Raw genomic sequence first — 56,284 nt, 5'->3', positions numbered from 1 at the left:
TCCGACATCAATCAGCCCAACACCAACCCCAACCCCAACTCCGACACCAACTCCGACACCAATCAGGCCAACACCGACACCAACACCGATACTTGCAAGTCCAGGGATTATTATTAATCCGACATCGGGATTAGTAACTACAGAAACAGGCGGCACAGACAAATTCACCATCAAACTCAACAGCCAACCGACTGCTGATGTCAAAATCGACTTGGAAAGTTCAAATACAGCAGAAGGAAGAATTTCCTCACCATCGCTTACCTTCAACTCTGTTAACTGGAATTCACCGCAGACAGTAACGGTAACAGGTGTTAACGATAATGTAGATGACGGGAATAAAGCCTACACCATTGTTACAAAACCTGCTATCAGCAATGACAGTAAATACTCCGGGTTAAATGCAGCCGATATCATCGTTACCAATAACGATGACGATCCATCAACTACTACTAACTCTAATAGCGGATCTGGTACGAACTCTTCCGTCAAAACCGACGAAGAGATCCTAAACGAGGCGATCGTAACGTCTATATCTTCCCAAGCGTCTCTCAACAATACATTATTCTTCCAGCCAAGTTTCATTGGCGGTAATTTAACATTAGGTGCCGTAGGTGCAAGTCTCGTAGGTTTAGTTTATGACGGTTACATTTCCGGCGCAACAGTCTTTTTAGATGCTAACAAAAATGGCGTCAAAGATGCTGACGAACCATCAACTACTACTGACTCCAATGGTAAATATAATCTCCCGATTACCTTGGAGACTTTCGACAAAAATAAAAATGGGCAAATCGATCCAGAAGAAGGCAATTTAGTTGCTTTTGGTGGGACGGATACTGCGACAGGTTTACCTCTCGAAACTCCTCTTTCTGCACCTGGTGATGCCACAGTTGTTACTCCATTAACCAGTTTGGTAACTGGTTTGATGGCTGGGGGAATGACGCAAAATGAAGCTGAGTCAAAGGTTAAATCTACTTTGTCTATTCCGGCGGGAGTTGACTTATTAGAATTAGATCCGATCGCCTCTACAGCCAAAAATGAGCCTGGTGGTGCTGAAACTCTAGTCGCCATGACAAAAGTCCAAAATGTCATTATCCAAACCAGCAGCCTGATAGACGGTGCATCTACGGCTGATAATACTGCAATTACCAAAGCCGTTGTCGCGGCAATTAACAGTAAAATTAAATCCGGGGGTTCCTTGGATTTGAGCGAGGCGGCACAGGTAGAAGGCATTATCCAGCAATCTATTGCTAACGTTAAACAAGTTGATAGTAATCTCAACACTGAAAAACTTTCCCAAATTACTCCAGAATCTGCGAAGGTAATGGCTGAGGCAAATCAAAAAACGGATCGAGTTAAATCTAACTTTTTGCCACAGTTTATTCCCTCGGAAATTGCGAAAGTGCAAAAGGTGGCTTTAGGTGAAAGTGCGATCGCCCTTGAAGCAGCCGCCGCTGGCACAAAACCCATCGCACAGGTGGTTTGGGAAAATACAGGCGAATCTTTAACTGCCAAAATTCAAGGAAATCCACTACCGACTCCAACCCCGACTCCAGCCTCTACTCCGGTTGTCGAAGGCGATATCACTGAAGTTAGCAATACTTCTCCTGAAATTCTAGATGCTGAGGGCAAAAATCTTGTCGGTACTGATGATAGCGATACTTTAATCGGCGACAGCGGTAACGATTTTATCAGTGGTAAAAAAGCTAGTGATTCCCTCGATGGTGGCGTCGGTAATGACAGCATTTACGGTGGGCGGGGACTCGATACGCTGACAGGTGGCGGTGGCGATGACATCCTATTTGGAGGCCGCGGTGCTGACAGTTTGGAAGGCGGTGCAGGCAATGACAGTTTGTACGGTGGCAAGGGTAATGATACTTTGCTTGGCGGTACGGGAGATGATTTCCTCAGTGGCGAAAATGGCGACGATTTTCTGACAGGAGGTAGCGGGAGCGATCGCTTTTTGTTAAATTCAGGTGGTGGCTCAGATACGGTGCTTGATTTTGAGGTGGGTATCGATAAATTTGCGATCGACAATGGTTTGACTTTCCAGCAGTTAGAAATTAGTCAAACTGTGGGAGGAACGCTGCTGAAAGTTGCATCAACTGGTCAACTTTTGGCAACAGTGACTGGGTTGAATAGTTCAATTACCGCATCGGATTTTGTGTTGATTTAGATACAACTCCAGCACAGGGGAAAGCGCCCTGCGGGTCGCGTTCGCTATCCCGTAGGGAATCGCCCGCTTTTGAAATTACGACGAAGAAAAAGGCGATCGAGCTTCAAGTGAAATTGCTCAATGAGGATCTGAAAGCAGGAAGTATTACATTAGGGTTTGCTGAATTCGATGTCAATATATTAGGCGAGCAATCGACTATTTTTTCGAGAAGCCGGGTTCTTGCAAAACCCGGTTTCTACGTAATTCCTGCGAGATTAAACCTCAGAAGCCCGCAATTGTCCGCAGGCGGCATCTGCTTCTAAACCGCGAGAATATCGCACGCTAACTGCAATTTTCTTCTCTTTCAAAACCGCAACAAAATTGTTGATTCGATTGGGAGTCGGCCGTTGATATTCTGCTTCCTGAATCGGATTGTAGGGAATTAAATTGACGTGACACTGAAAACCGCGCAACTGAGTTGCTAACTCGGCTGCGTGTTCCGGTAAGTCATTGACATTGGCTAAGAGTACGTATTCAAAGCTTAACCTGCGTCCGGTCGATCGCACGTATTCGCGGCATTCTGCGACTAACTCGCCCAACGGATAAGGGCGGGCGCTGGGAATCAACTCTTCGCGCAGTCTTTGATTGGAAGCGTGGAGGCTGACAGCGAGGGTAACTTGGAGTTGATGTTCGGCTAGTTTGTTGATACGATTGCGGATTCCGACTGTGGAAATGGTGATGTTGCGCTGTCCAATTCCTACGTCTTGGTTCAAACACTTGACAGCGGCTACGACATTATCGATATTTAGCAGGGGTTCGCCCATCCCCATAAATACGATGTGGCTGACTCGGCGGCCGAAATCTTGCTGTACAGTCAAGACTTGATCGACGATTTCGTTTACTTCTAAATTTCGCTTGAAACCGCCTTTACCCGTAGCGCAAAAGTCGCAACCCATGGCGCAGCCAACTTGGGCTGAGACGCACACTGTCAAACGTTTTTCGGTGGGAATGCCGACTGTTTCAATAATTTGACCGTCTGCTAATTTTAGGAGATACTTTACTGTGGCGTCTGGTGCGACCGATCGCAAATGAATAGTCGAGCGCCCGATCGGAATTTTAGCAACAGTCTCGCGCCATTGTTTTGAGAATACAGAAATATCAGAGAGCGATCGGGCGCCTCTCTCATAAATCCACTGATACAACTGCTTTCCCCGATAAGCCGGTTGTCCCTGCTGCTGTACCCACTCCGTTAACTCAGCCAAACTCGCCCCCAACAACGGTGGAATTTTACCAGACTCAACAGCCAAAGCAGCAGTCTTGCGAGACTGATTCGCATCCCTGGAATTACCAGAAGAGTACACCTGAGAAACGGAGGTAGGAGACATAGGTCATAGCAAAAATTTAAAGCCACCCTCTATAGTAAAACTTCTCGACCAAAACTGCGGCCAATCCTTAAGAAGGCACTTATGCAGAAGCAGCAAGGCGCAAGGTATTGGTGTCAACAAACACGTCAAATGTAGTACCAGTCAACTGTCTGACGATTTAGGCCAGATCCCCCCTAGCCCCCCTTAAAAAGGGGGGGACAAGAGTATTCTCTTTCGTCCCCCTTCTTAAGGGGGATTTAGGGGGAAGAAGCCTCAGCGATAAACAAGAGATACAAAGGATTTCAGACTTAAGGTATCTCCTGACACAAATCTCCGCAACAAAGTTAATATTTGGCCAAATTCCCCAAATATTGCGTGTAAATGACCGCAGTCACCTAAAATAAACTCTGTAGTTTGTGAAAGGGTATGCAAATCTGACTGCTTTCCACCAAAAATAATTCAACTTTCATGGTGCTAAATATTCTCGCGCTACCTCTAGGCTTTCAATTTACATCGCCAGGCCCGATTATCTTTCAACTCGGCCCCTTAGCTGTCCGTTGGTACGGACTGTTGATAGCTTCTGCTGTCTTGATTGGGGTCAGTCTGTCCCAATATTTGGCCGAAAAGCGCCACGTTAACCCGGAATTGCTGGGGGATTTGGCAATTTGGCTGGTTCTAGGCGCTATTCCCTGCGCTAGAATTTATTATGTGGCTTTTGAGTGGCAGCAATACGCCCAGAGGCCTGAAGATATTATTGCGATTTGGAAAGGTGGAATTGCTATTCACGGGGCGATTTTGGGCGGCACGATTGCCGCTTTAATTTTTGCAAAAATCCAGCGAGTTTCTTTTTGGCAATTGGCAGATTTAATCGCACCTTCGGCAATTCTAGGTCAGGCGATCGGACGCTGGGGAAATTTCTTTAATTCTGAAGCTTTTGGCAGTCCTACGGATTTGCCCTGGAAACTCTATATTCCGGAAAACAATCGACCGCCAGCCTACGCTAGTTTTGAATACTTCCATCCCACATTTCTCTACGAATCTCTGTGGAATTTGACAGTATTTGGGTTGCTGCTGACTTTGTTTTTCCGCGATTTGCAGGGCAAAATTAGGTTAAAAATTGGTGCTTTGTTTTTGGTTTACATCGCAGCTTACAGTTCCGGTAGAGTCTGGATTGAAGGGCTGCGAACTGATAGTTTGATGTTCGGGCCGCTGCGGACGGCGCAGATGGTAAGCTTGACTGGGATTGTTTTAGGTTTGGGCGGGTTGGCTTGGCTTTATTTGCTCGATCGACCTTTGCCAGATGCGATATCAGCGACGGGCGATCGGTCAAAGGTTGCTCCCAAATCCCCAGAGGATCAATAAAAAACCCCAGAGACGTTAGTCTCTAGGGCTCAAAACCAGGGTGCATCTACCATCCCTTACTTCCAACCAAAATAGGTGCATCCGGAAACGCCGGTAAATTTAGCAAATTTTTTTTAGCAGCCATGACTTTGACAGAGATTGCATCCCTAATTCCAGGGGTATACATTGTAGGTGCAGGCCCGGGAGACCCGGATTTGTTGACTGTTAAGGCTCAAAAATTACTGGCTGCGGCTGATGTCATATTATTTGCCGATTCCCTAGTTCCCAAGCAAATTTTGGAGGGGGTGCGCGCGGATGCTGAAGTTATCCAAACGGCAGATAAGACTCTCGAAGAGATTGTACCTTTGATGGTGGAGCGAGTGCGGGCCGGCAAAAGCGTTGTCCGCCTTCATTCGGGCGATCCATGTCTCTACGGCGCAGTGGGCGAACAAATGCAAGCTTTGGCGGAAGCGGGAATTGCTTTTGAGGTAATTCCGGGAATTAGTGCTTTCCAACTAGCGGCGGCTAAACTTAAAATTGAGTTGACTGTTCCCGGAGTTGTGCAGACAATTATTTTGACCAGAATTAGCGGCCGAACTGAAGTACCAGAACGTGAAGAATTAGCTAGTTTAGCGGCTCATCAAGCGAGTTTGTGTCTGTATTTGAGCGCCCGCCACGTCGAACAAGCTCAAGCTAAGTTGATGGAACATTACCCGTCTGATTTGCCTGTGGCGATTTGTTATCGGTTGGGCTGGCCGGATGAGAAAATTGTGCTGGTTCCTCTTGACAAAATGGCGATCGCCACTCGCGAAAATAACTTGATCAGAACGACGATGTATGCGATCAGTCCGGCTTTGGGTAAAGATGTTCAAGGGCGATCGCGATTGTATCATCCAGAGCACGATCGGCTGTTCCGTCATTAGTCATTAGTCATTAGTCATTAGTCATTGGTTATTTGTTAGTTCCAATTACCAATGCCCCATCCCTCCGCTTCGATCCACCCCATGCCCAATGCCCTGTTTGGCCCATGCCCTATTCCCCATTCCCAATGAAAGATTTAACTCGCAGAGAATTTATCACTGTCACCGCATTAACCGCCGGATTTGCTTTAGCAGTTCATCCTATTTCTTTGGCAACTATTACCACAGATACAAAGGGTTTAGTTGCAGGTGAAGTAAAAATTCCCGTGAAAGACGGGCAGATTCCAGCATACAGGGCAATGCCAGCCAGCGGTAGCAATTTTCCAGTAATTTTAGTGGTTCAAGAAATCTTCGGAGTTCACGCGCACATTCAAGATATTTGCCGCCGTTTTGCCAAATTAGGTTATTTGGCGATCGCCCCTGAAATGTATTCCCGTCAAGGCGATGTTTCTAAAATCACCGATTTTCAAGAAATTATTAGTAAAGTTGTCTCGAAAGTTCCCGATGCTCAGGTGATGTCCGATTTAGATGCTACCGTCGATTGGGCGCAAAAGTCAGGAAAGGGCAATATTAATAAGTTGGGCATTACAGGATTTTGTTGGGGTGGCAGAATTGTCTGGCTGTACGCCGCCCACAACCCGAAAGTCAAAGCTGGTGTGGCTTGGTACGGGCGTTTGGCTAGCGATTCTACGGCTTTAACTCCCAAACAGCCGATCGACCTTGCAGCAACTTTGAAAGTGCCAGTATTGGGGCTTTACGGTGGCAAAGATGATTTAATTCCCAACGATACAGTCGAGAAAATGCGACAACTTCTCAAAACTGGCAGCAGCGGTTCCGAAATTGTGCTTTATCCAGATGCGCCGCACGGTTTTAATGCTGACTATCGCCCCACATACCGGAAAAAAGAAGCTGATGATGCTTGGAAAAAGCTGCAAGATTGGTTTAAGAAGCACGGAGTTGTTTGAGAGTTTTGAGTTTTTAGTTTTGAGTTAAAACTTACTCTCTTCCCGCTTAAATAATGCTGATCTAACAAACCGCGAAGACGCGAAGTGCGCGAAGTTAGAGAAAGAAGAGAAAAAGGCAATCTTGTCGATCGCCCTTAAGACAGTTGGGTTTGTGGGCCCGAGATTGGTAAACTGGGCGGTGTAGAATTTATCGATCGACAGGTAAGCCCGTGCTAGACGAACAAGCTAAAAAGACCATCCTGCGCAAAATCCCTCACGGATTGTACATCTGCGGTGTCAAAGACGGGGAGGAAGTCAACGGTTTCACCGCTAGCTGGGTGATGCAATCTTCCTTTACCCCTCCCTTAGTCGTCAACTGCGTCAAGCAAGACTCGAAATCCCACGCCATGATCAAAGCCAGCGGTGTGTTTGCTCTGAGTTTCCTAGAAGCAGGACAAAAAGAGTTAGCCCAGAAATTCTTTAAGCCGCAGCGCCGGGTTGAGAATAAATTTGAGGATGTAGAATTTTATCCTGGCCCCGAAACCGGTTGTCCGATTATCTCGGATACTCTGGGTTACATTGAGTGCAATGTTGTCGGTTCTGTGGAACACGGGGATCACACGGTTTATGTGGGAGAAGTTATCGGTGCCGGCGTTCACCGCGAAGGCGATCCGTTGCTGTTAGAAAGTACCGGCTGGAATTACGGAGGCTAGCTACTTAGCATCTGGTAGTTGTTAGTAAAAAAGACTAACACCGAGAAACCCGGTTTTTTGAATATTCCGGGTTTCTGAACACCAAACAAATTTTTAGGTTAAATGAGAGCGACGTGAAAAAGTTGCATCCGCCAACAATTGAATCAGTTTAATTGTTTACGAGATGCGACGGCATTGGCGTGTCCGGCGGGGGACTCGGCGAATGACAGATAATTTGTATCAGATTGAAAATTGTAGCAATACTTTTGAAAATTCGTATAAGATTGTACTAGGTGCAGGTAATTGAGATGTTCCATAACCCCGCTGCTTTAATTTCTCGATCGCCTGGGCTGCGGTTAACCCGGTATAGGCGATCGTAATTTTAAAGGTTAGATCTTGCTGTCCGTGCGCTTCGGCTATTTCCCAAAGTGTTTTGCCTGCTTCTGGTTGTTGTTCTTCCCATCGCTTGGAGCCACATCTGCCTGATTGTGGGCCGATACAGCCAATGCCACTCTCGCTGTTCTGCTAACCGCTGATTACTGTGTTCCGGTGCCATCCCAACACTCTATCTGCTTTTCTAGCAGTCCCCTGACAATATTTGTTGGTCATTTGCGCCATCAAGTCTCTGCGTTTTGCTTCAACCTTTTTTGAGGCTGCCAATCTCAAGTCTTCGATTTGCTCAACACTTAAATTCCTTTGGTCACTTTGAGGGTTTTCCCACTACTTCACTCTCTCTGTTCTTTTCCCAACCTTTATTTTAAATCCTTGAGTACCTTTTTTTGTGAAAATCGTCTCAACTCCAGTTATCTGGAACTGAAGTCCTAATTAAAAACGAGTGACTTCGCTGAGCGACATAATGATTGGCAACAAAACTTAAACAATTAAAACACGAAATCATACATTGACTTTATCCCTAGGAGCGGAACATGGAAGTTAATCCCTCTGAATTTATGAACGACCAACAAGAAGCAGCCAACGAAAGTACACCTCCACAACACCTCATTGAACTCGCAAGCAAAAGTACAGCACCACAACGCCTCATTGAACTTGCAAGGCTTACTACAGACATCGCACAAGTAGTTGCAAATAATCCTAGTGCGCCCGCCAATTTGTTACGAGAATTAAGTGTTAGTAGCGATGCTACCATCCGCGCTCATGTGGCAGCAAATCCCAATACCCCGACTGAAGTGTTGCTGGAGTTAGGAAGCGAATTTCCAGAGCAACTGTTAGGCAACCCTATCTTCTCTTTATTATTGCTAGAAAACCCGAATCTAGTCGAGCAAATTCCTTTAACTACTTTGCGGAGTATTCTCTGTGTAGAAAGCGTACCAGGATTTTTCCTGGAGTGGGCAGCCACTCACTCGGATTCAAAAGTGCAGTTAGCCGTAGCGACGAATAGTCAAACTCCTAAAACCGTATTGGAGAAGCTGATTCAAAACCCAAATTTTCTATTAGTAGAAGCCTCGCCGTCCTATATAAACTGGGCAGGAGAGCTAGTTCACAGCCTGGGGTCTCAAATAACAGAGGCATTGCACCTACACGTTAAATTAGCAGGAGAGATGACTCAAAGCTGGGATGAAGCAGCTCGTGAAATAATTCAGAACATTACCCTACAAGTATCCCAAGAACAGGAGAGAGGATACGCACTACTTGAGTTGCAAAAAATTGGCTTAATTCCCGATTTTATTCTCAAGCACCTGTGTGCCACAAAGCACCCTTCAGGTAAAGTGCATTACTGTTATCAAGTCCTGCTGGATGCCGCTAAGTCTGCAAATACTCCTACTAGCATTTTAGAGCAATTCGCGCAGGAAGAGAAGTTGCGCGAGGCGATCGCCTGGAACCCCAACACGCCTTTTGACGTGCTCAAAGAATTAGCAACAGATGACAATCATCTTGTTCGCATCAATATTGCCCTCAGTCCCCACACCCCAATTCCGATTCTTTTACAGTTAGCCCAGGATGATGATGCAGAAGTTCGCGCTCGTGTCGCCTGGAATTTCAACACACCTGAAAAGGTACTAGAGCAGTTAGCCGGCCAGTTAGCTTCTTTGAATTACAGCTACCTCCATACCCTTGAGGTTAACGGTTACAAAACTCCTGTGACAATCATCGAGCAAATGGCGATCGATCGGAGGAGTGAAGTCCGTAAAGGTGTTGCTAAATATCGCAATACACCAGCAAAGATTCTAGAAAAGTTAGCTGATGATGAGGAGACTGGAGTTCGCCGAATGGTAGCTCTGAATGTCAACACGCCTTTTCGCGTCCTTCTGGGACAGTTGGCTCGTGATGCGGATGTGGGGGTTCGATCTGCTGTTGCCATCAGGCTCAACGCTATCAATTTGAGTCCATTTTCTATTTTATCAGCAACAGACCTCCCCCAAATTATTGCGAGTTTGGAGGAAGCGCGAGAGTTTCAGGGTGCACCACAGATTAATTCAAATGATCTGAGTTTAGAAAGTTTTCTGGCTCGTGATTCTAATACCCTAGAGAGCCTGCTTCAATTATTAGCTCACCATGAAAATAGCTCTGCCCGCCGTTTTGTTGCTCAACTTCCAGATGCTCCTTTAAACCTCTTGGAAGAATTGGCTCAAGACAAGGAGGAGAATGTTCGATTGGGCGTTGCCATGAATCAAAATGCACCTGTGAGCCTCTTAGAAAAGTTAGCTAAGGATGAAAAAGATGAGATTCGTCGCTGTGTTGCCAAACATCCCAACACCTCTTTTAGTATTCTCGAACAACTATTTGACGATCGCAAATCGAGTGTTCGCCGAGTTGCAGTCGCACGCTACTTGGAGGTTCACCCTGAAGGTTTACCTGTGGTGCTAGAACACTACGCTAAAAATGCTCTGCCATTTTTTACCCGTCTCCTGATTTTCCTCCACCCCAAAGTTCCAGCGCGTATCCTGGCAGAAAACAGTCGATCCAAAGCTTGGCTGGAGCGTTATGCGATCGCCCAAAATTCTAATACATCAATTAATACCCTCACGGCTTTAGCTGTTGATATTAACCGCATTGTCCGTGCTGCTGCTCGAGCCAATTTACAACGTCACACTCAACAATCATGACCCCTACGGCTCTCAAAACATACCTCAATAACCTCGTCAAAAATAGCCTGCAAATCAGTACCATGATCTGGGGCGCTCCCGGCATTGGCAAATCCAGCATTGTGGCTCAAGTCGCCAAAGAACATAAGATTGACTTTGTGGACGTGCGCCTCTCTCAACTGGCTCCTACTGACCTGCGCGGCTTACCTGTGGCAGAAGATGGCATTTCCAAGTGGTATCCGCCAGAATTTCTGCCTCACTCCGGCAAAGGTATCCTGTTTCTCGATGAACTGAATATGGCTCCGCCGGCGATGCAGGGGATGGCTCAGCAGTTAATTCTCGATCGACGGGTTGGTTCCTACGTGGTGCCGGAAGGCTGGTACGTCTGGGCAGCAGGCAACCGCAAAGAAGACCGAGCTGCCGTCTTTGATATGCCAACTCCCCTCGCCAACCGCTTTTTACACCTCCAAGTCGAGCCAGATTTTGACAGTTTCAAAGCCTATGCCCTGGCGACTAAAGTACACGAGCAAATCATCGCCTTTCTATCTTTCCGCTCCAACCTGCTCCACAAGCTAGACCCTCAACAACCTGCTTGGCCATCTCCCCGCTCTTGGGTGATGGCAAGCCTTCTGCATCAAGCTGGACTAGACCTTGCACCTGCCATAGGTAGCGAAACCGCAGCCGAGTTTGCAGCTTTTATTAAACTCTACGAGAACTTGCCTGAACTGACGCGCATTCTCAGCAATCAAGGCGATGCCATTCCTTTTCCTGAGGAGCCTTCAGTCCGCTACGCCACCACAATTGGTCTGGCTGTACGAGCCAATGATGCTATCCAAGCTGACAATGCTTTCACTTGGCTCAGTAAGGTAGCTGCTGCTGAGTGGGTGCAGCTATTTGCCGTGGACTTGTTCCGGAGTATGCGAGCCAAAGAACAAATAGGAGCCCTGGCGACTCTGGTACAAAAGAATAAGCAACTTCAAGGTTTTCTGAAAGACTTTCAAGGCTTGGTGACTTTATGAGACTAGCACCAGAGATGGAACGGCTTATCAGTGGTTCGCTGTTGCGCCTGCGAATGAAATCCCCTTTTTTCGCCACCCTCGCACTGTTTACCCACTTCCTACCCACTCAATTAGTACCCACTGCTGCTACGGATGGTTGGGATATCTTCTTCAATCCCGACTTTTTGCGCTCCCTGCCTCCGGCCCAGGTTGATGGTTTGCTGCTGCATAAAGTGTTGCACGCGGCTCTGTTGCACGTACCGCGCCGGGGTGAGCGGCAACCGGAGCTATGGAATGTTTCTGCCGACATTGTGGTGAATGGGATGATTGCCCAACAGGGGTGCTTTGAACTGCCCCTCAATCCTTTGCGCGACCCAAAACTAGAACACTTGAGTGTGGAGGAAATTTATGAACTTCTGCTGCAACAAAACCCCAATTGCTCTATTTCTCAACCCGACTTGTTAAGTCAGTCCCCTTGTGATGCTTCAGGAGAAGGTGGGTTGGCTATGGGAAAGGGAGAGAGGTGGCAAGAGGCAGAGGGGAAGGCATCTCGCCAGGGAGCAGAGGGGAATTCCCCATTTCAAACAGATAGTGGTAGTCTCGCACAAGCAAAGCAGGCTGCTTTGGAAACTCACTGGCGAGATGCCATGCAGCAAGCCCTTGCGATCGCCCGCTCTACTAACAGTCAGGGGAGCATACCTGCTGGAATGCAGCGGGAACTCAGGGCATTAACCCGAGCTAAATTGGACTGGCGCTCCTACCTTTGGCGCTATCTGGTGCAGACACCTACTGATTTTATGGGATTCGATCGCCGTTTTATTGGTCGCGGCCTCTACTTGGAAGCTCTCCAAGGCGAATCTGTACAAGTTTTTGTAGCTGTGGATACCAGTGGCTCTATAGGAGACCAGCAAATGCAACTGTTCCTTAGTGAAGTTCAGGGGATTCTCAAGGCTTACCCTCACCTAACTTGTGACTTGTACTATGCTGACGCGCAAGCTTACGGGCCTTATTCTCTGGAATCCGATAGCGAGATTCCGCAGCCGATTGGAGGTGGCGGTACGTCTTTCGTTCCCTTTTTTGACCAAGTTAGCGTGAATCGTGACTGGCACAGCAGCGGGGTGTGTGTCTACCTCACCGATGGGTACGGCACCTTTCCACAGGAACCGCCTGTGCTGCCAGTTTTGTGGGTTGTGACTCCGGGAGGTTTGGACTTGGCGCAGTTCCCTTTTGGAGAAACTGTGCAATTGCTGTCAGCTTCTTAGAACTCGCCAATGTTGAAAGTATTTAATAACGCGAGAGGATTGGAAAAATGAACAATGCCCGTGAAGCCGAAGCTAAAAGACTGTTTGAACAGGGTAACGAGCAGTATGAGAGCGATCGATATGAGGCAGCCTTGCCGTTTTTACAAGAGGCGCTGGCTATTTATCGAGAAATTGGCGATCGCCAGGGAGAGGAAAAAGCTCTGCGCCTACTCAAAGATGCTTTATGTGAGCAAGGAAAGTCTTATTCGTCTTTGAAGGACTATGCCAAAGCTGTTGAGTTTCTTCAACAAAGTTTGACCGTTTCCAAAGAAATTGGTGAGTATGAGTACAAGCAGGATGTTTGCGGTTTCTGTAGGCTGGGAAATGTTTATCTAGAATTGGGGGACTATGCCAAGGCCGCTGAGTTCCTGGAACAAAGTGTGACCATAGCTAGGGAAATTGGCGATCGTCGTGAAGAGAAATGCGCTCTGAACAATCTGGGCAATGTTTACAATTCCCAAGAGGAGTATATCAAAGCAATTGATTCTCTTGAGCTAAGTTTACAACTCGAACGAGAGATTGGTAGTGGTCGCGGGCAGGCAGCCTCTTTGAACAATGTGGGCAATGCTTACAATTCTCTGGGGGACTATGCTAAAGCAATTGATTGTTTTCAGGAAAGTTGGGTTATCCTGCGAGACATTGGTTCTCGTGATTGGGAGGGGTATCCTTTAAAAAGTCTGGGAACTGTTTTCAAGTCTTTGGGTGATGATGCTAAGGCAATCGATCGCCTCCAGCAGAGTTTGAACATTGCACGGGAGATTAAAGATCTCGATTTACAAAGATATGCTTTGAGCGGTTTGGGAGATGCTTGCGTGCTCTTGGGCAACTATGCTATGGCAATTGATTACTACCAGCAGCGTTTGAATATTGCACAAGATATTGGCAACCGCTACAAGGAAAGTTGCGCTATTTTAGATCTTGGTAAGGCTTACGATTCTCTGAAAGAATATAACCAGGCAATTAATTGCTACAGGCAGAGCTTAGAGATTGCTAAAGATAGAGGCGATCTTCGTGAGGAGGCTCTAGCTCTGTCCAATCTAGCTAAGGCTTACTTGTCATTAGGTGACTCGGCTAAGACAGTTGAATACTCAAAGCAGTGGTTGGCGATCGTCCGCTCAATTGGTGACACCAAAGGGGAGGAGGAAGTCTTGAGCATTTTGGACAAGGCTCTGGAAGACTACGCCAAAACAATTCAGTAAACCCTGGAGGATTGGAACTATGGAAAATTCTCGCAAAGCCGAAGCCGATCGACTGTTGGAACAGGGTAAAAAGCTGTTTAATAGCTCTCAAGATAGCTCTCAACATAAGGAAACATTACCGCTTTTGCAACAGGCACTGGCTATTTATCGAGAAATTGGCGATCGCCAGGGGCAGGAAACAGCTCTGCACCTGATCGAAGATGCTCTGGACAAGCTAGTAGGTAATTCCGATTCCCAAAAAGACTATGCTAAGGCAGTTGAGTATCTAAAGCTGAGGGTGAGCGTCGCACAAGAAATTGGCGATCGCACTTCAGAGGCCTGTAAGCTATGCTGGCTAGGACAGGCTTACTTGTTTTTATGGGACTATGCCAAGGCGTGTGAATATTTGCAGGAGAGTGTCACAATAGCACAAGAAATTGGTAATCGCTATAAGGAGAAGTGCGCTCTGAGCAAGCTGAATATTGTCTGCTCTCGCTTGGGCGAATATACCAGGGCAATAGAATACAGCGAGCAGAATTTGGCAATCCTGCGTGAGATTGGCGATCGCAGTGATAAAGGGATGGCGCTAATCGGTCTGGGATGGGCTTACACTAATCTGGGTAATCATGCTAGGGCGATTGATTGCTACCAGCAGAGTTTAGATATTGCACAAGAAAATGGCTATCGCCTGCTGGAAGGGTTTGGTCTGTTTAATCTGGGAGGTGCTCTCAGGGATGTCGGTGACTATGCTAGGGCAATTGATTACCCAGAGCAGGGTTTAAGAATCCTGCGGAACATTGGTAATAATCGCGAGGGTGAGGGGTATGCTCTACTGCATCTGGGTAAGGCATACAATTGCCTTGAGGATTATACTAAAGCAATTGAGTGCTACGAGCAGAGTTTAGAGATTGCACGAGAGAATAGCGATCGCTATGAGGAGGGGCGCGTTCTTGGCTATTTGGGCGAGGCTTACAATTCCCTAGGCAATTATACAAAAGCAATTGAATCCTGCCAGCAGAGTTTAGAAATTGCACTCCAGCTTGGGAACCACTACAGGGCAAGCTATGCTCTTTTGAATCTTGGTAAGACTTACGATTCCCTGAAAAAATATAACCAGGCAATTAATTGCTACCAGCAGAGCTTAGACATCGCCAAAGATAGAGGCGATCGTCGCAAGGAGTCTCTGGCTCTGTCCAATCTAGCTAAGGCTTACTTGTCGCTAGGTGACTCGGCTCAGGTAGTTGAATACGCGAAGCAGTGGTTAAATATTGCACGTCAATCAGGCGATAGCGAAGGGGAGGAGATAGCTCTAGACTTTTTGGACAATGCCCTGGAAGAATATGCCAAAACAATTGAGTAAACCCTAGAGGATTGGAAAAATAGAAAATTCTCGCCAAGCCGAAGCTGACAGACTGCTGGAGCAAGTTAATGAGCAGTATGAGAGCGATCGATTTGAACCGGCATTGTCCTTTGTCTGTGAGTTTTATCACCTTCGGAACGACGAAAATGGTCACGATTTTACTGGGGCAGCTTTTCTTAGCCTCAACTCCAGTAATAAAAAATCGGCGACAATCTTGTCAAGATTTTCATTGGTTAAAATTGGGACGTGTACAAAAATACATTTAGTGGCAATTTGCGAATTGTAAATATGCTTTAATGCTCCATAATAAAGAGCCTCACAAACAAACTTGCCAGCATCGTGACTGATTTCAGTGATGCCTAAATCAGTAACTAGCTGTTCGAGATTAACTGTTGTTTTGAGAATGTCTAGATCGCAGCACGCGGATGATTCTACTGTTAATTTTTGCCGGCTTTCGGCCATGCCGCAGCAGATAATGGTGTCGGGTTGGATTTTTTTGATTTGGGCGATCGCCAAATTCGGCGCTTCCTGAAAATCTACGGGCAGTTTCCTCAAAAAAGTCGTGGAATCAGGCAAAGATTGAATTTGAGAAATTTTGGCTAATAAGTCGTCAGAAGAGTTGGATTTGTGATGGGGAAGCCAAGTATCAAATGAGGTGAGCAGGATTTTTTCAGTCATATAATTTGCGGTAAATTAACGCGCATAAAATATTGTTGGTGGGTGGGGGCGGGTTTATGAATCCTCTGGTTTTATAGTAGAGATATGGGTGAACCCGCCCCTACGAGTCTCGGAAATTGAAAATTGAAAATTAATCTTAATAATAACTGCTGACTGCTGACGTTTTGTGCGAAAATAGTGATATTGATAATATAAGGCAAGTAAGTCAATGTCTGTCATCGCAGTAGTGGACTATGACATGGGCAATCTGCACTCGGTCTGTAAAGGCTTGGAAAATGTGGGTGCAGTGCCAAAAATTACGGATTCTCCTGCTATCATCGAGCAGGCTGATGCGGTGGTTTTGCCGGGTGTGGGTTCGTTCGATCCGGCAATGCAGAATTTACGATCGCGCAATTTGATAGAACCGATAACAAGTGCGATCGCCTCGGGTAAACCTTTTTTAGGCATTTGTTTGGGTTTGCAAATCCTGTTTGACAGTTCCGAGGAAGGCGTAGAACCGGGATTGGGCGTCATTGCGGGAAAAGTCCGCAGGTTTCGATCGGAACCGGGGCTGACAATTCCCCATATGGGATGGAATCAATTGGAATTTGCTCAGCCGAATCAGCCGCTGTGGGAAGGTTTACCCTCCGATCCTTGGGTTTATTTCGTGCATTCTTATTATGTCGATCCGGTTGATTTGAAAGTGCGATCGGCAATGGTGACTCACGGCAGTCAAAATGTGACGGCGGCTATTGCTAAAGACAATCTGATGGCGGTGCAGTTTCACCCGGAAAAGTCTTCGAGTACGGGATTGAAAATGCTGTCAAATTTTGTCAGTTTGGTGAGGACAAAAGTAGCGGCTTAGGTAATAGATATTTTGCCTCAGTCCTTTTGAGTGGAACGGGCAAGATGCCCATTCCACAAGAAAAAACTCCACAAGAACAAAAATGTAGTGCGATCGCCCAGTTCGTAGTGCGGACTTCAGTCCGCAAAATAAGAGCGGACTGAAGTCCGCACTACGAACGGAACGAATCTTACTGCGATCAATCCGGACACGATATAAATACCTATCGCTCGATCGCGTATTTCCTCACTACTGGCTGCAACGTGAAAGCGACATTACCGGTGACTGTGATTTTCTCAATTAACGATCGCCATCCCAGAGATTCCAGCGCTTCCATCAAATTCGATGTCGAAACTGGTAGTTTGTTTCCACAGGCGAGAAGTGTAAGGTGCGGATTTATGAGATTGTCGATCGCATCCAACGCATTTTTAATGACGGCGCACCCTATAAATACTTTCTTACTTCTTGCTTCTTCCTTCTTGCTTCTTGCTTCTTACTTCTTGCTTCTTGCTTCTTGCTTCTTGCTTCTTCCTTCTTGCTTCTTCCTTCTACTTATGAGTCTGAGAATCTACGGTAACCGCCAAATTAAAACTCTGCCGGGACTTGCAACTCGCCCGACACCTTCGCGAGTCAGAGAGGCTTTATTTAATATTTGGCAAGGGACGATCGCAGATTGCAGGTGGCTTGACATTTGTACCGGCAGCGGTTCGATGGGTGCAGAGGCTTTGTGTCGCAAAGCTGCGAGTGTTACCGGTATCGAACAGTCGGCGAAAGCTTGTGCAATTATCCGCGAAAACTGGGAGCAAGTAGCAGACTCTTCCCAAACATTCCAAATCCTGCGGGGAAACGCTACGGCGAAATTGGTGGCACTAGCGGGACAGCAGTTCGATCGCATTTATTTCGATCCGCCCTACGCCAGCGACTTGTACGAACCTGTGTTAGATGCGATCGCCAGCCAAGAAATGCTAGCACTTGATGGCGAAATTGCGATCGAACACAGCCCGGAGCGATCGACACAACCGATACCCGGCCTAGAAATTTGCCGCCAGAAAGTATATGGCAACACAGCATTAACCTTCTACAGCCGCAGTTGCTGACAGCCTCCAACGGCATCAGCATCATATCGATCCAAATCATAGCGCAGTGCGATCGGAACGATCCTGCGCGCCCGATCGTAAAAGTTTGTGCTTTGAGTACAATACAAATTTTTCGGAGGAAGGTAAGCTTGGTGCGTAGCTTGTCAAAGCAAGTTCCCCAGGCAATCCCAGAAATAAATCAACTTTACGCTGAAAAAAAGATCTTTCAGTTGTAACATGAACTGCAAAGTGTGAGTGTGAATATTCCTAAAGGAGTGAATATGGTTCAGACACCTTCGCGCCATCGCGGCAACGAGTTTCCGGCTGCTAACTCGGTACAGCCCGTCAAACGCGATACGATTCTGCTGGGAGATAGCGCCCCGCTGCCAAATACAAGACTCTTCGGCACAGACGGCATTCGCGGGAAAGTTGGAGAATTGCTGAATGCACCCCTAGCGCTGCAAATTGGCTTCTGGGCTGGGCAAGTTCTACGCCAAAATACCCCCAACCAGGGCCCTGTGATTTTGGGACAAGATAGCAGGAATTCCAGCGATATGCTAGCAATGGCACTGTCAGCAGGTTTGACAGCCGCCGGTTTGGAAGTGTGGAATTTGGGCTTGTGCCCTACTCCCTGCGTTGCTTATCTGGCAAGTGTTTCGGAGTCTGTCGGCGGAGTGATGATTTCGGCTTCTCACAATCCCCCAGAAGATAACGGGATTAAGTTTTTCGGCCCCAACGGCTCGAAGCTGTCCCAGCATTTGCAGGAACAAATCGAAGCGGGAATCCGGGGGGCTAAGGTTCCGGTTGCTAGCTTGACTTTGGGGCACCACTACTACCGCCCTGAGTTGGTTAAAGATTATGCTGGTTCTCTCTCCAATTCGCTGCAACAGATGAATTTGCGGGGAATGCGGGTGGTTTTGGATCTGGCCTGGGGGGCTGCTGCTGGTTTGGCGCCGGCGGTGTTCGAGCAAATGGGGGCGGAGGTTATCTGTTTGCACAACTCTCCTGATGGATCTCGCATTAATGTTAACTGCGGTTCAACTCATCTCGACAGTTTGCAAGCGGCGGTTTTGGAACACAATGCCGATTTGGGATTTGCTTTTGACGGTGATGCCGATCGAGTTTTGGGTGTTGACAACAAAGGTCGATCGATTGACGGCGATTACATTCTTTATCTGTGGGGCCGTCAATTGCGCGCCTCCGAACAGTTACCGGATAATTTAATTATTTCTACTGTAATGGCTAACCTCGGCTTTGAGCGAGCTTGGGAAGAATTGGGGGGCAAACTAACTAGAACGAATGTGGGAGATCAGCACGTTCATGCTGAAATGCAGCGCACGGGTGCGATGTTGGGTGGCGAACAGTCGGGCCACATTCTTTGTCCGCATTTCGGCATTAGTGGCGACGGTTTGCTGACAGCATTGCATATAGCTTCGCTGGTGCGCGAGTCGGGGGAATCTTTGGCACAATTGGTAAGCGACAGTTTCCAAACTTATCCGCAGTTGCTGCGAAATGTGCGGGTGGACGATCGCGAAAAACGCCTAAAATGGCACGAGTGCGAACCCATGCAACAGGCGATCGATCGTGCTAACACTGCAATGGGAGAACAGGGACGGATTTTGGTTCGCGCTTCTGGCACTGAACCGCTGATCCGAGTTATGGTGGAAGCTGCCAGCGCCGAATTAGCTAATTTCTGGACTGAAAATTTAGTCTTAGCCGTTCAGGAACACATCGCTATCTGAAGGAAGAAGGAAGAGTTGACAGTTGACCGCTTGACAGTTGACAGTTGGAATTCGTCAAGCGTGAAGAAGCCTTCCAAAAGTGTCAACTTAAGTCTGAAATGCTTTGTATCTCTAGTCGATCGCCTCTGGCCAGATCCCCCTCGCATACCCCCTACTCCCCCGGATAGTCGGGGGACTGTCGATCGGACTCTTGTCCCCCCCTCCCACCAGGGGGGCGCCGGGGGGATCGAGACTCTGCTAAAAGCGACATTTATGAAGGATTTTAGCCTTAAGTTGACACCGATTCCCTATAGAGAAACATAGTGAATATTGAAACCACTTTCTCATGCTTATTCCCTCATCCTTATTACTTATAGACTAAACAACTAAATTCTTCTTTCTTCATTTCCCCATTTCGGATTTTATGAACAGCAAATCAATTCAAAATGGGCGGGTGCATCGAATTTCGTTAAAAATTTTAATGGTCGTCATATTAACAACAGGGATATTTTTTCGCTTTACAAACCTCGATCGCAAAGTCTACTCTTTCGACGAATCTATCACCTCGCTGCGAATTTCGGGCTACACCTGGACGGAAATGGTGCAGCAAGATTTTCAAGGCAAAACAATTAGTGTAGAAGATTTGCAGCGAAAATACCAGCACATAAATCATGAAAAAAGCTGGTTCGATACTGTTAAAGGTTTAGCTACAGAAGAACCTCAACTACCACCGCTGTATTTTATTTTAGCCAGATTTTGGGTGCAGTTGTTCGGCCCGCAAGTGGCGACTGTCAGAAGTCTTTCAGCTTGGATTAGTTTGTTAGTTTTCCCCAGCATTTATTGGCTGTGCTGGGAATTATTTCGATCTCCCCCTGCGGGATGGATGGCTGTGACAATCACCGCTGTGTCGCCGTTTCACGTCTTGTACGCGCAAGAGGCAAGACCGTATATGATGTTTGCAGTCCTCGTCTTGCTGTCGAATGCAATTCTGCTGCGGGCGATCGCCCTACAAAAATCTACCGCCGCATATAAATGGAGTAAAGCAGTTTGGTTTATTTACGCGATCGTCCTGACTTTAGGACTGTATTCTAGTTTATTATTTTTCATAGTAATATTCGCCCACAGTATCTATGTAATTATCGCTGAAAAATGCCGTTTTGGCAAGACATTAATTGCTTATTGTCTAGCTTCAGCGACGGCAACAATCATTTTTGCTCCTTGGATTATCGTATTAGTTCATAACTCGCGAAAAATCGAGGCAACAGTAGGATTGCCACACCTTTCCCCGTCGTGGATATCTTCGCTTAAACCTTTAATTATCATCACCTGCCGAAATTTTATCGACACGCATTGGGCGGGCGGAATTATCAACTTGGGTGCGAGCAATATGGCGACAGATTTAATCAGACTGATTGTCACGGTTCTATTGCTGTTAGCGATCGCACATTCAATATCCTTGCTCTGTCGCTCCACTCCCAAACGAGTTTGGCTGTTTGTATTGACAGCGATCGCAATTACAGCGATAGTATTGATAGCAGTGGGAGGCGTTGCAGATCGCTATCTAGTTCCCTATATTTTAGGAATCCAGGTAGCTGTTGCTTACCTATTCACCGATAAAATTGCCACCCCCACCAATCCCCGACAACAAAAGCTGTGGCAGCTCGGTTTAATAGTGCTAATATCGAGTGAAATATTGTCTTGTGCCGTCAGCTCGCAGTCGGAACTTTGGTGGAACAAGTATCCTTCTAGCACCAAATACAATCCCCAAGTAGCCGCGATTGTCAATCAAGCCCAAAAACCTTTAGTAATTAGTCAAGGAGGCAACAACATCACAGGAAAAATACTGTCGGTTAGCTATCTGCTGAAGCCACAAGTAGAGCTTTTGCTGGCAGTTAAACCCGAGCAAGTCAAAATTCCTGACGGTTTTAGCGATGTATTTCTCTACCGCAGCACCGAGCTATTGAAATTTGAACTAGAAAAAGTGCAAAAATATAAAATCACACCTATTTATAAACCGGGCGATGTCTGGCTTTGGCGTATAGAGAAATAATTCAAGTGGCAACTGCGAATGATGATTTCTGTTGTGATACCTACCTACAACCGCGAGCAACCCCTGCGAGAGACATTGGCTGACGCGATTCGGCAAAATTACCCAAATTTTGAAGTGCTGGTAATCGATCAAACTCGCACCCACGAATCGGAAACTCAAGTTTATTTAGAGGAATTGGCAAATGCTGGTAAAATTAGGTGGTTTCGGGTAGATTGGGCGAGTTTGCCGGCAGCTCGAAATTATGCAGTGCGGCGCGCAGTGGGAGAGATTATTTTATTTATTGATGATGATGTACAATTGCCAGATGGTTTTTTAGCGGCTCACGCTGGCAATTATTTAGAAAAACCGGATGTGGGATGTGTGGCGGGTAGGGTTTTTGACAGAATGAAACTGGGTAATTCTGGAGGCGATTTGACGATCGACTTTTTGCCCCCAGAAGCAATGGATGCCGGCATTGCTTGGTATTTTATCGATTTGGTGCATACCGTCCAACCGCAGCAGGTACTATCGGCTAGAGGCTGCAATATGTCGTTTCGCTCCTCAGTTTTTGCTGAGTGGGGTTTGACGTTTGACGAGCGGTTTGTCGGGAGTGCGGTGCGGGAGGAGTCGGATTTTTGTTTGAGATTGCGATCGACTAACATGAAAATTTGGTACGATCCCAGTGCTTGTTTAGTTCACTTGGGGGAAGAAAGCGGCGGATGTCACGATGTCAGTACGCGATCGATCGAATATCAAATCACATTTTATCACAACCACTTCCTGATGGGATTGAAAAATTTAACAGCCTTTCAATGCCTGCGATTTTTCGCCAAACTCTTTGACTGTCACGTTTTGGGGAAGCCACCTTGTCATAAAAGCCGATCGCCCCTTAAAATCATCATTCGACTTACTTTTTATATCCTCGGCTCCCTTAGCGCCCTCAATACACTCATCAAATCCCTATGGAACGACGGACAAGTTTACACTCGTCAAGATAACATTAAATAATTACAATTACAATTCCCAATTACAATTCCCAATTACAATTCCCAATTACAATTCCCAATTACAATAGACCTCTTGCATAAATCTTTGATTAATACAGGAACCGCAGATGAAAAGCAGATGAACACAGATAGACGCAGATAGTTTCAAGATAATTTGTGACTTTTGCAAGAGGTCTAATTACCAATTACAATCCCCCCATGCCCCATGCCCCATGCCCCATGCCCACCCTTCGACTTCGCGAGCGGGCAAGATGCCCCATTCCCCATTCCCCATGCCCCATTCCCCATGCCCCATTCCCAATGACTGAACAATGAGAATCTTGGTTGTTAGCCACACCTATATAGTTGACATCAATCGGGAAAAATTCAAAATATTAGCACACCTCCAACCCGATATTGAAGTAACAGTTGTAGTCCCGCGACGCTGGAAACCCGGAGGCGTACAAAATCAAATTATAGAAACGCAATTCAGTCAAGAAGGGTCATTCAAAGTAGTTCCCCTCTCAAATTTCAGCCAAAACAATCAAGGATTGCTAACATTTGGTATCGATCTAATTAGAGTTTTGCAGGAATTTAAACCGCAGATTATCCAAGTCGAACAAGGTTCTAAATCCCTAGCCTACACCCAGTTAATTTTACTCAATAAATTGCTCAAACTCAAAGCAAAAAATATATTATTTACCTGGTGGAACCTATCTTATGAATTGAAATGGCCTATTTCTCTATTAGAAAATTGCAATCTTCATAACACCGACGGAATTATTGCCGGCAACCTAGACGGAGCTAAAATTTTGCACCAGCGGGGCTACACAGGTGCGATGGAAGTAATGCCGCAACTCGGAGTAGATGAAACTTTATTTTTGCCTACTGGTAAAGACGCTGATTTCTGTCGCAAATTCGGTATTGAACCGACCGATTTTGTGGTAGGATTTGTAGGGCGATTTGTCGAAGAAAAAGGACTGCTAACTTTAGCTGAATCATTGGCAGGGTTGAAGAAACTCCCTTGGAAGTGGCTGTTAGTAGGACAAGGAAAATTGCGATCGCACTTGGAAGAAAAATGTAGAGAATGGGGCATCAGCGACCGAATAATCTGGGTAGAAAGCGTTTCCCATGAGGCAATACCCCCCTACATTAACCTCATGAACTGTTTGGTATTGCCCTCGCAAACCAGCTATAAATTCAAAACTTTGACTGCTGTGGGTTGGAAAGAACAATTCGGTCATGTTTTAATTGAAGCGATGGCCTGTAAAATTCCAGTTATCGGTTCCGACTGCGGCGAAATTCCCCATGTCATCGGCGATGCGGGGTTAGTCTTCCCGGAGGGAAATGCAGGGGTTTTGCGCGATTGTTTGCAGAAATTGATGGAACGGCCGGAGTTGGCTGCTGATTTGGGCGATCGGGGTTATCATAGAGCCATGAGTAATTATACAAATCAAGCTTTAGCAGAGCAGTTATTGGACTTTTACAAAGAATTATTATAACTTTTAAGTAAATCGACCTAATTAAACGTAAAATACAGCTCCCATCGCCCTCAAGCTTGCTGTATATGTATTATTCCTGTTTTCGCAACCATAACTCAAGCCTTCTTCCGACTTCACGCTTGACGAATTCCTGATGACGGCCCGACGGCAGGACTACTGACTACTGACTACTGACGAATTCCTTCTTCCTGATGACTACTGACTACTGACTACTGACCTCTAATTAGCAGTATAATGCAAGTGTCAAATAAAAACTGTGGTAAATGTCTATTCCTTCCGACATACGACCCTTGGTTGACGAACTCTACCAGGTACTAGACGATACAGATCGCCAAGCAACGCAGGGACTTTTTGCACTGAGAAGATCCCTGTCTCTTTTTCCCGAAAATGAAATACTGATGCAATACTTTTCTGCGATCAGTAATTTTCAATTCTGCGTAGCAGGTACTCGCTTACAAGCAGAGAACATTGTGAGCAATATTTTGCTGGCTGATGTACCAGATGAAGATGTTCAAAAAGCAGGAGATTATTTAGCAGCTTTGCTACATATGGCTCCAGAAGTTAAAATCGCGATCGAACAAGTAATTGAAAAATTAGAGGTATTGCCATGAAACAATTACCAGATGAAAGCCTGCTCTTAGAAATCCTGGAAATTGTGAAAGCCGCTGAAGCCAAAGCCAGTGAAATGTATGATTTTTCTAAGAAAGTATCTCACAATACCCAAGTTACAGCAACAAAGAGAGAAGAAGCTGAACAGCTAGGCGGGCAGCCTTTTCCAGATAATTAAATTTGTAATGGGAAATGTTGGTATTTTGATTTAAAGAACTAGCCCCATGCGAATTATCCATATTATCCCTTCAATTTCTATCGTCTACGGCGGCCCGAGTCAAATGGTACTGGGACTTTCTGCCGCCCTCGCTTCCCAAGGCATTGATGTTACAATTATCACCACAAATGTGCACGGCGCACGCGATCGGTATAAGTAGCGGGTCAAACACTTTTTGGGTAAGCCTAGAATCGGATGTATGTACTATCAAAATCCCCGACTAATCAGGAATAAAACTGTTCAGTTCTTCCACTAGCAGATGCACCGTTGTCGAAGGATTATCACTTTCAGGATTAGGGCGATCGTATTCCAACAACAGCCGTTTTGCGTGTTTAATCGCATCCTGTTGTTTGTTTTTCAGTTCCTCGTAAATCGTCTCGCTGTTTTTCTGATACTCGTGTCCGAGCAACTTCGTCAACCTATTTTGATAATCCTTGCGAGAAATTCCAGTATTATAAAAATAGAAGTGTAGTAAATACCAAAGTTCAAAAGCATCATTGGAGTACGCTACTTTAATGCCGTTATTTTTGGCAATAGTCATAGCATTAAAATTTGGCGCGTCCTTAGAATTTTTACCGTTAATATCGCGATCGAAGACACACCAAAATCGATCGCTTTCGTCGTATTCTGAGTCATTTTTTAACTCAATAGCTTTTTCTACTAAACTATTCGTGTTTTTCCCTTCTCCCTTGAGATCAAGCTTGATTACCTTTGTGTCTACCGGGAAACTTCTAAAATAGTTTGGTTCGGTTTTTTCACCTTCGCAAACGATTAAAAACCATCTTCTATTTTTAACTTTTCTCTTATAGTAATCAATAGTTCTTCGGGACGAACTTTTTTTAGTCATAAAGTTCACCTAGAAGTTCTTTAAAATTACCAATAAAAGGGATAGCGCCATACTTCCCGATGATATAATCGCGCTCAAATGAGGCATTTTTTTCTACTTTATACTCTACTAAAGAGTACAAATCAGTAGCGCCCTTGTTGTCTTTCTCGGTAAACCATATTTGAGCTCGGCGAAAAGTCTTGCTGCTGAGCAGATTTGTGTCGTGTGTCGTGAATATAAGCTGTGCGTTGTAGAGATTAGTCTCGTTAGAATTGAATAAACAGATTAATTCACGAGTAATCAACGGATGAAGTCGGGCATCAAGTTCATCTATTAATAAAATCTTTCCTGTCCTCAAAATATCGAGAAGCAGCCCTGCTAATGCAAACAATTTGTTTGTTCCCTCAGACTCATGCTTTTCGATATCGAATATTTCTATAGCAGCCTGCTTACCATCAGCATCATATTTCCGATGAACTGTTTTCACGGCTGGTTTAATTTCAGAATTAGGATATAAACTACCGTATGAACTACTATATAAGGCGGTTTTCTGGGAAATAAATACAGGTTTATTTGTGATTTGGATATCAGCAATACCCAAGTCTAATTTTTTGATGAATTCAATAATATCATGCCTGTGGCGATCGTTCTCAAAAGACTCTAAAGTTTCCTTGCGGTATTGCCTATCTTCCAAGCCTGATATCAATTGCAAAGTTTTACTGAACCACAGCAGAATTTTGCCATAAAGTTTACCATTAAATTGTGCGACAACAGAAAGAAATAAAGCATTGCTTCTAGTTTGATCGCTAATGCCTTGCCCTTCCGGGAAATCATCTAATATAAAATTGTCAAAATCCCGTTCAAAAAGCATTTTTTCTGAATCTTCATCACTTTGAAACAACCACTCAGCAACAACCTGTTCAGAATTAATCTCAAAACCATATCTAAAATTTTTGCCTTCTAGCAAGAAAACTATTTCAAAGAAAAATGGCTCTTTTTCTGTCTCTGTGCTTAGCCTGAATGCTTCAATATCGATCGCCTCTGAAACTTGCGTTTCTTTGGATGAGTTGAGGACAAACCACTTCATAAAGTTAACAGCAGCAACAAGATTGCTTTTCCCGCTGGCATTGGCTCCATAAATAGCAGCACTTTTTAGCAATTTTAATCTATGATTGATTTCAAATACATTACTTCGAGACTGGCATTGCTTTTAAAGTAGGGATCGTTCAATCCTGCTCGGGCATCCCGCGTCCTTCCCTCATAGTTGTGGCTCCACCAAGCCTCATCCAAGCTTGACTACTCAAAGATTCATTGCTAGCGATCGGAGCATAATTAGGGGTAAGACCCCTAATTATGCCCCGATCGCTGTTGGATTTCTTTGCTGCATATGGGTTTGAGTAGAAGCTACCGACACGGTGGAGCGATCGCAACAAACTAGAGGGTTTCACCCCTCACTATCCCCCGATCGCTCTTTGATTGCCTTGCTGCGTATGGATTTGAGCTTTCACAGGGCCCAGCGATCGCCCCCGATCGGGAATTGCTCTGGCGCGTACTGGTTGCGAGCGTTTTTTTCAAAGATGGTGTCTAGTTGCTCGTTGCTAAAGACACGTTCCATCAGACCTCGTACCATGATACTGAGCGGACTGTGTTAGACAAAGCTGTCAAAGATAGCATTTAACATTGATTCCCTCGCCTGAGTACCTGCTGTGTGGTTCGCATTTAGGCTGCCACCAACCTGAAGAAGTCGATCTATACAACTATACTTGCAACCGTTGCAGCCAACGGCAACGGCCGCAGTGTATCAGTTTCATCGCCCTCGCTTTCAAGCTTGTTTGCGGTACGACCTTTGCCGTTCGGAATTAACGTAAAAGTGGCGTTTTAAAAGAGGACGGCTGACGCGGGCTGGGTGCACCGAAGCGCACTGTACGGATAGTGTATGTCCGTCGGTCTTGACTTGGTTAACCGATCCTTACCTGTTGACAAACCCCATAACGGATGCAACAAGGGGACTCCCGTTATATACAGAAGTATTAGCGGGAGACGAATTCTTGCAAAACTAATAAAAGCACGGCAACTTTTAAGTAATTAATGTTATACTAATAGTATATTTGTAGGTAAATATGCGATTAACTTACCAGTAGAAGATTAAGCCAAGTTTAGAACAGCAGGCAGTAATGTTTGACTGGTTAGAATTGTTGCGCCGGCATCGTAACTGGGTATTAGGTAATCGCTTTGATTGGCTAAACCGCACCAGATATCAGGTTGACCGTTGCTCTATTATTTCTGAGCTGTGGGGGAGAGATACCAAAATTTAAACCAACCTTTTAGAACGAATCAGCCCAACTTAAGCAAACTAAAAAGCTGTTTCCAGCCTACAAAAATATTTACCACGAAATCCAGCAATAAAATCTCAAGCGGGTCGATAAAGCTTGGTCGCGGTGGTTAGTACCAGACTCGAACGGGAACCGAGGCGGACGCCCCAAGTTCAAGAAAAGTGGCTCGTTGCGCTCGTTCACATTCTCGCGAGTCAATCATCCTAAAGCTGTCTGTTTTCTTGAAGGTGAGGTGTTGAGAATCAAGAGACTGGGAATAATACCAGTAAATCTGCATCGCCCTATCCCGCAAGGGTTTGAGATCAAAACGGCAACAATTATTTGTCAAGCAGATGGCTGGTATATAAGTTTTAGCCTGCTCGATAATTCAGTACCAAATCCTTTACCTATAGATGCAGTTGAGGATGTTGTTGGTGTAGATGTCGGGCTCAAAGAATTCCTTACTACTTCAAATGGTCAGACTGTACCAATTCAACAGCACTATCGGAAAACACAAACACATTTAGCCCGTCAGCAACGACAGGTATCGCGTAAAAAGCTGGGGTCAAATGCTTGGAAGCAGCAGCAAAATAAAGTAGCCCGGATTCACCAGAGGATAGCCCGCCAACGTCAAGATTTCCACTACAAGACTGCTTATCAGTTAACGAGGAAATACGACTTAATTGCAGTAGAAGACCTCAAGGTAAAGAACCTTGCCCGTAACTCAAAACTAGCAAAATCAATCTATGATGCTGCGTGGAGTGCGTTCATTAACCTACTGGAATCAGTGGCAGTAAAATGCGGAGTTCGTGTTGTTAAAGTTGCGCCGCACAATACATCGCAGAATTGCTCTGGTTGTGGGGTAAAGGTTCCCAAAACCTTATCAGTTCGGACTCATCAATGTCCGAGCTGTGGATTAATTTTAGACCGTGATGAAAATGCTGCGGTCAATATATTAAATAAAGCGTTACAGGCGGTGGGTCACATCGTTTCTGCGGGTGGAGGTCAAGGGGATACCCAACCTGTGAAGCCTGAAGCCTGGGGTTGGGATGGCGTGCAGCTATCTCTATTCTAGGAAACTCCCGTTATACTCTTACGAGTATAACGGGAGAAAACGTCACAACGAGGCAAAGCCGCATGAAAATAGGAGTCTTTATGATGCCGGGTCATCCACCAGGTCGGGACTATGCAGAAGGACACTATCACAATCTTGATTATCTCGAATTCCTCGACAAAGCAGGCTGTCGCGAAGCATGGATTGGCGAACATTACACGGTGAGAATGGAGCCGCTTCCTTCTCCCGATTTGCTGATTGCCCAGGCAATTTTGCAAACTCAAAATTTGATTTTGTGTACCGGAGCTTTTTTGTTACCGTATCACCATCCGGCTGAGTTGGCGCACCGCATTGCATGGCTCGATCGCATTTCCAGAGGCCGCTTAATCGTGGGCATCGGTGCCGGCGGCGTCCCAACAGACTGGGCGATGTTCGACGTAGACGGTATGGCAGGTCAAAATCGCGAAATGACCGAAGAATCCCTGGAAATTATGCTCAAACTCTGGCAGAGTTCCGAACCCTTCGAGTATCGAGGCAAGTTCTGGGTGGTGCGCCGCCCCGAACCTGATTTGGACGGGGTGTTCAATTTTCATCTCACGCCGCACCAGCAACCTTATCCGCCGATTGCCGTGGCCGGTTTCAGCCCGAAGTCTCCGAGTTTGCATTGGTCCGGTCTCAGAGGTTTTATCCCCGTCAGCATCTCCTACAGCGATACTTATTTAGCCAGTCAGTGGGACGCTTACTCTCTGGGTGCTGCTGCTGCTAACCGGATACCTTTGCGCAGCAATTGGCGCGTGGGACGCGACATCTACATTGCCTCTAGCGAGAGTGAGGCATGGGAAAAGACGGTAAACGGATCGATGGGAGATTTTTACCGCAATTATTTCTTGCCATTTTTCAAAAAATTGGGTGCGCTTTCAGCTTGCAAGCACCATCCAGACGTAGCGGACTCGGATGTCACGGTTGAGTATTTAGCAAAGCACTGCTGGATCGTCGGGACTCCGGAGACCGTGACTGACAAAATTGGGGAAATGCTGCAATCTTCTGGCGGTTTTGGAACGCTGCTGGCGATTTCCTACGACCACTTGGACAACCTGCAAGGTTGGCGCGAATCCATATCGGCTTTGACAACTGAAGTTGCACCGAAGTTCGAGTCTGTCTAACAGACCTCTGGCTTGACACTCACCGCCCGATCCGGGACGGTGATTCTTCGGTTAGGGAAGAAACTGTTGCTCTGACTTATACCAATTTAATGTGAAGCTGCATAGAATATATGCAAGCTGAAAATAGAGCGCAGAGCCAAGAGACGATCGCGCTGACCCGCTATTGTACGCAGCCTCATACAAAATTAGTATAAGGTGCAAATCTTCTGGCAATTTTTTATATAAAAAAAACACAACCAGCTACCGCAACTAAGACCAAGGGCTAATCATGCGAATCCTTCAAATTATCCCTTCAATTTCTCTCGTCTACGGCGGCCCAAGTCAAATGGTATTGGGGCTTTCTGCCGCCCTCGCTTCTCAAGGTATTGATGTCACAATTATCACCACTAATTGTAACGGAGATATCGGTCAAGATCCTTTAGATGTGCCCTTAAATCTACCAATCAAACAAAACGGCTATGAGATTATTTATTTCCGCTGTTCTCCGTTTCGCAGATATAAGTTTTCTCTGAGTTTATTGCAGTGGTTGAATGAAAATGCGCGGCAATTTAACCTCGCTCACATTCACGCTTTGTTCTCGCCAGTAACTACTTTCGCCGCGACAATTGCCAGATATCACAAGTTACCGTATATTATCCGGCCCTGCGGTATGCTTGACCCCGCAGATTTGCAGAAAAAAAAGTTCTTGAAACAGATTTATGCGGCAATCTTAGAACGCCCTAATTTAGCAGGTGCGGCAGCAATTCATTTCACTAGCAAACAAGAAGCTAAAATTTCAGAAAGGTTTGGTTTGGATAGCACAGGCAAGATGCCTGTGCCACAAGAAGATTTTACAGGCAAGATGCCTGTGCCACAAGATTTGATAATTCCATTGGGGGTGACGGCAGATATTTACCCTGAAATATTGCCTGATTCGGAAATACCAATCATATTATTTATGTCGCGAATCGAACCCAAAAAAGGATTAGAATTGCTAATTACTGCGCTGGAAAGTATTTTAGCAGATGGTATAAAATTTAACTTTATTTTAGCAGGTTCTAATCCCCAAGATGCCGATTACGAAACCCAAATTAAACTCCAAATAAAAAAATTAAGTTTAGAACAATTTACAACAATAACGGGTTTTGTTAGCGGTGATTTAAAAGCTGAACTGTTGAGAAAAGCTGACTTATTTGTGTTGCCTTCTTATTACGAAAACTTCGGGATTGCTGTAGCAGAAGCGATGGCTGCGGGTGTACCTGTGGTTATTTCCGATCGCGTTTACATCTGGGAAGACATCCAGCAAGCGGAGGCGGGTTGGGTGGTGCCTCTGGAGGTAGGGGATCTCGCCCGTGCGATCGAATCAGCCCTCCTCGCACCACAGGAAAGGCAGCGCAGGGGCTTTAACGCGCAAGCTTATGCTAAAAAGTATTATAACTGGGAGAATCTCGCCCGACAAACCATCGATGCTTACCAGCACATTTTGGTATCTATGAACCAATCCTAAATGATTCATGAAGATTTGTAGGGGTAGTGCCCCGCCGTGCCTACCCCCGGGCAACCACAGGGGGATTGCCCCTACAACAATTACACAAATGATTTAGGATCGCTAATTGCTATTTCAGCTACAATACTTGTCAACAAAACTCTTTAATCCAGCTTGATATCCTGCTCCTACCGCCTGAAATCTCCACTCTCCATTCTTTCTATACAAACGACCAAATTCTAGAGCCGTTTCTCGCGTAAAAGTCTCTGTTAATTCATACCGAACGAGTTCGATTCCGGTATCCAAATTGACAATTTTGATAAAACTATTTCTGATATTGCTAAAAGTTGCATTAATTTTATCTGCTTCGTGAATAGTGACAACAAAAGTTATTTCCACAATTTCCGGATTAACTTTTTCTAAGATAACGCCGTAAATAGTCTTATTTTCTTTACCTGGGTTGTTTGCCGGAATCGATTGCAGTACGGAACCGTCAGAGGATTGCAGATTATTGTAAAAGATAAAATATTTATCGTTAGGTAATTTGCCGTCAGCACCTAGCATAAACGCAGAAACATCAATGTCGTAGCTTTGTCCTGCCTCTGTCACCTGCCAACCGAGGGCGAGCGCCATTTTTTTTAAATCCGGCGCTTCTTGAGAGAGATTAAATCTCTCTCCCTTACTTAATTGCATTGCCATCTGCTTATTTGTCAAACATAAAATTTTATCTTGCTTATTTTAATATTAAGTGGCACGATAAGTTTTCGTCTTTAATAAAATTTAATATTTTGATGAGAGTCGCGGGCTTGATTAAAAATATGTACTGCCATTATCCGAATTATTCGAGATTTACTGGCATAGAATTACGCAAGTAAAAACCGGGTTAGATCTAAAACCCGGTTTTTATAATTGAACTTAATTTGACATTACTTTTCAGCATTTTCGGAACTAGGTGGGAGGGTAACGAAATTGCCAAAAGCTCCAACCGTTTGATAGCTTTTTTTACCCAGTTGAGTTGTGTAAACGCTGACAACGCCTAAGTTCTGACGTTCCGTTGTATTGTCGAGCAAGTGTTCGATCGATCCGCGCTGCGAAGTCAGCAAATTTTTGCAACTCCCGATCAGAGTCTCTGCAACCCCGCTCAAAGCTTTAGGTACGCGAGAATCCTTGCACACAGTGCTTTCCAACTCGGTTTGGAGCACGCCGGAAGCATAAGTTAGGTATTTATCTCTCGGAGGATTTGTAAATGCCATCCCGGCGGCTAGCACGCTTAGGGCGATCGCAACTTTTCCGACATTGCCGAAAAAATTAGAAGTTGGCTTGTGAGTATTCATTGGTTTATCAATAATCATTTTTTTTCCTAGCCCGATTGAGTTATAAGCTTATCTAGATTTAAACTACACCTTCTGAGAAACAGATTTCAGAAAAGAGAGGACAGTTTTGAGATTGGAGGCGAGTTGCGAGTGCAAGCTCTGGCTATTGAGAACGATCGCACTCAAATATAATTCCGAGGTAGCGGGATGGGAGATCCGCAGCCTGTCTTCCTTTTACTTTCCTCCCTCCCCCAAATCCGGTAAATTTTCAAAGACTTACGCAAACAGTGGTTGAAGGCGCTAATTACAGCCGCAAGGTACTTGCGGCACATCCTAAACTTATTTTTGCTTAGATTTTTGTCGATCGATCTCCCGCTGCAATTCTTCAATCTGACGGCGCAAAGCCTCCGCCTCGCTGTTAGATGCTTGAGACTTCACATCAACCGCACCCTCAGCTACAGCCCGCTTGTAGTTACCCAGCTTAATTTGCCGATATTCCTCGGAAGTCGCCCAATCTCGCAAATAGCGCAGCCTTTCCACCGGGAAAGGGTGACTCAGCATCACGCCTTGGCCGCCGTTGTAAAGTAAAAATTTATACACTTGATTGAGATTGTCGCGATCGAGATCTTGATAGTTGTCAGACTGGCGGATAAATTCTTGCAAACTGCATTGGTCAGCATATTTACTGCTAACTCCCGAAAGTTTCATCATCGTCTTCATCACACAATTCAAATCATCTGTCACCAACAAAGCCGCCCGATCCGCAGATAATTCAGCCTTCCGCCGCCACTCATAAAAAGCGAAAATTAAACCGCTGCCGACAATATTGCCCAGTCCAAAAGTCATCTCGCCAATTGTCGATGCGATGCTCATCGCCCACATCGCCATTTGATTTAAAGTTGGATGACCGCATTTGATGTGTCCCAACTCGTGAGCCAGAACTACTTTGATTTCCGACTCATCCAACAAATCTAAAAGACCTGTGTTTAAGACTATATATGGTTGATTTTTTCCGAGAGCATAGCTGTTAACAGCGGGATTCTGAGACACAAACAAACCCGGTTCTGGAAAAATATCTAAATCCTGCACGCACTCTCGAAAAATATGATAAATGCTAGCATATTGGCGCGGCCCGACTTGTATGCTATTTCCCATGAGGTAAACGAATTGCGGTCGTTCGTAGACAAATTCTACAAATTTGCTGGCAATTAAGTCAAATCCCGGTACGCTACGCAATGCGGCCTCGGCTTGGCGATCGAGGGGATGCTGAAAAGCTTCGCTAGAAATTCCTGTATAAGTAGGCATAGTTGTTGCAAAAGTTACATTCAAGATATCAGTATTGCCGATCGCTGCGGTTGCTACCTGGCGCCTGACTTATCAATATTATCTCTTGTGGAACAGGCATCTTGCCTGTTCAAATTAGCGTTAAAATGGTTTTTCAGCGGCAGGTGCGATCGACAAAAATCTGGCAAAGTGCCTCTGTATCGCCTCACTCAACAATTTGGAACGTGCAAAAATGGCTATCCTGCGACACGAAAACGGTACAACCTACACTCAACTTAGCGATATTACCCGCGAACTGGCTCCCTTAAACATTCAACTCAACCGCTGGCCCGTGGGTGAGGGCCCAGAAATTCAAAATTTGTTAGCCAAAGATGCCCTCAGCGACAGCGAAAAAGAGCAAGTGCTGCAAGCCCTCGACGGCTACTTCCAACAACTCCAGGAAACCGCAGGCTATCAATCCCGCGACTTAATCGTACTGCATCCAGACATTCCCAACCTCGACACCTTGCTGTCGAAATTCAGTAAGTGTCACATCCACGCCGACGATGAAGTGCGCTATATCGTAGCAGGCGAGGGAATTTTCGGCTTCGTGCGGCCAGATGGTAGCCAAGTCGAACTTACGGTACAGCCGGAAGAATTTATCAACGTCCCGGCGAATACAGAACACTGGTTTTATTTGACTGCGACTCGGAAAATTAAAGCTGTGCGATATTTTACCACGACTGAAGGCTGGACGCCGGAATATACGGATACGGAAATTCGTTTCCGCTTAGCTGTGGCGTAACAAGGTTCGTAATAATATTTGTAGGGTGTGTCGCCTGCGAAAAATCCCTAAATTCTACCTACAATCTCATGGCGACGCACCTTACGCATGACCCATTAAAGTTGAATTGCATAAGTCTTTGATTGATACATAAACCGCAGATTTAAGGCAGACAAACACAGATAAACGCAGATAATTGAAGGAATTGAAAGCTTGCACATGGAATGCAAGCCTATTGAAGATATCAGGTGCGTCGCTATCAGATTGTCGATTTTTATTCAGAGATTTTTAATGGCGACGCACCCTACAGCTTGAGTTTGCAAATTCGACTCTTCAACCAAGACCAGCATTGTTCAATATACTCAAAGCAACCGCCTCCGCTACCTTAATCCCATCAATCCCCGCCGACAGGATTCCACCCGCATATCCCGCACCTTCCCCAGCCGGATAAAGGCCTTCTGTATTTAAACTTTGATAATCCTCCTTGCGCTTAATCCGAATTGGTGAAGAAGTGCGCGTTTCTACACCAGTTAAAACCGCATCATCCATCGCAAATCCTTTAATCTGTTTGTCAAAAGCCGGAAGTGCTTCGCGGATAGCTGCGATCGCAAAATCCGGCAAACTTGCGCTCAAATCAGTCATCACAACACCCGGCGTATAAGAAGGCTGCACAGCACCTAGGGCCGTGGAAGGGCGATTCGCCAAAAAATCACCTACAAGCTGTCCGGGGGCGTTGTAAGTGCTACCTCCTAACTCAAATGCCCGTTCTTCTAGGCGGCGTTGAAACTCAATTCCCGCTAGCGGATGACCGGGATAATCCTCCGGCGTAATACCCACCACAATCCCGCTGTTAGCATTGCGTTCATTGCGAGAATATTGACTCATCCCATTCGTCACCAGTCGCCCCGGTTCCGAGGCCGCCGCCACTACCAAACCGCCGGGACACATACAAAAACTGTACACAGAACGATTATTTTGGCAATGGTGAACCAATTTGTAATCGGCGGCACCCAAAAGCTTGTGGCTCGCCCGATCGCCAAAACGACAGCGATCGATTAGCTTCTGCGGATGTTCTACCCGAAAACCAATCGAAAAAGGTTTAGCCTCGATGTAAACTCCGCGCGAGAACAGCATTTGAAAAGTATCGCGGGCGCTGTGTCCCACCGCCAGAACTATATAATTACTAGCAATATATTCTCCGCTGGCGGTGGTAATTCCCTGCACTTTGCCATTTTCGATGTGGATATCTTCGACACGAGTTTGAAACCGAATCTCTCCGCCCAATGATTCAATTTTTGCCCGCATATTTTGGACAATTCCCACCAGTTTTAATGTCCCAATATGCGGTTTATTAATATATAAAATTTCCCGTGAAGCTCCCGCATTCACAAGTTCTGTCAGCACCTTGCGCCCGTAATGCTGAGGATCTTTAACTTGACTGTAGAGTTTGCCGTCGGAAAAAGTTCCCGCACCACCTTCGCCAAACTGCGCGTTAGATTCGGGATTGAATGCTGATTTTTGTTTCCAAAATCCAAAGGTATCAGCGGTGCGATCGCGCACAGCTTTCCCCCGTTCCAACAGGATAGGGCGAAACCCCATTTGTGCCAGCATCAGCCCTGCAAACATCCCGCACGGCCCCGTACCGATCACAATGGGGCGAACCGTCAAATTGCTGGGGGCTTGGGCGACGTTGCGATAACTCATGTCTGGCGTTACCAGCACATGAGGGTCTTTTTTGAGGCGTTGGAGAAGTTGCTTTTCCTGTGTTGTCTCCACATCCACAATGTAGACAAGGACAATTTCTGCTTTTTTGCGAGCATCGTAGCTGCGCTTGAAGATGGTATAGCTGAGCAATTCTGCGGGGGGAATTTGCAGCTTTTTGAGAATGGCGCTGGCGATCGCATCTTCAGGATGATCTAAGGGAAGTTTGATTTCGGTTATTCGTAACATATATATAAATTCTCAAGTGAGTGGGGAATTGGGCAAACAGGGCATGGGGCATGGGGCATGGGGAATTGGGGATGGGGAATTGGGCATGGGGCATGGGGCATGGGGCATGGGGAATTGGGAATTGGCAAAACAGGGAATTGGGAATTGGCAAAATAGGGAATTGGGAATTGGCAAAATAGGGAATTGGGAATTGGGAATTGGGAATGGGGAATGGGGAATGGGGAATTGGTAATGGGGAATTGGTAAAACAGGGAATTGGTAATTGGTAATTGGTAATTGGTAATTGGGAATTGGTAATTGGTAATTGGTAAAACAGGGAATTGGGAATTGGGAATTGGTAATTGGGAATTGGGAATTGGGAATTGGTAATTGGTAAAACGACTGGCGAGTAGCTTATGAAACTCGATCGCAGCCATAAGGTCATCTGGCTGAGAAAGGCGATTTTTGGGCGATCGCCACTTAATTGTAAATTTTAGATTTTAGATTCCATAATTGCAGAAGCGTTATAATAAACAAAAAATTAAGTTTTGTAAAGACCCTTGACTGCAACATTCACACCCAAAAACAGCCAAACCTGGCACGCTCTCAACCCCCTGTGGGAAGGAGCAGAAGACGCAGTACAGAAGGGTTTACCCCACACGAAGCTAGCACCGGCATGGCAAATACTGCTCTTAGGCGACGGTTCCCCTACCCGTCACCTGCAACTGTTGACAGGGGAGCCCACAGAAGTAGATGTGATCGATATGTCCTTGGTGGGTGAAGATGCAGACGGCGCGCCACCGCAAATTGTCGCGGTTCCAGGGCCGCGACTGCGCCGTCAAGTGTGGCTGCGTACAGCTTCGGGACAGCGCCTCGCCTACGCGACTTCTTGGTGGGAAGCGAGTCACGTAGATGAATATTTAGAAAATAAATCTTTGCCAATTTGGGCAAGTTTAGCGCGCCTGCGGACTGAATTGTATCGCGACGTGCAAGGCATTTATTGCGGTGAGTCGGTGGCTTTGGAGTCGGCTTTTCAACAGTCGGGGCCTTTTTGGGGGCGACACTATTTATTTTGGCATCACGGAAAGCCGCTGACGCTGATTTATGAGGTGTTTTCGCCTTATTTAACTAAGTATTTGGGCCCGATGGAGTTGTAATATTGTTGGCGATCGCACCAACATCTTAAGGTTCGTAGTGAGGACTTTAGTCCTTCATGAATGCGGACTAAAGTCCTCACTACGAACCAGTCAGTGAAGTAGGGTGCGTCAGCTAGGGACACGCTATCAGCTCACAATCTCATAACTGACGCACCCCCGCATAAATGGTGCGTCAGTTATGAGATTTTTAGTGATGGTGGAAACGATCGCACACTGACGCACCCTACGAATACTAGGAGAAGGACTGAAGTCCTCACTACGAACCTGCAATTTTTCGCCGGAACTTCACTCGCAAACCGTCGCGCGGGTGCGGAGTTGGTACTCGGATTAAATTCAAATCTTGATCCGGTAACAGATTCCATTCGCACTCGCGAATCATCTTCGCCGCAAACAGTTTCATTTCCAACCGCGCGAATTCTTTCCCCAAACATTCCCGCAAACCGCCGCCGAAGGGGACGTAACTGAAAGGTTTCGCATTTGTCGATCGCTCCAAACTAAATCGATCGGGGTCAAAGCGATCGGGTTCGGGATAAACTGAGCTATCCTGATGTGTCTCATTAATTTCATAAAGCACGTTCCAACCCTGGGGAATTTCGTAGCCCCCGAACTCGCAAGCTTTAATTACCTGCCGAAAACCGCCTCCCACCGGCGGAACCAACCGCAGCACTTCTCGCATCACCTGCTCCAAATAAGTCATTTGTTTGAGCTGTTCCAAGGTGGTAGGTTCAGTTGCGGGGAACTGCTGTTGTTCCGCGCGAACTTTTGCTATCACATCCGGGTTTTGAGCCAGCAGAAGGCAAAAAGAGGCGATCGCCGAAGTCAGAGTTTCGTGTCCCGCAAACAACAGCAACAGCACTTGATCTTTCAACTCTGCCAAACTCAGAGAATTACCCTCATCATCGCGAGCCCCAATTAGCAAACCCAAAGCATCATTACCGCCTGGTGTCCCTTGCTGTCTGTCTCGAATAATATTTTCTAATTCTACCAACAGTAAATCGCGGTTTTTTTTCGCCTTCCCAAACTTAGTCCAAGGCACATCTAAAGGAATCGAAAATAAACCCTCGCACCAAGTTTCAAAATAATGTCCCAGGGGAGTTTCCGAGCCATTATCAATTCCAACTAACAACTTACCAGCTACATCAAAAGTATAATTTCTCAGTTCGGGATACCACGCAAACTCGCTCATTTGCGTCCATCTTTGCAAATAGCGCCCAGTGATATCTTCCATCCCGCCGATGTAGCCCGCCAGAGCTCGCGGCTGAAAGGCTTGGTACAGTAGTTTGCGCCGATTTTGGTGGTCGGAACCCGTTTGCAGCGACAAGGAAAGCGGCCCTAACAGCGCTTTCGTGCTGGGAGGCCAACTCACAACAAAATTCTGGTTTTCATGGCTTAAAACAAACAAATTCGCCTCTTGGCCGCACACAAACACGGTAGGCTGTCCGAAGATGCTGGTTTTGAAAATTTGCCCGTACTGCTGGTGGCGTTTTTTGGCGAATTGGGAATCTTGCAAAAAGTTGAGGGTATCGCCAATTAGCGGTAAACCCAAACTACCTGGAGGTAATGTCATTTTAGATTTTAGATTTTAGATTTTAGATTTTTCATATCATATCAATTTCTGACAACATTGGTAAAAAACCATGATAGGTTTGTAGTGAGGACTTCAGTCCGCATCAGAGCGGGACTGAAGTCCTCACTACGAACCTATTGAATATTCTGTTTTTTAAATCGGAATCTCGATCGCAAATTCAGTGCCTTTCCCCACCGCCGATGAACAGTTGATTTCTACTCGTTACTTTCGCTGTGCCTGGTAACGTATATTAGGAGGCTCTGCCTCCATTTTTCAGCCGAGGCAGAGCCTCTGGGCATGGATTCCAAGGCTCTGCCTTGGAACCAGTTAACGAACCAATTTGATGAGAGGTTTGATCGTTCGGACTTTAGTCCTCTGAATTTAAGAAGGACTCTTCGTCCTCACTACGAACCTATTAAATTTCCTCTTTTTTGAATCGGAATCTCGATCGCAAATTCAGTGCCTTTCCCCACCACCGATGAACAGTTGATTTTACCTTTATGTTTTTCGACAATAATTGAATGGGAAATCGCCAAGCCCATCCCCGTCCCCGAACCGATCGGTTTTGTCGTATAGAACGGGTCAAAAATCCGCTGCTTGACTTTATCGGTGATTCCTGCACCGTTATCAGCAATTCTAATCGCAGCAAAATTACCTTCTACCTCTGTACGAATGCGGATAATGCCGGGATTTTCGAGCTGTTCTTGTAAAGCGTCGATCGCGTTAGCGATAATATTCATAAACACCTGATTCAATTGTCCGGCGTAGCACTCCACCAGCGGCAATTGTCCGTATTCTTTGACGACTTGAATTGCTGAACGATCGGGCTGAGCTTTCAAACGGTGTTCTAAAATCATTAACGTGCTGTCGATGCCTTCGTGAATGTTAACATTTTTCATCTCTGATTCATCAAGGCGAGAGAAGTTGCGCAAACTCCGCACGATATCCCGGATGCGAGTGGCTCCCACCTGCATCGAAGATAGCATTTTCGGTAAGTCATCTAACAAGAAATCTAGTTCTAACCCCTCTATTTGCTCCTGAATAGCTTGAGGAGGTTCCGGGTATTCATCTCGATACATTTGCAGCAGTTTCATCAGGTTTCCGGTGTATTCTTCTGTGTAGGTAAGATTGCCGAAAATAAAGCTGACCGGGTTATTGATTTCGTGAGCAATTCCTGCTACCATCTGACCGAGACTCGACATTTTTTCTGCTTGCACGAGCTGGGTTTGAGCTTGCTGGAGTTCGCACAGAGTTGCTTCTAGTTGGGCAGTTTGTTCTCGCGCCATCCGCGCTGAATCGACGCTTTGGGTGTATAGTTCTGATTGGCTGATGGCGATCGACAATTGATCGCAAATTGCCGATAGCAACTCCACTTCGTCTTTTGTCCACCTGCGTACCTCGCGGCAAGAAGTGCAGCCTACAACTCCAATTAAACCCCCTGCACTCTTGACGGGCACATCCAAGACTGACTTGTAACCCATCTGCAAAAAGAATTCCCTTTCTAGTGAATCGCTGAAAGTGGCAACATCATTTACTTGATAGATTTCCGATTTAGCAATCTTTTGCGGCAGCGTCGCGGTTATGTCAGCAGGGTAATAGCCCAAAAGCGAGATTAAGTCATCATTTTTAGCTTCGTGGACGACATCCCAAGCGGGCGGATCGGCATCAGGAAAATACCAAATAAACACGCAGCGATCGATTTGCAGCAAGTCGCGAATTTCCCGGACAGTTGTGGCCAAGATAGTATCTAAATCGAGAGAAGCACGGATTTGGCTGCCTAGCTGGTTGAGCAATTTTTGCTGCATGGCGGCTGATGAAGCTTCAGCGGCGACGAGGCGAGATGTTTCGTAAAGTTCGGCTTGATTAATGGCGATCGCCAATTGATTGCCCACTGCCACTAACAATTCTACTTCTTCATCGCTCCAACACCGCACGCTGCTACAAGCGCCACAGCAAATTACCCCTATTTTACCTGAAGATGTCTTTAGGGGAATGTCCAGCAGAGAATTGAATCCTACATACCTAAAAAATTCCCGCTCTACTGGATCGGTGACAATCTCAAAATCATCGATCCGAATTATTTCCAAATTGGCAATCCGCTCGGCGTGAGAGCCACTCACAGCAGTAGGAAATAAACCCAACAGCGAAGGCAAATCGGCATTATTTTTTGCCTCGTATGTCACAGCCCAAACAGGCGGCGAGGCGTCTGGCAAATACCAAATAAACAGACAGCGATCGAGTTGCTGCAACTCCCGAATCTGCTGCACAGTTGTTGCTAAAATAGTATCTAAATCCAGAGACTTGCGGATATTGTTAGCTAGTTGGTTCAGCAGCGCTTCCTGCTCCGCTAATTTGCGGAATCTCGCTTCCGACTCTTGCAACTGTCTTTGAGCTGCTTTTTGTTGCGTAACGTCCAAACCCAAGCCAATCAAGCCGATCGCCCTACCGCAATCATCTTTTACCTGAGTTTTAATTATCTCTAACTGGTGGTATTCACCGTCAACAAACTGGAGCAATTCTTCAGCATAACAGGGAGTATCTTGGCTCCAGGCTTGTGCGTCAGATGCCATGCAGTTAGCAGATGCTTCTAATCCCAAAACTTCGGAATAGTGAGAGGCTGCTAAAAAGTTTTCTTCGGGAATAGCTACGTCTTCACAGAAAGTTTTGTTGACCAATAACATCCGCCCGCTAGAATTGGCCATCCACACCCATATCGGAGCGTTGTCAATGATTCCCCGCAAAGTTTGCTTTTGGGCGGCGAGAGCCATTTCTGTTTGTTTGCGCTTGATTCCCACGGCGATGGAATCGGCAATTGATGCCAAAGCAATGAGCGTTGATTCTGTCAAGTCCTGGCGGGAAAACATCGCGATTACTCCCACCAATTGATTGTCAACAATTAGCGGATATCCCGCAAAAGCCACCATTCCTTCTCGTTTCGCCCATTCTTTGTCGCTGACTCGGGGATCTTCTTGCACAGAATTAATGATATGAGGTTGTCGCTCTTGGGCGATTAAACCAATCTTGAACTCACCGACAGCAATGCGGCTGTGAGCGCCGTCAATGTGAGTGTACATCCCCGCGCTTGCTTGCAGTTCTAATAAATTTCCCTCTTCATTCAGCGTCCAAATCCGAGCAAACGCAGCATCCAAATGGCGTACAACTGCATCGGTACACTTTTGCAAAGTTGCAGGTAAAGTCTGGTTTTGAGTTAGGGCTATTCCCACATCTGCCGTGAATGAAGAAATTTTCAATTGTTCTGCTAAAGCTTGTTCTGCGATTTTGCGCTCTGTAACGTCCGCAGCAACACCGAGACGCTGCCGGATTTTTCCCGATTCTGTTCTGCTAAATACAATTTCCCGGCTGACTAACCAGTGCCAATTATTTTGTGTGTCGCGCACCCGATATTCGTACTCAATAACTTCGCCGTCAGGAGCATTTTCTAATTGCTGGATATATCTGGGAAATTCAGCTAAATCCTCAGGGTGAATAATTGTCGGCAACAGACTGCTGCCCATTTGTTGAACTTCTGCGAGCGTATAGCCGAGGAGGTCAGTGATTTCGCGGTTGACATAGACATTTCGCTGCTCGCTTTCGTCGTAAACATAGAGAATATTCGGAGTAGCATCGGCAATGCGCTCGACAAAACGCTGGCTCTCTTGCAGGGCTGCTTCTGCTTGTTTGCGATCGCTAATGTCGATCGAATTACCAATCATACGGTAGATATTACCACAGGCATCGCGCAGGGGCGTCAGAGTAACCATATACCAATGTTCTGTACCTTCAAACTCGGCGCTGTTTTCGTAGGCGATCGAGCTGCCGGCTGCCAAACAATCGACGTATCTTTGCCGAAAATCTGCTGCTACTGGTGGGGGAAAAAGTTCTTCAGGAGTTTTGCCTTTGACATCATTGCTCAAAATGCCTGTAGAGACTTCTGTGGCTGCATTCCAGCCCGCGTAGCGAAACTCTCCATCTGCGCCGACATCTACCACGAAAATAGCTTGACTTGAGCCGTTATAGATGCTGTTTAAAAATTCTTCTTGTTCGCGCAATTGTGCTTCGGCTTGTTTGCTTTCTGTAATGTCGGTGCAACTGCCGACAATGCGATAAATGTTGCCGGATACGTCCCGCAGCGGAGTCAGATTTGTCATAAACCAGACTTCTGTATCCTCAAAAGTAGCGGGATATTCGCAGGAAATCGAGCCGCCTGCTTCCAAACAGTCGCTCAAATTCTGCCGGAACATTGCTGCTGTAATGGGATCGAAAATTTCTTGGGGAGTTTTGCCGCGCCCGAATTCGCTGCTGATGCCGCCGAGTAAGTCGGCTGCTGGGTTCCAACCGGCGTAGCGGAATTCTCCGTCTGCGCCGATATCTACTACGAAAATGCTGTAGTCTACGCCGTCGTAAATACTGCGCAAAAATTCTTTTTGCTGCTGTATTTCTTGTTCTGTGATTTTGCTTTCTGTAATATCCGAGTGTATTCCCACCCACTGGCGAACGCTGCCATCTGCGTTCAATACGGGCATACCGCGCACGCTCATGTACCTGTACTCGCCGTCGTGCCGCAGCAAGCGGTGTTCTATTGCGAATAAGGTGCTGTTGGCTACTGCATCAGACCACATCCTGGCAGTATATTCTCTGTCGTCTGGATGGATGTTATCGAGCCACCCCCATCCTTTGATTTCGTCGTAATTTGCTCCCGTGAATGCACTCCATCCTGTTTGTTCGGTGGCAACTTGGCCTGCGGCTGTAGTATCCCAAACAATTTGGGATGTGGCTTCAATTAAGCAGCGGTAGCGTTGCTCGCTTTCTTGCAAGGCTTGTTCTGTGCGCTTGCGATCGCCAATATCAGAAATAGTGCCGATCATCCGCACCGGAGCATTATTTTCATCCCTTTCTACGACTTTCCCCCGCGCCAAAATCCATTTAAATTCGCCGGATTTAGCTAACATTCTATGCTCAACAGCGTAGCCATTTTCAGGATTTGCCAAATAGGCATTTAATTTCTGGTTCAATACCACTAAATCTTCGGGAGGAACTAGCTCTGACAAACCGATCGCATTGGTTTGCACTTCCGCAGCTTCGTAGCCCAACAAAGCACTGTATTCGGAGCTGAGATATACTTCATCTGTAACTATATTCCAATCCCACATTCCGCTGTCGGAACCCCAAAGAGCTAGCTGCAACCGTTCTTCGCTGCGGCGCAAGGCTGCTTCTGCGCGTTTGCGATCGCTAATATCGCGAGCTACTCCCACTACGCCGGTGATGTTTCCAGAGCGATCGCGCAAAGGACTTTTGGTAGAAAGAAATGTCAGGATGTTGCCCTCACTATCTTTGACTATTTCTTCGATCGTTTCCTCAATCCCAGATTGCCAGATCCGGCGGTCATTTTCCATCAGCCGATCTGCAATCTCCGGCGGAAATAATTCGGCATCATTTTTGCCAATAATTTCTGATTGTGGCTTGCCCATAATGGCCGCCGCCTGAGAATTGACCAATAGGTGGCGGCCCTGAGTATCTTTGACAAAAATGCTGTCGCTTGTACTTTCGATGACGTTTTCAAAGAGGATGTTGCTCTCTAGTAGTGCTGCTTCTATTGCTTTGCGATCGCTGATATCGCGAGATATACCAATTATGCCGATAACTTTTCCTTCCGAGTCGCGCCAAGGGCATTTTGCTGTTAGCAGCGTCCGCATTTCTCCATTTTTGGGGACAAGTTCTTCATAGCTTAAATTTTCTCCCGCTGCAATTGTCTTGCGGTCTCCTTCGATAATTTGCTGGGCAATTTCTGGGGGAAATAAATTTGTATCGTCCCGGCCGAGCATTGCCTCCGCTGATATTTGCAGCCAGTCAGCAGCCACCGAATTGACGATCGCGTAGCGGCCTTGAATATCCTTGACAAAAATGACATCCGGCGTGCTTTCTATCACGGAGCGCAAGATAGAATTGCTGTGCTGGAGTGACTCTTGGGCGTGTTTGCGATCGGTAACGTCGCGGCCGATACCATACATCAATTCTTCTTCGCAGAAGGGGCTAGCAGTCCAGGCTATCCACTTGTAAGAGCCGTCGCGACACCGCCAGCGATTTTCAAATCCAACCGTATTATTGCCCGCAGCAATACTTTCAGCTTCTTTGAGAGTAGTTTCGCGATCGTCTGGATGGACAAATTCCATGAAGAGTTTGCCAACCATTTCGGCTGGGGAATGGCCGAGGATTTTTTCGGCTGCTGGGTTGATCTGCTTGATATAACCGTCAAAACCAATGACGCACAGCATATCTGGCGAGAGGCTAAAAAATCGATCGCCCTGGTTGAACTTGCTGGATTGGCGATCGTTGTAGGCCCAGACAGCAGAGACGTGCGATCGCGCGGACACCGCCAACAGGACAATATTTGCTATTCCCACAATTCCCTGGGCGAGTTGGCGATCGTACAAAATATCGCCGCAGCCTGCTACCAGCAACCCGTTTAATACAAGCAGTACCACGCTCACAACTGAGAATACACTACCTGAGGCGATCGTCGCTAGGCTGATTGTTTCTTCATAGTGCATACTGCATTCTGCCTTCTGTCTGCTGGTGACTGCTGCCGTTAATTTTATCAACAACAGTTGCAGGAAGTTAAACAATTTAGTGTTTTGTGATTCTTCTATATGAACTAAATCTTTCATTTTTTTATGAATTTAGTTTAATTTTTGCTCGGTTAAGACTTAAAAACAACTCTCAATATGTTTAAATACTGTAAACATTTCCTAGATTGCGAAATCAAGCATTTGAAATTTTTCCTTAATCCCTGCAACAAAACCCTAGAATTAAGTATATTTACGGAATTAGCGAGTAATCTTTTTTGAGCTGCGGTGCGGTTTTTATCATTTTTTGGAATGGCATAAAGGGTTTATCTATAATAATGGACTAGATATTGCTGTTAGTCATGGGACATTTGGCCTAATCTAGCTAGTCCAGGACGCAAAATTTAATTATCTAGAGTGCGCCTGAAGCACATTACCGCGTGAGAGTATCGTGTCAAACCACTTTTTGCGTAAGTTATGACTGGGTTTGATGTACTAAAATACTGCGGGGAACTCCCTGACTGCTGGTTAAAAAACCCGGACTCTCCGTCAAATTCAACCAAATTTGATACTACTTATTAATTCTGAAGTTAAAATGAAGATCGACTGTTGATTTATGAAAATATAATAAAAAAATGTTGGTAGCAGTTGTTAGTTAAATTCCTCTGTTCCTGGGTAATGGGAATTCGGAATTTTGGCTGCTCGCGACTTGTGCTGTATCTCGACGAGAGCTCGATAACCCCGTAGCCGAAGTAGCGGAGCCCAGGGGATCCGAAGCAAGTCGAAGGTGGGAATCGATCGGTTGTACTTCGCGAGTGTTGCAAATTGCTATACCCGGAAATTCCCCGTACCGAAGGCAGAATCCCGTGTGATCTCAAATCCGTTAACATCGTCCTGTATTTATCTCTCTCTTCCCTTTCTCTGTGTTCTCTGCGTTCTCTGCGGTTAAATCATTCCGATCCAACCGGAATTGATATGAAATGTTGAATTTTGATTGGGAAAAATTTAACTATTTAATACAGTTCACAAAACTGTTGCTACAGTCATCAATCTAATATTAAGTATTAAGATTCCCACAACCCCGCGCTGGACAGGGCAATTCCGTTGCCCTACAGCTCGTTGGCACAATCCATATGTAGCCGGTATTATAGGATTTGATGAGAATTGTATCCCATCAAACCACGACAATCAAATTGGTTGGATGAGGAATTTAGTTTGATGCTGCCAAAGGCTCCGGGTTAATTTTAGGGACTAGATAATATCAAATTTGTTGCGATTCATCCCCAGCCGATAGGGGCCCATTCGCAGCAGACAAAGCAGATTTTCTGCCTAATTGCTGTTGCCGAATGCGCTCCAAATTCCCCGCAGGAATAGCAGCTATCAGTTGCCGCGTGTAAGCTTGCTGCGGTTGGCGGTAAATGCGCTCGGCTGTGCCAATTTCCTCGATTTTACCTTTGTTCATGACGATCGCGCGATCGCTCATAAACTTGACCACGCTCAAATCGTGAGAAATAAAAATATAAGTCAGTCCAAACTCTGTTTGCAATTCCTTCAGCAAATTTAAAACTTGCGCCTGCACCGACACATCCAATGCAGAAACCGACTCATCGCAAATAATAAACTTAGGATTCAAAGCCAAAGCTCTAGCAATACAAATTCGCTGCCGCTGTCCGCCAGAAAACTCGTGAGGGTAGCGGCGCATAAAATCGGGATTTAAACCCACTCTCTCCAACAAATAAGCGGCGCGATCGCGCTGTTCTTTCTGGTTCTTACCAAAGCGGTGAATCACCATCGGTTCCATCACCGCTTCCCCAACACTCAGGCGCGGATCGAGAGAACTAAAAGGGTCTTGAAAAATAATTTGTAAATCGCGCCGCAGCCAGCGCAATTTGCGATCGTACTCTTTTTGCTTGCGATAATTAGCCATCCACTGCGAGCCCGAACTACTTTTCGCAGGAGGCGTAATTTCTTGACCTTCAAAAAACACTTGACCGCTGGCGATCGGAATTAATTGGAGCAAAGCTCTCGCTAAAGTTGATTTTCCGCAGCCAGATTCGCCCACTAAACCCAATGTTTCGCCCGGGTAAACCTCAAAAGAAATATCGTTGACTGCCATAAACAAGCGTTTGGTTTCGCCAAACATTCCTTGCACCGGAAAACCGACTCGCAAGTTATTAACAGCTAGCAAAGGCTGGGAAATATTCGGCAGCCGGGGCGGTTTTCCGGTGGCAAAAGCGGCAAGTCCGCCGCTGCTGTCGCCGTCTAAATCGACATTTTTTTCGACAATTACCAATTCGCCGCTAGCATTTGTGCTAACTTCCATAAAATCGGCAACTGTTGGCAAGCGCCGCATTTGTCGATCGAGAGTTGGGCGGCAAGCTAACAGACCTTTTGTGTAAGGATGTTGGGGATTGCTGAAAATTTGCTCGATCGCAGCGCACTCAACAATCTTGCCTCGGTACATCACCGCCACGGTATCGGCAATTTCAGCAATGACGCCCAAATCGTGGGTAATAAAAATCATTGCCATGCCTCTAGTGTCCCGCAACTCGCGCAGCAAAGCTAAGATTGTTGCCTGCACGGTTACGTCTAAGGCCGTTGTTGGTTCGTCAGCAATTAACAAAGTTGGATTGCAAGAAATCGCCATTGCAATCATTACGCGCTGGATTTGGCCGCCGGAGAGTTCGTGGGGGTAGCGATCGAGCATAGCTTGTTTTTGGCCGTTGACGAGCTGCATGAAATCGCGATCGTCCTCGGCACCTGCTTCTTGCCGCAAAGCCAAACAGCGCTGCCGCAGTTCCTCGTCCCCCGGTAGCAGCTTCACCTCTTGCAATAGCGAAGCAGCTTTGCGCCGCGCTGCTGTCTGGGATATCTTTTGGTGGAGACAAATGGCTTCTGTGAGTTGAAATCCGATCGTAAAAACGGGATTTAGCGAACTCATCGGCTCTTGAAAAATCGTCGCAATCTGGCTGCCCCGGTAGGTTTGTTTTTCCCGATCCGGCATTTCCAGCAGATTAACCGGCCCATTGCTAGCACCGTCTTTTGCCGAAGCAAACCAAATTTCGCCCTCGATTTTCGTTGACGAACTCGACAGCAAACCCATAACAGCGAGGGATGTTACCGATTTTCCAGAACCCGACTCTCCCACAATTCCCAGAGTTTGCCCTCGCTTCACCTCAAAGGAAATGCCGTCAACAGCTTTGACTGTTGCGGACGCATCGCCGGAGTCCGCAGATTGAAATTCAACCCGCAGGTTGCGAACTTCTAGGACGGTTTCACTCATGGAAGTCTATGGCAAAAGTTAAAGGGAGATTAAGTGGATTGTAGCAGGGCCGGTTAAAGACAGAAGGCACGGGGAAAGTCTTAAGTTTTCAGTTTTGAATTGTTTAACTTAATAGGACTTACGCACTCCATGGCTCAAATGCTGATCCCCCCTTAACTTGCCCCCTACTCCCCCCGATCGAAGGGGGGAACCTGAAAGCCCCCCGATCACAGGGGGGTTGGGGGGATCGATGGGTCCTGGACTGTTAAAACCGCTTTCGCGTTGCGAGGAACGAAGCAATCTCAAAACTCACAACTAATTAAGCGCCTTCTGCCTTGGAGAAATTTTCCTCAATAACGGATGACCTGAGTGTCAGCAGGCAGTGCAGTGGTCTCGGAGACCTTTTTAAACACGGTTGCTTGCTCGTTTAAGGAATCAGGTCTCGGCTGTCCGGGATTGGTGCCTTGCAACTGAAGGCGCATTTGACCTTCGGGAGTCAACTCAAAAACAGTCTCAACGGTTTCTGTGCTGCTGAGGCCGACATCCAGGTGCATCGGTTGTGCACCGAGATTAACTTTGTACCTCATTTCTTTGGCGCGGGCGGCTCCGTCGGAGCCTTTAGCCATGAGGAACAATTTGCCTTCTGGGGCAAAGACGAAGGTGAAAGACTGACCGGAGGGGACTGTGCCTTGCCATTGACCTAGAAGTTGCTTGTCGATGTTGCTAGCGGCCGGGGCTGCTGCTTCGGAAATTGTTGGTGCTGCTGCGGATGCGGGGCCCTGTGAGGCGTTGAAGCTGCTGGCGAGGATGCCGAAGCAAATGCCACCTGCGATCGCTTTGCCAATCATTTTTGAATTAGACATGAGACCGATCTCAAAATTGGTTGTTTCTTTTGTACACTGTAGCGGTAAAACCGTACATTGTTTAGTTTTAATCCCTTTTGGGAAAGAAAATTTATTTAGGTAAAATTGCATACAAACCGTGGCAATTTGCGGAATCTGCCACAAAAGTCGTGAACCGTAGCTATCGTCCGCTGGAATCGCCCCAAATCTCCTCACTCCGGATTTTGTGTCGTTGTTCGCCTCTTCGGAAAGCAATCGCAGAGGCTGTGAATGCGGTGATTGTTTTCAACGCAAAACACCTTCACCGAATCAATTGCTTTCAAAAGTGCGATCGACTGTTTATGTCTGAGATTCTGGTTGAGATTCTGGTTGAGATTCTGGTTGAGATTCCGGCGTGGCTTCCTGTTTTTTTTCAGCGCGTTTTGTTCGCTCCAATGCCTCTGCGTAAGACCAAGCCACGCTCACAATAAAAGCTTTCGCCATGCCGGACAAATTTTTTGAATCCTCGCTATCCGGCGGTTGGGCTTTTTGGTTGCCGTCGTTCGTCATGTTTTTGTTTTCTCCCGGGCTGGTTTTTTTTGGCGAATTTTTGCAGTGTGCGATCGATACCCACAAATTCTGATTTTTACTGCACCCGCACCCTACTTATCTTTGAGGATATGACCTTGATTACTAGGAATAATATCATAAATACGCTGATTGGATGAGCGAATCAGAAAGAAACCTTAACTTCGCTGGTCGTCCGCAGCACGGACTCCTGCTGAAACCTGCGCTTGTAAGTTTCGATGATTTCCTGAATAGCTCGATTTTTTTCCGGGCTGTTTTCATAAATCAAAATAACTATTTTAGAGTTTTCTCGAATCAGAATGCCAGAACTGTTGAGAAACTGCCCGGAACCGTCTAATACAGTTAGCCCTTCCCGAAAACGAGGGGTAATAACTTCCTTGACAAACTCCTGCCATTCTGACTGAGAGATTGTCTCGCCTCCGGGTTTAGTTAAGCCAAAATACAGTTCATCTTTGAGGAAGGTTTTTGGACTGGCGTTAGTATCGGAAGTTTCGGGAAGTTGAGCGCGGGCAATTGTCCCCGGACAAACAGGCACGATCGACAGCAGGGCGACCAAGCAAAGACTGTTAAGATATTTGTTCTTCATGTGATTATTTTCACAAATAAGTAGTAGCGTCCGTGAGTGCGATCGATCTTTAACTACCAAATGTGAGACTATTGACACTGAGGCACCGCCCGAACGCTCGCACAATACCGATGCTAGCGTTTGCGATATAATTTAACATAAAATTCTGCCAACTCAAAAACCCAGTTTCTCATGAGAAACTGGGTTTTTGAGCGTCAGTCGTAGTTTATTTAGTCTTGAACCCACAGGGGGTCAGAAACCGGGTTTTTAATCAAAATCTTTGTTTAGCACCCTGAAAAACGGCAAACAACCCGGTTTCTAAGAGGATAAGAGCGTCAGCCGTAGTTGATTTGCGATCGGCTACTTGCTGGCATCTGCCCTATTATTTTTCAATTCAGACATACTTCTGTTAGCAGTGTCTTTGTACATCTCCCCGAATTCTTTGACGGCTGCTCCCGCCTCTTGTCCGATCTTCTGAATTCGTTCGCCCGGAGCGTCAGACGTTTCGCGAGCTTCTTGTCTCCATTCGCGAGTTGTTTGGGGTCTTTCGGGATTGTTTAGCTCCGCGTTTGATCCTCCAGGCGTGCCATAAGCTTTGTTGCTGCGTCCCCCATCAACATTGGATGTCAGCAGCAGAAAACCGACTAGGACAACACTCAAAAAACTCTTGATTTGAAAGCCCTTAAGCAAGGAACTGATGCGACCGATAGCTGTAGAAATCAAATTCATCTCTGTAATACTCCCTAAGTTAATTGGCGATAATTCCCAACATTTGTTAATCTAATTGACTGGCTCCAAAATCAGCTAACGCAAGGGAAAGCTAAACGCTAAACTTAGCTGCCACTTGCCATTAGCCACATCAATAGAGTTCGGGGTGAGCGATAAAATCTGTCAAACACCCAATCTACGTGTCAGATCGTGTCCGAGTGATTAACCGCAATCATATTCGTTCGTAGTGCGGACTTAAGTCCGTCAAATGCTGCGGACTTAAGTCCGCACTACAAACCGTTTTTGTTATGGTAATCGACCGGAAATGAGATCAGTCAACTAGCTTTTTCAAACACAAATATTACCTTAACAGCAGCAAAATACTTCTACCTCTTACTAAAGTCATAACTTAGTTAGAAGCAGAAAATCAATTTTTCAGCACAGGGTTAGACAAATTTCAATCGATCGTGTTATACAGAGCAAATTTTTATTGCAAGCGATCGCCAGTTTTGACATCAAACCAGTGCAGCAACTGAGGCGGAAAAACCAGCTCGACAATTTCGGAACTCCACTGACGGTCATTCGGGAGCAAAGCGCGCACCGTTAATGACTCCAAACCTTTAACTTGGACGCTAACTAAATTTTGCATTCCCAAGTTTTCTACTAAATAAACCTCACCTTTAATTGCCTCTGGATCTGGCTTCTTGCCAGTCTCTGCATCTGCAAAGCTGAGGTGTTCCGGGCGAATTCCCAAGACAATCTCTGGTGGGACAGTCGGCAGATTTGGTAGCGGAACTCCAGAATCCCCCAACATTGCAAAATTGCCCTGGCATTTAAGCACTAGCAAATTCATTTGCGGGCTGCCTACAAAACCAGCTACAAACTGATTCGCCGGACGGTTATAAATTAAGTGTGGCGGGTCTAATTGCTGCACGCTGCCGCTGTTGAGAACTGCGACTTTTGTAGAAAGCGTCATTGCTTCGGTTTGGTCGTGGGTAACGTATACTACAGGGGCTTTTTGGGCGGAAAACAATTGTTTGAGTTCTGCCCTCACTTTTTCCCGCAATAAGGCGTCTAGATTGCTTAAAGGTTCGTCGAGCAAAAATACTTCCGGTTGGCGCACTAAGGCGCGTCCGAGGGCTACTCGCTGCCGCTGTCCGCCTGATAGTTTACCCGGTTTGCGATCGATTAATTCGGTCAATCCGAGGGATGCTGAAACTTCTGTAACTAAGCGGTTGATTTCGCTGGAAGATATTTTGCGAAGTTTGAGGCTGGATGCCATATTGTCGTAGACTGTCATGTGCGGGTAGAGCGCGTAACTTTGAAACACCATTGCAATATCGCGATCGCCCGGTCTGAGATATGTCACATCGCGATCGCCAATTCTAATCTCGCCTCTAGTCGGCTGTTCCAACCCTGCAATCAACCGCAGCGTGGTAGATTTGCCGCACCCGGAGGGCCCCAGCAAGGTCAGAAATTCGCCCTCGCTGACATCTAAGGTAATGTCTTTTACGGGTACAACTTTGGGGCTGTAGGTTTTATTGAGATTTTTTAGTTGCAGTTTTGCCATGATTTTTATAAGGAAGAATGAAGTTCGGCAACGAAGCCGTGTACGGGATGTAACGGATGTAAAGGATGTAACTGATATCTTGCACCATTCCCAACAAGCTGTAGGGGCGGGTTCGCCAACAGTCTCAAACGTAGCAAACAGGTTAAATAAACCCGCCCCAACCCCACGAAAAATCCCCAATTGACACTGATACAAGATGTGAGATGTAACTGATTTTAGAAATAAGGAAGAAGGAAGAAAGAATTACGAACCGCGAAGGCGCGAAGGGCGCGAAGGAAAAGACAAGAAGGGAAGAGGAAGAGTTGACGATTTTCGGATGATTTCAAGTTGAAAATTATCCTTTTACTGCCCCGGCTGTTAAACCCTGAACTATGCGCCGCTGGAACACCAAAACTAGCAAAACTAAGGGTAAGGTTCCTAAAACGGTGGCTGCGGCGATCGGGCCGTAGGGAATCTCAAAGACTGATGCGCCGCTGAGTTGAGCTGTGGCGACGGGAATTGTTTTGAGAGATTCGCGAGTCATAAATGTCAGTGCAAATATAAACTCGTTCCAAGCTGAAATAAATGTCAAAATTCCGGTTGTCACTAAGGCGGGAAATGTCATCGGCAGCACGATTTGCCACAGCATTTGAAAGGTGTTGTAGCCGTCAACTTTAGCTGCATCTTCCAAATCTTTTGGCAGTTGTTGAAAGAAACTCCGCATGACTAAAATTGTCAGCGGCAGATTGATGGCTGTGTAGGGAATTATTAAGGCTAAATAATTATTTCCTAAATCCAAAGCTTTGACTATTTCCAGCAGTCCCAAAAATAACAACACTGCTGGAAATAGCGTCACAATTGTCACAGTTGCCAGAATAATTCTCTCGCCCCACAGCCGCAATCGGGCTAAAGCGTAAGCGGCGGGAGCTCCTACAGCTAAACACAGCAATGTGGAAGTGATGGAAACAAAAGCGCTATTTAAAATGTAAAGTGCAAACGGGCGGCGCTGAAACAAGGACAGGTAATGCTCGAAGGTAATTCGGGTGGGAATGTAGACGTTGGGAATTGCTGAGATATCTGCGTTTACTTTGAAGGAAGTCAGCACTTGCCAGATGATGGGTGCGAGGAAATATGCGACAATTAATATCGCTGATACGGGCAAGATTAATTGCCGGATGTTAAATGGTTTTGTGGTAGGTTGTTCGCGGGCGATCGACATAATTTATACCAATGAAAGGAACTTGGCTTGATTGTTCGGTGTTGAGATTTATTTTTTGGGGGCGGGCTACCGCGTGGGGTAAGAAACCGGGTTTCTACGAGTTTTTCGACGAGTTACGAGAAATATACGAAGAAACCCGGTTTCTGGGATATGCGATCGCAAACTAACTTACCCCCCATCAATCTAAAATCCCAAATCCCAAATCTAAACTTGACTGGCGCGGGCTCTCGATAACAGGTAACTGGCGATCGCCACTGCGGCCACTAACAGCAAAAAAGTACACACCACCAAAGCCGCCCCATACCCAAAGTCTAAATACCTCATTACCGTGCTGTAAATGTAGATAGAAACCGTCTCCGTCGCACCTGCCGGCCCCCCTCCCGTCATCACCTGAATCAAGTCAAAAATGCCGAAAGCTTGGGCAAATCGAAACAGCAAAGCAATCACAATTTGGGGCATCAGCAGCGGCACAGTAATTTGACGGAAACTCTGCCAACTACTGGCGCCATCAATGGCGTGGGCTTCATACAAATCCGCAGAAATTGATTGCAATCCTGCTAACAAAAGCAAGCTGACAAACGGCGTAGTTTTCCAGACATCTGCTGCAATCACCGCCATCATTGCCAAAGTCGGATCTCCCAGCCAGCTAATGCTCTTTTGAATCAATCCCAAGCGGATCAAAATGTCGTTAATTACGCCGTATTGGTCGTTAAAAATCCACGCCCAAGCTACACCCATCAGCGCCGTCGGTAGCGCCCAAGGCAGCAGGGAAATTGTGCGGACAATCCCGCGCCCTGCGAAGGATTGATTTAAGACTAAAGCAATGCCCATGCCGAGAATTAATTCCAGCACAACAGAAGCGACAGTAAAGACTGTGGTGTTGCCTAAAGTTTGCCAGAAACGCCCGTCGCCTAACATTCGACTGTAGTTAGCAAAACCGGAAAAAACCAGTTTTAATTCTGTACCGAGGTTTTGAGTGAATAAACTCAGCCAAAAAGCGCGCAAGATTGGGTAAGCAAATACTAGCAGCAGAATGATCAATGCTGGTGCTACTAATATCCATCCGGTTCTTTGTTCGCGCTGTCGCATCTTGTCTACTTGCATATTTGTAACCCCAGATTCATCCCTCATCCCCCGTTCGTAGTAAGGACTTCAGTCCGTAAGGTTCGTAGTAAGGACTTCAGTCCGTAAGGTTCGTAGTAAGGACTTCAGTCCGTAAGGTTCGTAGTAAGGACTTCAGT

Annotated in this window: 42 protein-coding genes and 1 pseudogene; 25 read left to right on the top strand and 18 right to left on the bottom strand. The window is 46.2% G+C overall.

What is annotated here, in order from left to right; all coding sequences use genetic code 11:
- The coding region (locus QUB64_RS15020; RefSeq protein WP_333394112.1) for a calcium-binding protein at positions 1 to 2,173 on the top strand (2,173 nt) is incomplete at its 5' end.
- Between the two features lie 254 nt (positions 2,174 to 2,427).
- On the opposite strand, the gene rlmN is transcribed toward QUB64_RS15020, so the two are convergent.
- Positions 2,428 to 3,537 carry a 23S rRNA (adenine(2503)-C(2))-methyltransferase RlmN gene (gene rlmN, locus QUB64_RS15015; RefSeq protein WP_333271075.1) on the bottom strand — a complete coding sequence of 370 codons (1,110 nt, stop codon included), beginning with the start codon at positions 3,535 to 3,537 and terminating at the stop codon, positions 2,428 to 2,430.
- Between the two features lie 447 nt (positions 3,538 to 3,984).
- Between rlmN and lgt the strand changes: the two genes are divergently transcribed.
- From lgt to QUB64_RS14970, 9 genes are all read left to right on the top strand, one after another.
- Positions 3,985 to 4,878 (top strand): prolipoprotein diacylglyceryl transferase, encoded by an 894-nt coding sequence (gene lgt / locus QUB64_RS15010; protein WP_333271078.1) that lies wholly within the window; start codon positions 3,985 to 3,987, stop codon positions 4,876 to 4,878.
- Between the two features lie 122 nt (positions 4,879 to 5,000).
- Positions 5,001 to 5,780 carry a precorrin-4 C(11)-methyltransferase gene (gene cobM, locus QUB64_RS15005; protein ID WP_333271081.1) on the top strand — a complete coding sequence of 260 codons (780 nt, stop codon included), beginning with the start codon at positions 5,001 to 5,003 and terminating at the stop codon, positions 5,778 to 5,780.
- A gap of 125 nt (positions 5,781 to 5,905) precedes the next feature.
- A complete protein-coding gene (locus tag QUB64_RS15000) occupies positions 5,906 to 6,742 on the top strand; it encodes a dienelactone hydrolase family protein (RefSeq protein ID WP_333271083.1) in 837 nt (278 codons plus the stop codon).
- A 209-nt stretch (positions 6,743 to 6,951) separates the two neighbouring features.
- The gene (locus QUB64_RS14995; protein ID WP_333271086.1) at positions 6,952 to 7,434 is read left to right on the top strand and encodes a flavin reductase family protein; all 483 of its coding nucleotides are present in this window, start codon (positions 6,952 to 6,954) and stop codon (positions 7,432 to 7,434) included.
- 905 nt (positions 7,435 to 8,339) lie between these two features.
- Positions 8,340 to 10,478 (top strand): HEAT repeat domain-containing protein, encoded by a 2,139-nt coding sequence (locus tag QUB64_RS14990; RefSeq protein ID WP_333271089.1) that lies wholly within the window; start codon positions 8,340 to 8,342, stop codon positions 10,476 to 10,478.
- Positions 10,475 to 11,476 carry a MoxR family ATPase gene (locus QUB64_RS14985; RefSeq protein ID WP_333271092.1) on the top strand — a complete coding sequence of 334 codons (1,002 nt, stop codon included), beginning with the start codon at positions 10,475 to 10,477 and terminating at the stop codon, positions 11,474 to 11,476. The genes QUB64_RS14990 and QUB64_RS14985 overlap by 4 nt, the downstream gene beginning before the upstream one ends.
- On the top strand, positions 11,473 to 12,717 hold the full coding sequence (locus tag QUB64_RS14980) for a vWA domain-containing protein (protein ID WP_333271095.1): 1,245 nt from the start codon (positions 11,473 to 11,475) through the stop codon (positions 12,715 to 12,717). The genes QUB64_RS14985 and QUB64_RS14980 overlap by 4 nt, the downstream gene beginning before the upstream one ends.
- Before the next feature lie 47 nt (positions 12,718 to 12,764).
- Entirely contained in the window at positions 12,765 to 13,955 is a 1,191-nt protein-coding gene (locus QUB64_RS14975; protein ID WP_333271097.1) for a tetratricopeptide repeat protein, read from the top strand.
- Between the two features lie 19 nt (positions 13,956 to 13,974).
- Positions 13,975 to 15,294: a tetratricopeptide repeat protein gene (locus QUB64_RS14970; protein ID WP_333271099.1), complete on the top strand. Its 1,320-nt coding sequence runs from the start codon at positions 13,975 to 13,977 to the stop codon at positions 15,292 to 15,294.
- Positions 15,295 to 15,444: 150 nt separating this feature from the next.
- Here the strand turns inward: QUB64_RS14970 and QUB64_RS14965 are convergent, their stop codons facing one another.
- Positions 15,445 to 15,972, bottom strand: coding sequence for a pyroglutamyl-peptidase I family protein (locus QUB64_RS14965; protein ID WP_333271102.1), 528 nt, complete (start codon positions 15,970 to 15,972; stop codon positions 15,445 to 15,447).
- Positions 15,973 to 16,180: 208 nt separating this feature from the next.
- Here QUB64_RS14965 and hisH point away from each other — a divergent pair, with 208 nt between their 5' ends.
- The 9 genes from hisH (at position 16,181) to QUB64_RS14920 (ending at position 25,095) form a co-directional block, all read left to right on the top strand.
- On the top strand, positions 16,181 to 16,816 hold the full coding sequence (hisH, locus tag QUB64_RS14960) for an imidazole glycerol phosphate synthase subunit HisH (RefSeq protein ID WP_333271104.1): 636 nt from the start codon (positions 16,181 to 16,183) through the stop codon (positions 16,814 to 16,816).
- Between the two features lie 533 nt (positions 16,817 to 17,349).
- Positions 17,350 to 17,892, top strand: coding sequence for a 16S rRNA (guanine(966)-N(2))-methyltransferase RsmD (gene rsmD / locus QUB64_RS14955; protein WP_333271106.1), 543 nt, complete (start codon positions 17,350 to 17,352; stop codon positions 17,890 to 17,892).
- 260 nt (positions 17,893 to 18,152) lie between these two features.
- On the top strand, positions 18,153 to 19,613 hold the full coding sequence (gene glmM, locus QUB64_RS14950; protein WP_333271253.1) for a phosphoglucosamine mutase: 1,461 nt from the start codon (positions 18,153 to 18,155) through the stop codon (positions 19,611 to 19,613).
- A gap of 403 nt (positions 19,614 to 20,016) precedes the next feature.
- Positions 20,017 to 21,642: a glycosyltransferase family 39 protein gene (locus tag QUB64_RS14945; RefSeq protein ID WP_333271109.1), complete on the top strand. Its 1,626-nt coding sequence runs from the start codon at positions 20,017 to 20,019 to the stop codon at positions 21,640 to 21,642.
- An 18-nt stretch (positions 21,643 to 21,660) separates the two neighbouring features.
- Complete coding sequence (gene hpsN / locus QUB64_RS14940) at positions 21,661 to 22,629, top strand: hormogonium polysaccharide biosynthesis glycosyltransferase HpsN (protein ID WP_333271111.1); 969 nt, start codon at positions 21,661 to 21,663, stop codon at positions 22,627 to 22,629.
- A 310-nt stretch (positions 22,630 to 22,939) separates the two neighbouring features.
- Positions 22,940 to 24,109 carry a hormogonium polysaccharide biosynthesis glycosyltransferase HpsO gene (hpsO, locus tag QUB64_RS14935; protein ID WP_333271113.1) on the top strand — a complete coding sequence of 390 codons (1,170 nt, stop codon included), beginning with the start codon at positions 22,940 to 22,942 and terminating at the stop codon, positions 24,107 to 24,109.
- Between the two features lie 263 nt (positions 24,110 to 24,372).
- The gene (locus QUB64_RS14930) at positions 24,373 to 24,720 is read left to right on the top strand and encodes a hypothetical protein (protein WP_333271115.1); all 348 of its coding nucleotides are present in this window, start codon (positions 24,373 to 24,375) and stop codon (positions 24,718 to 24,720) included.
- Positions 24,717 to 24,896, top strand: coding sequence for a hypothetical protein (locus QUB64_RS14925; RefSeq protein WP_333271117.1), 180 nt, complete (start codon positions 24,717 to 24,719; stop codon positions 24,894 to 24,896). The genes QUB64_RS14930 and QUB64_RS14925 overlap by 4 nt, the downstream gene beginning before the upstream one ends.
- Before the next feature lie 46 nt (positions 24,897 to 24,942).
- Positions 24,943 to 25,095 carry a hypothetical protein gene (locus QUB64_RS14920; RefSeq protein ID WP_333271119.1) on the top strand — a complete coding sequence of 51 codons (153 nt, stop codon included), beginning with the start codon at positions 24,943 to 24,945 and terminating at the stop codon, positions 25,093 to 25,095.
- A 60-nt stretch (positions 25,096 to 25,155) separates the two neighbouring features.
- Here the strand turns inward: QUB64_RS14920 and QUB64_RS14915 are convergent, their stop codons facing one another.
- Complete coding sequence (locus QUB64_RS14915; RefSeq protein WP_333271121.1) at positions 25,156 to 25,782, bottom strand: RloB family protein; 627 nt, start codon at positions 25,780 to 25,782, stop codon at positions 25,156 to 25,158.
- On the bottom strand, positions 25,775 to 26,920 hold the full coding sequence (locus QUB64_RS14910) for an AAA family ATPase (RefSeq protein WP_333271124.1): 1,146 nt from the start codon (positions 26,918 to 26,920) through the stop codon (positions 25,775 to 25,777). The genes QUB64_RS14915 and QUB64_RS14910 overlap by 8 nt, the downstream gene beginning before the upstream one ends.
- 1,310 nt (positions 26,921 to 28,230) lie before the next feature.
- Between QUB64_RS14910 and QUB64_RS14905 the strand changes: the two are divergent.
- The 3 genes and pseudogenes from QUB64_RS14905 to hpsP form a co-directional block, all read left to right on the top strand.
- A pseudogene (locus tag QUB64_RS14905) lies at positions 28,231 to 29,148 on the top strand (RNA-guided endonuclease InsQ/TnpB family protein); the annotation flags it as partial.
- Positions 29,149 to 29,210: 62 nt separating this feature from the next.
- On the top strand, positions 29,211 to 30,290 hold the full coding sequence (locus QUB64_RS14900) for an LLM class flavin-dependent oxidoreductase (protein ID WP_333271126.1): 1,080 nt from the start codon (positions 29,211 to 29,213) through the stop codon (positions 30,288 to 30,290).
- A 268-nt stretch (positions 30,291 to 30,558) separates the two neighbouring features.
- Positions 30,559 to 31,776, top strand: coding sequence for a hormogonium polysaccharide biosynthesis glycosyltransferase HpsP (gene hpsP / locus QUB64_RS14895; RefSeq protein WP_333271129.1), 1,218 nt, complete (start codon positions 30,559 to 30,561; stop codon positions 31,774 to 31,776).
- A gap of 114 nt (positions 31,777 to 31,890) precedes the next feature.
- On the opposite strand, the gene QUB64_RS14890 is transcribed toward hpsP, so the two are convergent.
- The 3 genes from QUB64_RS14890 to QUB64_RS14880 form a co-directional block, all read right to left on the bottom strand.
- Complete coding sequence (locus QUB64_RS14890) at positions 31,891 to 32,448, bottom strand: TerD family protein (protein ID WP_333271132.1); 558 nt, start codon at positions 32,446 to 32,448, stop codon at positions 31,891 to 31,893.
- Between the two features lie 233 nt (positions 32,449 to 32,681).
- The gene (locus QUB64_RS14885; RefSeq protein WP_333271135.1) at positions 32,682 to 33,107 is read right to left on the bottom strand and encodes a DUF4359 domain-containing protein; all 426 of its coding nucleotides are present in this window, start codon (positions 33,105 to 33,107) and stop codon (positions 32,682 to 32,684) included.
- A 300-nt stretch (positions 33,108 to 33,407) separates the two neighbouring features.
- The gene (locus QUB64_RS14880; protein ID WP_333271137.1) at positions 33,408 to 34,373 is read right to left on the bottom strand and encodes a M48 family metallopeptidase; all 966 of its coding nucleotides are present in this window, start codon (positions 34,371 to 34,373) and stop codon (positions 33,408 to 33,410) included.
- A 211-nt stretch (positions 34,374 to 34,584) separates the two neighbouring features.
- On the opposite strand from QUB64_RS14880, the gene QUB64_RS14875 reads away from it, so the two are divergent.
- On the top strand, positions 34,585 to 35,136 hold the full coding sequence (locus tag QUB64_RS14875; protein ID WP_333271140.1) for a 1,2-dihydroxy-3-keto-5-methylthiopentene dioxygenase: 552 nt from the start codon (positions 34,585 to 34,587) through the stop codon (positions 35,134 to 35,136).
- Positions 35,137 to 35,448: 312 nt separating this feature from the next.
- On the opposite strand, the gene QUB64_RS14870 is transcribed toward QUB64_RS14875, so the two are convergent.
- Positions 35,449 to 37,065: an NAD(P)/FAD-dependent oxidoreductase gene (locus QUB64_RS14870; protein WP_333271142.1), complete on the bottom strand. Its 1,617-nt coding sequence runs from the start codon at positions 37,063 to 37,065 to the stop codon at positions 35,449 to 35,451.
- Between the two features lie 16 nt (positions 37,066 to 37,081).
- Here QUB64_RS14870 and QUB64_RS14865 point away from each other — a divergent pair, with 16 nt between their 5' ends.
- Both QUB64_RS14865 and QUB64_RS14860 read left to right on the top strand, forming a co-directional pair.
- Positions 37,082 to 37,297, top strand: a complete 216-nt coding sequence (locus QUB64_RS14865; RefSeq protein WP_333271145.1) for a hypothetical protein — start codon at positions 37,082 to 37,084, stop codon at positions 37,295 to 37,297.
- 307 nt (positions 37,298 to 37,604) lie between these two features.
- Positions 37,605 to 38,201 carry a chorismate lyase gene (locus QUB64_RS14860; RefSeq protein WP_333271147.1) on the top strand — a complete coding sequence of 199 codons (597 nt, stop codon included), beginning with the start codon at positions 37,605 to 37,607 and terminating at the stop codon, positions 38,199 to 38,201.
- Positions 38,202 to 38,457: 256 nt separating this feature from the next.
- Here the strand turns inward: QUB64_RS14860 and QUB64_RS14855 are convergent, their stop codons facing one another.
- From QUB64_RS14855 to QUB64_RS14810, 10 genes are all read right to left on the bottom strand, one after another.
- Complete coding sequence (locus tag QUB64_RS14855) at positions 38,458 to 39,768, bottom strand: cytochrome P450 (RefSeq protein WP_333271149.1); 1,311 nt, start codon at positions 39,766 to 39,768, stop codon at positions 38,458 to 38,460.
- Positions 39,769 to 40,172: 404 nt separating this feature from the next.
- Complete coding sequence (locus QUB64_RS14850) at positions 40,173 to 46,433, bottom strand: PAS domain S-box protein (RefSeq protein ID WP_333271154.1); 6,261 nt, start codon at positions 46,431 to 46,433, stop codon at positions 40,173 to 40,175.
- Between the two features lie 1,159 nt (positions 46,434 to 47,592).
- Positions 47,593 to 49,614 (bottom strand): ABC transporter ATP-binding protein, encoded by a 2,022-nt coding sequence (locus tag QUB64_RS14845; RefSeq protein WP_333271155.1) that lies wholly within the window; start codon positions 49,612 to 49,614, stop codon positions 47,593 to 47,595.
- A gap of 329 nt (positions 49,615 to 49,943) precedes the next feature.
- Positions 49,944 to 50,456, bottom strand: coding sequence for a hypothetical protein (locus QUB64_RS14840; RefSeq protein WP_333271159.1), 513 nt, complete (start codon positions 50,454 to 50,456; stop codon positions 49,944 to 49,946).
- A gap of 318 nt (positions 50,457 to 50,774) precedes the next feature.
- Positions 50,775 to 50,984 carry a hypothetical protein gene (locus tag QUB64_RS14835; protein WP_333271162.1) on the bottom strand — a complete coding sequence of 70 codons (210 nt, stop codon included), beginning with the start codon at positions 50,982 to 50,984 and terminating at the stop codon, positions 50,775 to 50,777.
- A gap of 163 nt (positions 50,985 to 51,147) precedes the next feature.
- Entirely contained in the window at positions 51,148 to 51,588 is a 441-nt protein-coding gene (locus tag QUB64_RS14830) for a DUF3574 domain-containing protein (protein WP_333271165.1), read from the bottom strand.
- A gap of 339 nt (positions 51,589 to 51,927) precedes the next feature.
- On the bottom strand, positions 51,928 to 52,296 hold the full coding sequence (locus QUB64_RS14825) for a hypothetical protein (protein ID WP_333271168.1): 369 nt from the start codon (positions 52,294 to 52,296) through the stop codon (positions 51,928 to 51,930).
- A gap of 466 nt (positions 52,297 to 52,762) precedes the next feature.
- Entirely contained in the window at positions 52,763 to 53,845 is a 1,083-nt protein-coding gene (locus QUB64_RS14820) for an ABC transporter ATP-binding protein (protein ID WP_333271171.1), read from the bottom strand.
- A 334-nt stretch (positions 53,846 to 54,179) separates the two neighbouring features.
- The gene (locus QUB64_RS14815; RefSeq protein WP_333271174.1) at positions 54,180 to 55,043 is read right to left on the bottom strand and encodes a carbohydrate ABC transporter permease; all 864 of its coding nucleotides are present in this window, start codon (positions 55,041 to 55,043) and stop codon (positions 54,180 to 54,182) included.
- A gap of 204 nt (positions 55,044 to 55,247) precedes the next feature.
- Positions 55,248 to 56,147 (bottom strand): carbohydrate ABC transporter permease, encoded by a 900-nt coding sequence (locus tag QUB64_RS14810; RefSeq protein ID WP_333271178.1) that lies wholly within the window; start codon positions 56,145 to 56,147, stop codon positions 55,248 to 55,250.
- Positions 56,148 to 56,284: the final 137 nt, after the last annotated feature.

Origin of the sequence: Microcoleus sp. Aus8_D2 (assembly GCF_036702665.1) — a bacterium.
Taxonomy (GTDB): Bacteria; Cyanobacteriota; Cyanobacteriia; order Cyanobacteriales; family Microcoleaceae; genus Microcoleus.
Note: the sequence above shows the minus strand (reverse complement) of the source record. Positions and strands in the feature narration are given on the sequence as shown.

Bases quoted from the DNA above. Each gene is read 5' to 3' on its own strand.
- rlmN (WP_333271075.1), bottom strand. From the start codon at position 3,537: ATGTCTCCTACCTCCGTTTCTCAGGTGTACTCTTCTGGTAATTCCAGG.
- lgt (WP_333271078.1), top strand. From the start codon at position 3,985: ATGGTGCTAAATATTCTCGCGCTACCTCTAGGCTTTCAATTTACATCG.
- cobM (WP_333271081.1), top strand. From the start codon at position 5,001: ATGACTTTGACAGAGATTGCATCCCTAATTCCAGGGGTATACATTGTA.
- QUB64_RS15000 (WP_333271083.1), top strand. From the start codon at position 5,906: ATGAAAGATTTAACTCGCAGAGAATTTATCACTGTCACCGCATTAACC.
- QUB64_RS14990 (WP_333271089.1), top strand. From the start codon at position 8,340: ATGGAAGTTAATCCCTCTGAATTTATGAACGACCAACAAGAAGCAGCC.
- QUB64_RS14985 (WP_333271092.1), top strand. From the start codon at position 10,475: ATGACCCCTACGGCTCTCAAAACATACCTCAATAACCTCGTCAAAAAT.
- QUB64_RS14980 (WP_333271095.1), top strand. From the start codon at position 11,473: ATGAGACTAGCACCAGAGATGGAACGGCTTATCAGTGGTTCGCTGTTG.
- QUB64_RS14975 (WP_333271097.1), top strand. From the start codon at position 12,765: ATGAACAATGCCCGTGAAGCCGAAGCTAAAAGACTGTTTGAACAGGGT.
- QUB64_RS14970 (WP_333271099.1), top strand. From the start codon at position 13,975: ATGGAAAATTCTCGCAAAGCCGAAGCCGATCGACTGTTGGAACAGGGT.
- QUB64_RS14965 (WP_333271102.1), bottom strand. From the start codon at position 15,972: ATGACTGAAAAAATCCTGCTCACCTCATTTGATACTTGGCTTCCCCAT.
- hisH (WP_333271104.1), top strand. From the start codon at position 16,181: ATGTCTGTCATCGCAGTAGTGGACTATGACATGGGCAATCTGCACTCG.
- rsmD (WP_333271106.1), top strand. From the start codon at position 17,350: ATGAGTCTGAGAATCTACGGTAACCGCCAAATTAAAACTCTGCCGGGA.
- glmM (WP_333271253.1), top strand. From the start codon at position 18,153: ATGGTTCAGACACCTTCGCGCCATCGCGGCAACGAGTTTCCGGCTGCT.
- QUB64_RS14945 (WP_333271109.1), top strand. From the start codon at position 20,017: ATGAACAGCAAATCAATTCAAAATGGGCGGGTGCATCGAATTTCGTTA.
- hpsN (WP_333271111.1), top strand. From the start codon at position 21,661: ATGATGATTTCTGTTGTGATACCTACCTACAACCGCGAGCAACCCCTG.
- hpsO (WP_333271113.1), top strand. From the start codon at position 22,940: ATGAGAATCTTGGTTGTTAGCCACACCTATATAGTTGACATCAATCGG.
- QUB64_RS14930 (WP_333271115.1), top strand. From the start codon at position 24,373: ATGTCTATTCCTTCCGACATACGACCCTTGGTTGACGAACTCTACCAG.
- QUB64_RS14925 (WP_333271117.1), top strand. From the start codon at position 24,717: ATGAAACAATTACCAGATGAAAGCCTGCTCTTAGAAATCCTGGAAATT.
- QUB64_RS14920 (WP_333271119.1), top strand. From the start codon at position 24,943: ATGCGAATTATCCATATTATCCCTTCAATTTCTATCGTCTACGGCGGC.
- QUB64_RS14915 (WP_333271121.1), bottom strand. From the start codon at position 25,782: ATGACTAAAAAAAGTTCGTCCCGAAGAACTATTGATTACTATAAGAGA.
- QUB64_RS14900 (WP_333271126.1), top strand. From the start codon at position 29,211: ATGAAAATAGGAGTCTTTATGATGCCGGGTCATCCACCAGGTCGGGAC.
- hpsP (WP_333271129.1), top strand. From the start codon at position 30,559: ATGCGAATCCTTCAAATTATCCCTTCAATTTCTCTCGTCTACGGCGGC.
- QUB64_RS14890 (WP_333271132.1), bottom strand. From the start codon at position 32,448: ATGCAATTAAGTAAGGGAGAGAGATTTAATCTCTCTCAAGAAGCGCCG.
- QUB64_RS14885 (WP_333271135.1), bottom strand. From the start codon at position 33,107: ATGATTATTGATAAACCAATGAATACTCACAAGCCAACTTCTAATTTT.
- QUB64_RS14880 (WP_333271137.1), bottom strand. From the start codon at position 34,373: ATGCCTACTTATACAGGAATTTCTAGCGAAGCTTTTCAGCATCCCCTC.
- QUB64_RS14875 (WP_333271140.1), top strand. From the start codon at position 34,585: ATGGCTATCCTGCGACACGAAAACGGTACAACCTACACTCAACTTAGC.
- QUB64_RS14870 (WP_333271142.1), bottom strand. From the start codon at position 37,065: ATGTTACGAATAACCGAAATCAAACTTCCCTTAGATCATCCTGAAGAT.
- QUB64_RS14855 (WP_333271149.1), bottom strand. From the start codon at position 39,768: ATGACATTACCTCCAGGTAGTTTGGGTTTACCGCTAATTGGCGATACC.
- QUB64_RS14850 (WP_333271154.1), bottom strand. From the start codon at position 46,433: ATGAAAGATTTAGTTCATATAGAAGAATCACAAAACACTAAATTGTTT.
- QUB64_RS14845 (WP_333271155.1), bottom strand. From the start codon at position 49,614: ATGAGTGAAACCGTCCTAGAAGTTCGCAACCTGCGGGTTGAATTTCAA.
- QUB64_RS14840 (WP_333271159.1), bottom strand. From the start codon at position 50,456: ATGTCTAATTCAAAAATGATTGGCAAAGCGATCGCAGGTGGCATTTGC.
- QUB64_RS14835 (WP_333271162.1), bottom strand. From the start codon at position 50,984: ATGACGAACGACGGCAACCAAAAAGCCCAACCGCCGGATAGCGAGGAT.
- QUB64_RS14830 (WP_333271165.1), bottom strand. From the start codon at position 51,588: ATGAAGAACAAATATCTTAACAGTCTTTGCTTGGTCGCCCTGCTGTCG.
- QUB64_RS14825 (WP_333271168.1), bottom strand. From the start codon at position 52,296: ATGAATTTGATTTCTACAGCTATCGGTCGCATCAGTTCCTTGCTTAAG.
- QUB64_RS14820 (WP_333271171.1), bottom strand. From the start codon at position 53,845: ATGGCAAAACTGCAACTAAAAAATCTCAATAAAACCTACAGCCCCAAA.
- QUB64_RS14815 (WP_333271174.1), bottom strand. From the start codon at position 55,043: ATGTCGATCGCCCGCGAACAACCTACCACAAAACCATTTAACATCCGG.
- QUB64_RS14810 (WP_333271178.1), bottom strand. From the start codon at position 56,147: ATGCAAGTAGACAAGATGCGACAGCGCGAACAAAGAACCGGATGGATA.